This is a genomic window from Bacillus pinisoli (assembly GCF_023036475.1).
Classification (GTDB): Bacteria; Bacillota; Bacilli; order Bacillales; family SA4; genus Bacillus_BS; species Bacillus_BS pinisoli.
In genome coordinates this window covers 1-57,671 of sequence record NZ_JAJQKI010000016.1, presented here as the reverse complement: position 1 = coordinate 57,671, position 57,671 = coordinate 1, and the positions used below count along the sequence as shown (strand labels likewise).

At 37.1% G+C, this 57,671-nt stretch carries 54 protein-coding genes; 6 read left to right on the top strand and 48 right to left on the bottom strand.

What is annotated here, in order from left to right:
- Positions 1–27 precede the first annotated feature (27 nt).
- From LT143_RS17635 to LT143_RS17545, 19 genes are all read right to left on the bottom strand, one after another.
- On the bottom strand, positions 28–483 hold the full coding sequence (locus LT143_RS17635; protein WP_246945259.1) for a GNAT family N-acetyltransferase: 456 nt from the start codon (positions 481–483) through the stop codon (positions 28–30).
- 120 nt (positions 484–603) lie between these two features.
- On the bottom strand, positions 604–1,980 hold the full coding sequence (locus tag LT143_RS17630; protein ID WP_246945257.1) for an MFS transporter: 1,377 nt from the start codon (positions 1,978–1,980) through the stop codon (positions 604–606).
- Between the two features lie 162 nt (positions 1,981–2,142).
- Positions 2,143–3,075 (bottom strand): alpha/beta hydrolase, encoded by a 933-nt coding sequence (locus tag LT143_RS17625; protein WP_246945255.1) that lies wholly within the window; start codon positions 3,073–3,075, stop codon positions 2,143–2,145.
- Positions 3,076–3,093: 18 nt separating this feature from the next.
- Positions 3,094–3,498 carry a MaoC/PaaZ C-terminal domain-containing protein gene (locus LT143_RS17620; RefSeq protein WP_246945252.1) on the bottom strand — a complete coding sequence of 135 codons (405 nt, stop codon included), beginning with the start codon at positions 3,496–3,498 and terminating at the stop codon, positions 3,094–3,096.
- Positions 3,495–3,944: a MaoC family dehydratase N-terminal domain-containing protein gene (locus tag LT143_RS17615; RefSeq protein ID WP_246945249.1), complete on the bottom strand. Its 450-nt coding sequence runs from the start codon at positions 3,942–3,944 to the stop codon at positions 3,495–3,497. The genes LT143_RS17620 and LT143_RS17615 overlap by 4 nt, the downstream gene beginning before the upstream one ends.
- A gap of 19 nt (positions 3,945–3,963) precedes the next feature.
- Entirely contained in the window at positions 3,964–4,728 is a 765-nt protein-coding gene (gene fabG, locus LT143_RS17610; RefSeq protein WP_246945246.1) for a 3-oxoacyl-ACP reductase FabG, read from the bottom strand.
- Positions 4,729–4,760: 32 nt separating this feature from the next.
- Complete coding sequence (locus tag LT143_RS17605; protein ID WP_246945243.1) at positions 4,761–5,936, bottom strand: acyl-CoA dehydrogenase family protein; 1,176 nt, start codon at positions 5,934–5,936, stop codon at positions 4,761–4,763.
- A 40-nt stretch (positions 5,937–5,976) separates the two neighbouring features.
- A complete protein-coding gene (locus LT143_RS17600; protein ID WP_246945240.1) occupies positions 5,977–7,161 on the bottom strand; it encodes a thiolase family protein in 1,185 nt (394 codons plus the stop codon).
- 20 nt (positions 7,162–7,181) lie between these two features.
- The gene (locus tag LT143_RS17595; RefSeq protein WP_246945235.1) at positions 7,182–8,333 is read right to left on the bottom strand and encodes an acyl-CoA dehydrogenase family protein; all 1,152 of its coding nucleotides are present in this window, start codon (positions 8,331–8,333) and stop codon (positions 7,182–7,184) included.
- A 22-nt stretch (positions 8,334–8,355) separates the two neighbouring features.
- Complete coding sequence (locus LT143_RS17590; RefSeq protein WP_246945233.1) at positions 8,356–9,519, bottom strand: thiolase family protein; 1,164 nt, start codon at positions 9,517–9,519, stop codon at positions 8,356–8,358.
- Positions 9,520–9,727: 208 nt separating this feature from the next.
- The gene (locus LT143_RS17585) at positions 9,728–10,129 is read right to left on the bottom strand and encodes a PaaI family thioesterase (protein ID WP_246945230.1); all 402 of its coding nucleotides are present in this window, start codon (positions 10,127–10,129) and stop codon (positions 9,728–9,730) included.
- Positions 10,130–10,227: 98 nt separating this feature from the next.
- On the bottom strand, positions 10,228–11,469 hold the full coding sequence (locus LT143_RS17580; RefSeq protein ID WP_246945227.1) for an ABC transporter substrate-binding protein: 1,242 nt from the start codon (positions 11,467–11,469) through the stop codon (positions 10,228–10,230).
- Between the two features lie 101 nt (positions 11,470–11,570).
- Positions 11,571–12,278: an ABC transporter ATP-binding protein gene (locus tag LT143_RS17575; protein WP_246945223.1), complete on the bottom strand. Its 708-nt coding sequence runs from the start codon at positions 12,276–12,278 to the stop codon at positions 11,571–11,573.
- Positions 12,271–13,035 (bottom strand): ABC transporter ATP-binding protein, encoded by a 765-nt coding sequence (locus LT143_RS17570; protein WP_246945221.1) that lies wholly within the window; start codon positions 13,033–13,035, stop codon positions 12,271–12,273. Before LT143_RS17570 ends, LT143_RS17575 begins: the two co-directional genes overlap by 8 nt.
- Positions 13,035–14,036 carry a branched-chain amino acid ABC transporter permease gene (locus tag LT143_RS17565; protein WP_246945216.1) on the bottom strand — a complete coding sequence of 334 codons (1,002 nt, stop codon included), beginning with the start codon at positions 14,034–14,036 and terminating at the stop codon, positions 13,035–13,037. The genes LT143_RS17570 and LT143_RS17565 overlap by 1 nt, the downstream gene beginning before the upstream one ends.
- Positions 14,036–14,899: a branched-chain amino acid ABC transporter permease gene (locus tag LT143_RS17560; RefSeq protein ID WP_246945215.1), complete on the bottom strand. Its 864-nt coding sequence runs from the start codon at positions 14,897–14,899 to the stop codon at positions 14,036–14,038. The genes LT143_RS17565 and LT143_RS17560 overlap by 1 nt, the downstream gene beginning before the upstream one ends.
- A 13-nt stretch (positions 14,900–14,912) precedes the next feature.
- Entirely contained in the window at positions 14,913–16,499 is a 1,587-nt protein-coding gene (locus LT143_RS17555; RefSeq protein ID WP_246945211.1) for a long-chain-fatty-acid--CoA ligase, read from the bottom strand.
- A gap of 299 nt (positions 16,500–16,798) precedes the next feature.
- Positions 16,799–18,469, bottom strand: a complete 1,671-nt coding sequence (locus tag LT143_RS17550) for a sigma-54 interaction domain-containing protein (protein ID WP_246945208.1) — start codon at positions 18,467–18,469, stop codon at positions 16,799–16,801.
- 4 nt (positions 18,470–18,473) lie between these two features.
- Entirely contained in the window at positions 18,474–19,385 is a 912-nt protein-coding gene (locus LT143_RS17545) for a ketopantoate reductase family protein (RefSeq protein ID WP_246945205.1), read from the bottom strand.
- Positions 19,386–19,727: 342 nt separating this feature from the next.
- Here LT143_RS17545 and LT143_RS17540 point away from each other — a divergent pair, with 342 nt between their 5' ends.
- The 3 genes from LT143_RS17540 to LT143_RS17530 all read left to right on the top strand — a co-directional run bounded on the left by LT143_RS17540 (position 19,728) and on the right by LT143_RS17530 (position 21,727).
- The gene (locus tag LT143_RS17540) at positions 19,728–20,504 is read left to right on the top strand and encodes a hypothetical protein (protein WP_246945202.1); all 777 of its coding nucleotides are present in this window, start codon (positions 19,728–19,730) and stop codon (positions 20,502–20,504) included.
- 36 nt (positions 20,505–20,540) lie between these two features.
- The gene (locus LT143_RS17535; RefSeq protein WP_246945199.1) at positions 20,541–20,942 is read left to right on the top strand and encodes a hypothetical protein; all 402 of its coding nucleotides are present in this window, start codon (positions 20,541–20,543) and stop codon (positions 20,940–20,942) included.
- A 164-nt stretch (positions 20,943–21,106) separates the two neighbouring features.
- Positions 21,107–21,727, top strand: a complete 621-nt coding sequence (locus tag LT143_RS17530; protein ID WP_246945197.1) for an NAD(P)-dependent oxidoreductase — start codon at positions 21,107–21,109, stop codon at positions 21,725–21,727.
- A 296-nt stretch (positions 21,728–22,023) separates the two neighbouring features.
- On the opposite strand, the gene LT143_RS17525 is transcribed toward LT143_RS17530, so the two are convergent.
- The 6 genes from LT143_RS17525 to LT143_RS17500 form a co-directional block, all read right to left on the bottom strand.
- A complete protein-coding gene (locus LT143_RS17525; protein WP_246945195.1) occupies positions 22,024–23,082 on the bottom strand; it encodes a M42 family metallopeptidase in 1,059 nt (352 codons plus the stop codon).
- Between the two features lie 217 nt (positions 23,083–23,299).
- Positions 23,300–24,220 carry a homoserine kinase gene (thrB, locus tag LT143_RS17520; RefSeq protein WP_246945193.1) on the bottom strand — a complete coding sequence of 307 codons (921 nt, stop codon included), beginning with the start codon at positions 24,218–24,220 and terminating at the stop codon, positions 23,300–23,302.
- The gene (gene thrC / locus LT143_RS17515; protein ID WP_246945191.1) at positions 24,207–25,280 is read right to left on the bottom strand and encodes a threonine synthase; all 1,074 of its coding nucleotides are present in this window, start codon (positions 25,278–25,280) and stop codon (positions 24,207–24,209) included. Before thrC ends, thrB begins: the two co-directional genes overlap by 14 nt.
- Entirely contained in the window at positions 25,281–26,579 is a 1,299-nt protein-coding gene (locus LT143_RS17510) for a homoserine dehydrogenase (RefSeq protein WP_246945189.1), read from the bottom strand.
- 58 nt (positions 26,580–26,637) lie between these two features.
- The gene (locus LT143_RS17505) at positions 26,638–27,078 is read right to left on the bottom strand and encodes an ACT domain-containing protein (protein ID WP_246945186.1); all 441 of its coding nucleotides are present in this window, start codon (positions 27,076–27,078) and stop codon (positions 26,638–26,640) included.
- A 221-nt stretch (positions 27,079–27,299) separates the two neighbouring features.
- Positions 27,300–28,055 (bottom strand): redoxin domain-containing protein, encoded by a 756-nt coding sequence (locus LT143_RS17500; protein WP_246945182.1) that lies wholly within the window; start codon positions 28,053–28,055, stop codon positions 27,300–27,302.
- Between the two features lie 52 nt (positions 28,056–28,107).
- Here LT143_RS17500 and LT143_RS17495 point away from each other — a divergent pair, with 52 nt between their 5' ends.
- Positions 28,108–28,254, top strand: coding sequence for a hypothetical protein (locus tag LT143_RS17495; protein WP_246945180.1), 147 nt, complete (start codon positions 28,108–28,110; stop codon positions 28,252–28,254).
- A gap of 62 nt (positions 28,255–28,316) precedes the next feature.
- On the opposite strand, the gene LT143_RS17490 is transcribed toward LT143_RS17495, so the two are convergent.
- The 5 genes from LT143_RS17490 to LT143_RS17470 form a co-directional block, all read right to left on the bottom strand.
- The gene (locus tag LT143_RS17490; RefSeq protein ID WP_246945179.1) at positions 28,317–29,102 is read right to left on the bottom strand and encodes an SDR family oxidoreductase; all 786 of its coding nucleotides are present in this window, start codon (positions 29,100–29,102) and stop codon (positions 28,317–28,319) included.
- A gap of 24 nt (positions 29,103–29,126) precedes the next feature.
- Complete coding sequence (locus tag LT143_RS17485; RefSeq protein WP_246945178.1) at positions 29,127–30,113, bottom strand: 2-hydroxyacid dehydrogenase; 987 nt, start codon at positions 30,111–30,113, stop codon at positions 29,127–29,129.
- Positions 30,114–30,142: 29 nt separating this feature from the next.
- Positions 30,143–31,027 carry a fumarylacetoacetate hydrolase family protein gene (locus LT143_RS17480; RefSeq protein WP_246945177.1) on the bottom strand — a complete coding sequence of 295 codons (885 nt, stop codon included), beginning with the start codon at positions 31,025–31,027 and terminating at the stop codon, positions 30,143–30,145.
- Between the two features lie 102 nt (positions 31,028–31,129).
- Positions 31,130–32,194 carry an Ldh family oxidoreductase gene (locus LT143_RS17475; protein WP_246945173.1) on the bottom strand — a complete coding sequence of 355 codons (1,065 nt, stop codon included), beginning with the start codon at positions 32,192–32,194 and terminating at the stop codon, positions 31,130–31,132.
- Positions 32,195–32,317: 123 nt separating this feature from the next.
- Complete coding sequence (locus tag LT143_RS17470) at positions 32,318–33,043, bottom strand: FadR/GntR family transcriptional regulator (protein WP_246945170.1); 726 nt, start codon at positions 33,041–33,043, stop codon at positions 32,318–32,320.
- Positions 33,044–33,277: 234 nt separating this feature from the next.
- Between LT143_RS17470 and LT143_RS17465 the strand changes: the two genes are divergently transcribed.
- Positions 33,278–33,901 (top strand): FadR/GntR family transcriptional regulator, encoded by a 624-nt coding sequence (locus LT143_RS17465; protein WP_246945168.1) that lies wholly within the window; start codon positions 33,278–33,280, stop codon positions 33,899–33,901.
- A 13-nt stretch (positions 33,902–33,914) separates the two neighbouring features.
- Here the strand turns inward: LT143_RS17465 and LT143_RS17460 are convergent, their stop codons facing one another.
- The 10 genes from LT143_RS17460 to LT143_RS17415 all read right to left on the bottom strand — a co-directional run bounded on the left by LT143_RS17460 (position 33,915) and on the right by LT143_RS17415 (position 43,916).
- Positions 33,915–34,583, bottom strand: a complete 669-nt coding sequence (locus LT143_RS17460; protein WP_246945165.1) for a GntR family transcriptional regulator — start codon at positions 34,581–34,583, stop codon at positions 33,915–33,917.
- 256 nt (positions 34,584–34,839) lie between these two features.
- Positions 34,840–36,048 (bottom strand): CaiB/BaiF CoA transferase family protein, encoded by a 1,209-nt coding sequence (locus LT143_RS17455; RefSeq protein WP_246945163.1) that lies wholly within the window; start codon positions 36,046–36,048, stop codon positions 34,840–34,842.
- The gene (locus LT143_RS17450; protein WP_246945161.1) at positions 36,026–37,576 is read right to left on the bottom strand and encodes a tripartite tricarboxylate transporter permease; all 1,551 of its coding nucleotides are present in this window, start codon (positions 37,574–37,576) and stop codon (positions 36,026–36,028) included. The genes LT143_RS17455 and LT143_RS17450 overlap by 23 nt, the downstream gene beginning before the upstream one ends.
- A 21-nt stretch (positions 37,577–37,597) precedes the next feature.
- Positions 37,598–38,059, bottom strand: a complete 462-nt coding sequence (locus LT143_RS17445) for a tripartite tricarboxylate transporter TctB family protein (protein WP_246945159.1) — start codon at positions 38,057–38,059, stop codon at positions 37,598–37,600.
- Between the two features lie 95 nt (positions 38,060–38,154).
- Positions 38,155–39,159 (bottom strand): Bug family tripartite tricarboxylate transporter substrate binding protein, encoded by a 1,005-nt coding sequence (locus tag LT143_RS17440; protein ID WP_246945156.1) that lies wholly within the window; start codon positions 39,157–39,159, stop codon positions 38,155–38,157.
- A 67-nt stretch (positions 39,160–39,226) separates the two neighbouring features.
- Complete coding sequence (locus LT143_RS17435; RefSeq protein ID WP_246945153.1) at positions 39,227–39,646, bottom strand: PaaI family thioesterase; 420 nt, start codon at positions 39,644–39,646, stop codon at positions 39,227–39,229.
- 9 nt (positions 39,647–39,655) lie between these two features.
- The gene (locus tag LT143_RS17430) at positions 39,656–40,441 is read right to left on the bottom strand and encodes an enoyl-CoA hydratase-related protein (protein ID WP_246945151.1); all 786 of its coding nucleotides are present in this window, start codon (positions 40,439–40,441) and stop codon (positions 39,656–39,658) included.
- On the bottom strand, positions 40,431–41,660 hold the full coding sequence (locus LT143_RS17425; RefSeq protein ID WP_246945149.1) for a CaiB/BaiF CoA transferase family protein: 1,230 nt from the start codon (positions 41,658–41,660) through the stop codon (positions 40,431–40,433). The genes LT143_RS17430 and LT143_RS17425 overlap by 11 nt, the downstream gene beginning before the upstream one ends.
- Before the next feature lie 258 nt (positions 41,661–41,918).
- Positions 41,919–43,337 carry an SLC13 family permease gene (locus LT143_RS17420; RefSeq protein WP_246945147.1) on the bottom strand — a complete coding sequence of 473 codons (1,419 nt, stop codon included), beginning with the start codon at positions 43,335–43,337 and terminating at the stop codon, positions 41,919–41,921.
- 48 nt (positions 43,338–43,385) lie between these two features.
- Complete coding sequence (locus LT143_RS17415) at positions 43,386–43,916, bottom strand: gamma carbonic anhydrase family protein (RefSeq protein WP_246945145.1); 531 nt, start codon at positions 43,914–43,916, stop codon at positions 43,386–43,388.
- 234 nt (positions 43,917–44,150) lie between these two features.
- On the opposite strand from LT143_RS17415, the gene LT143_RS17410 reads away from it, so the two are divergent.
- Positions 44,151–45,158 (top strand): LLM class flavin-dependent oxidoreductase, encoded by a 1,008-nt coding sequence (locus LT143_RS17410; RefSeq protein WP_246945143.1) that lies wholly within the window; start codon positions 44,151–44,153, stop codon positions 45,156–45,158.
- A gap of 187 nt (positions 45,159–45,345) precedes the next feature.
- Here the strand turns inward: LT143_RS17410 and LT143_RS17405 are convergent, their stop codons facing one another.
- The 8 genes from LT143_RS17405 to LT143_RS17370 all read right to left on the bottom strand — a co-directional run bounded on the left by LT143_RS17405 (position 45,346) and on the right by LT143_RS17370 (position 57,464).
- Positions 45,346–46,263 carry a YncE family protein gene (locus tag LT143_RS17405; protein WP_246945141.1) on the bottom strand — a complete coding sequence of 306 codons (918 nt, stop codon included), beginning with the start codon at positions 46,261–46,263 and terminating at the stop codon, positions 45,346–45,348.
- 100 nt (positions 46,264–46,363) lie between these two features.
- Positions 46,364–48,013, bottom strand: coding sequence for a LuxR C-terminal-related transcriptional regulator (locus LT143_RS17400; protein WP_246945140.1), 1,650 nt, complete (start codon positions 48,011–48,013; stop codon positions 46,364–46,366).
- A 236-nt stretch (positions 48,014–48,249) separates the two neighbouring features.
- Positions 48,250–48,585 (bottom strand): STAS domain-containing protein, encoded by a 336-nt coding sequence (locus tag LT143_RS17395; protein ID WP_246945139.1) that lies wholly within the window; start codon positions 48,583–48,585, stop codon positions 48,250–48,252.
- Positions 48,586–48,719: 134 nt separating this feature from the next.
- Positions 48,720–49,775, bottom strand: coding sequence for a protein-glutamate methylesterase/protein-glutamine glutaminase (locus tag LT143_RS17390; RefSeq protein WP_246945138.1), 1,056 nt, complete (start codon positions 49,773–49,775; stop codon positions 48,720–48,722).
- A 3-nt stretch (positions 49,776–49,778) separates the two neighbouring features.
- On the bottom strand, positions 49,779–50,579 hold the full coding sequence (locus LT143_RS17385) for a CheR family methyltransferase (RefSeq protein ID WP_246945136.1): 801 nt from the start codon (positions 50,577–50,579) through the stop codon (positions 49,779–49,781).
- Between the two features lie 107 nt (positions 50,580–50,686).
- Entirely contained in the window at positions 50,687–52,699 is a 2,013-nt protein-coding gene (locus tag LT143_RS20810) for a methyl-accepting chemotaxis protein (protein ID WP_418909852.1), read from the bottom strand.
- A gap of 1,760 nt (positions 52,700–54,459) precedes the next feature.
- On the bottom strand, positions 54,460–57,003 hold the full coding sequence (locus LT143_RS17375; protein ID WP_246945131.1) for a chemotaxis protein CheW: 2,544 nt from the start codon (positions 57,001–57,003) through the stop codon (positions 54,460–54,462).
- 17 nt (positions 57,004–57,020) lie between these two features.
- A complete protein-coding gene (locus tag LT143_RS17370; RefSeq protein WP_246945128.1) occupies positions 57,021–57,464 on the bottom strand; it encodes a chemotaxis protein CheW in 444 nt (147 codons plus the stop codon).
- Between the last annotated feature and the right edge of the window lie 207 nt (positions 57,465–57,671).

Here is a 57,671-nt window from a genome sequence, read left to right as displayed (position 1 = left end):
GATCTAATCAATATTAAAACACCTAATCTATAGTACCTTCGTCATAAATACACTATTTGGGTCCTCAACGTAATCTCCAAAGGGACCACAGTATACAAACCCAAATCTTTCATAAAGTTTTTTAGCCGGTACGAAAGCTTCCATGGAACCAGTCTCCAGGCTTAATCTTTTATATCCGCGTCCTTTCGCCTGTTCTTCAATGTGTTGGAGGATTGCCTTAGCAACTCCTTTCCTCAGATGGTTAGGGGCAGTTTTCATAGATTTCAATTCTCCATGATGAGAATCAAGTTCTTTAAGTGCTCCACACCCTACTAATTCCTCACCTTCCCACGCACTCCAAAATGTTATTCCTGGCTTCTTTAGCCCACTTATATTTAAAGCATGTATACTTTCAGGTGGTGAATGCAATGTCATGCTATGAAGATGGTCCATAATTAATTGGGCTATTTCCGGACCAGTCAAATCATCTACTTTTATAATCATTTGCTTTGACTCCCCTCATCAAGATGGTAAAAGTTCTATTAATTATTCTGTAAAGTTATCTAAATTCCTCTTCTAGGTGAGTTTCACAAAAGTAAAGCAATCTAAAATCTCCTTAATAGACTAACTCTCTAGATTAGCGTGCTTCAGTTTTCTATTTCTCAAAAAGTAGAGGATAAAAATTGACAATGAAGTGACCAAAAGAAATGTTAGTAAACTAAAAATAGTAAAGTACTTATATGAGAAGTTACTTTGTATAGTCAATAAAATTCCGGTTAAAGTCACACCAAATGCGCCTCCAAAAAATTGGATTAGCTGTGTCATTCCCATCCCTGCACCAATCTCATCTCTTGACAAAATTCTTGTGACTTCATTTGAAACACTTGATGTTACGCTAGAGAATCCAATGCTTGTAAACATATAAATAAACAAAATGGAATAAGGCGAAATTGTTGAAAATAAAGAAAATAAAATGGTTGATAGCAATAATAATCCCTGACCCAAAAAGGTAACTAATATATTTCCAAAACGATCAATAAATCTACCTATAAATTGAGCTGCGATAGCTGAGAGAATGGCTCCCGGAAAAATAATCATCCCTACTTCTGCAGGATTCTTACTGAATACATCTGTTAAGATCAGTGGCATGAGAAAGAGGGTTGAAAAATGTGTGATAAATGCAACAAATCCAATAAATAAAAGCTTGTTAAATTGTTTGTTTACTAATATTGCTGGCTGTAAAAATGGAATATCTACTCGTTTTATATGCCACCACATACATGCCAAAATGATAATACTCAATAGTAGAATTGGTATTGACAATGTAGAGAGAAAGAGTAATAGCCCCGTTACACCTAGGCCCGTAAGCATTCCTCCTATGGTATCGAACTTTACAGGCTTTACTTCTTCCTTAGGTAATAGCTTCAAGAAAATGGGAATCATTAAAATCACAAATCCAGTAATAGCAAATAGAAAATTCCAGCCTAGATATTGAGTTATAGCGCCACCTAATACTGGGCCTAAACCAAAACCTAGTGAAGCGGCAGACGCAATATAGGACATAGCTTTTCCTCTTCTTGACACCGGTATATATCTTCCGGCTAATACCATTGCGAGTCCAGGAACAGCACCAGCACCAGCGGCTTGTAACACTCGAGCTAGCATTAGTACAATGAAGTGATGAGAAAAAAAGCCGATTAGAGAGGCGACCCCTAATATAGATAATCCAACGAATAAAAGTTTCGAAATTGGAATGAAGTCAGACAAACGACTATAAGTAAGAGTGGAGATGGCAAAAACAATGGAGTAGCCTGATACGATCCATGATGCTGTAGAAGAGTTAAGAGAGAGGTCACTTAAAACTGAAGGCAAGGCAACATTAAACATCGTCGTATTCATGACGACTAACCACACTATAAAGCTCCATAAAAGAATAATTTTATTCTCATGTAACACTTGCGCTAATTCATCGCCTTGAGAACGTATTGATATAGTTGACATAATCTCCCACCTACACATTTTATATTTGGCTGTTTTATATATTTATCATATAGAGTTTTCGAACAGGATGAAAGAAAAAAGCTTCGAAAATCGAAGCTTAGACTAAGTATCACTATAGATTGGTTATAAGTGAGCTTAACTTCAGATGATAGAAAAAGAGATTTAGATAAGAGCCCGCCTTAAATATTGAGCAGCCTCTCTTATTGCCTTCTCTCCATTTTCTATCAGAGCGGTCATACACATGAAACCATGAATCATTCCAGGATAACAAATATAAGTGGTGTTGACACCTAAGTCGGATAGCTTATTTGCGTAATTTCGTCCTCCATCACATAATGGATCATATTCCGCTGTAACAATGTAAGCAGGCGGAAGTAAAGCCGCTTCTTCGTCAGGAATGAGTATAGGAGAAGCTAAAGGACTTCTCGTTTCAGAAGGTTCGTTAAAGTATTGTAAACTAAACCATTGCATTGTCGATTTTGTAAGATAATGGCCTTCACAATATTTTATATAGGATTCTGTAGGCTCAAATCCCGTCGACGGATAGAATAATAATTGTTGTTGTAAAGTAAATTCCTTTCGTTGATTAGCTAAATAGCAAACAATCGTTGCAAGGTTTCCCCCAGCACTATCTCCACCAACTGCAATACGGTTCTTATCTATACCTAGTTCTTCTGATTGCTCGTACACCCATTTGCTTGCTAAATAAGCATCTTCTACACCAGTCGGGAATTTATGTTCCGGGGCAAGACTATAATCTACAGATATGACCTTACATTGAGATTCATTAGCAAACATACGACAAAGGGCGTCATGTGAGTCAACATTTCCAATTACCCATCCTCCGCCGTGAAAGTATATGAAAACTGGAAGGATAGGTTCTTCATTTGGTGTATAGATCCTGACAGTAATTTCTTGCTTGTAACCTTGAATTTTTTTATCTTCAACCTTTAACACATCTTCAAATTTATTCAACGATCTACTGGATTTTACATACATCGCTCTTGCTGTGTCGAGTTCTTGTTCTTCCACCGGTGGAAGATTCCTTGATTTAATTAATTCCAAAACCTGAACAACTTGGGGATGTAGGCTCATTTTTCCATACTCCTCATATTATGCGTAGGTTAAAAACTGAACTGTTCCTTTAATTACAACGGTCTCGTCCTGTTTAACGGCTTCTACATCAAAGTTCAACTTGTTATCCATATTTTCCTTAAGTGTAGCTTTTAAGGTAAGAACATCGTTTAGAAACACCATACTTCTAAATCTTATTTGATAGTCTTGTATAAATCCTTCTTCATAATAAGGTGTAAAAAGCTTAGCTAAATTCCCCATTGTCCACATACCGTGAGCGATGATGCCCGGGAGACCTGCTTTCTCTGCTTCTTCATCTATTGTATGAATGGGGTTATAATCACCAGAGGCTCCAGCGTATTTAATTAAGTCAAGTCTAGTAACAGGTGCTAATTGAACGTTCTCTAAAGATTCACCAGCCTGCAATTCTACTAAGCTCTTCATACACTCATCGCCTTTCTAACTGCTTCGTTAATAATGACAAGCTGATCGGCCGTAAAGACAAGCTCGCCTTCTACTGTTTCTCCATAAACCTTAATGACTAAAAAGCCCATCTCTCCAAAATTACCTTTTTTCTCATAGTAATTACTAACCTCTTGGTAACATGATAGTTCTTCTCCAACTAGTAAAGGTCTATTATAATGATAGATTTGTTCTCCATGTATTAGTCCCTTTTTAGGCAACTTCAGATCTTCAATTACACCATAATCAAAAACTCTTGGAAAGGTTGGAGGGGCAATATTATTTTTATATCTTGATTTTTTCCCTGTCTCTTCATCTATGAAAATTGGATGTAGATCGCCGATTGATTCAGCAAACTTTCTAACGGCGCCTCTTTCTACTGTGTTTCTCACTCTATTTGAACGTTTTCCTATAGAATCATGATACATACACACACCTCACAACTTGTTAATTTTTAGGTCCACCTGCTACATAAATAACTTGACCATTTACAAACGAAGACTTCTCATCCGCGAAAAACGCAACAGCATTTGCGATATCACTAGGCTTTCCACTACGTGCGACAGGAATTTTATCCACACTAGCTTTGATTAAATCTTCGAAAGAAATACCAATCCGAGCAGCTGTTTCACGAGTCATATCGGTTTCAATAAAACCTGGCGCAACTGAATTAGCTGTAATTCCAAACTTTCCAAGCTCAATTGCAAGCGTTTTCGTTAAACCTTGTAAACCCGCCTTTGCCGTTGCGTAATTTGACTGACCACGGTTACCAAGAGCGGACGTAGAAGAAATATTAATAATCCTACCGTATTTTTGTTCGACCATATACTTTTGAGCGGCCCGAACCGCATTAAAAGATCCCTTTAAATGTACATCCATAACCGTATCCCAGTCATTTTCTGTCATTTTAAATAAAAGATTATCTCTGATTACCCCAGCGTTATTAACAAGAATATCTAGAGATCCAAACTTAGTAACAACTTCTTCCATCGCCTGATTAACTTCAGTACTATTGACAACGTTTGCAACCTTTGTGTAGAAATCGTATCCTTTCTCCGTTAAAGCCTGGCTTACTTCGTTAAGTGCTTCCTCGTTGACATCAATAATGGCAACCTTTGCTCCCTCTTCAGCAAGCTGTTCTACAATCGCTCTACCAATTCCTCTACTTCCTCCTGTAACAAAAGCGACTCTACCTTCAAATCTTCCTGTCATATTCATTCCTCCTTATCTACCAATTCGATAAATTATATATATTGTCCTACCTTAACATGACCTTTTAATAGATTTCTGGCAATAATTAAACGTTGAATTTCATCAGTACCGTCATAGATTCTCCATAATCTGGCTTCTCTGTACCAGCGTTCAATCGGCAGTTCTCTTGTATATCCCATCCCTCCATGAATTTGGAGAACTCGATCAACGACGTTATTTCCCATATTAGCACCGTAAAGTTTCGCAATAGAAGCAAGATGACGATTATCTTCACCATGATCGAGTGTAAATGCTGCGTTTAGAACAAGCCATCTCGCTGCTTCAATTTCTACAGCTGAATCTGCTATTTGCCATTGGATTGCTTGACGTTCTGCAATTGGTTTACCAAATGTAGTTCTTTCCTTTGCATAATCAATAGCCATTTGGAGTAATCTTTCAGCAGTTCCAACTGCTCTTGCACCTACAATCCATCTCGCAAATCCAATCCATTCTAATCCAAGGTTGTACCCACCATTTACTTCCCCTAGGATATTCTCTTCTGGAACTCGAACGTTATCAAAGACAAGTCCAGCTGGTCCCCATTCTCCCATTGTGTGGATATATTCAGACTTCCATCCCATGTCTCTGTCGACAATAAAACAAGTTACTCCATCACGGCCTGTTGCTTCATGCTTCGCTTTATCTGTTATGGCGATAACCATTACAAAATCTGCGTCATTTCCACCCGTAATGAAAGTCTTTTCCCCATTAAGAATCCACTCATTTCCGTCTTTTACGGCTGTCATCTTAATGTTTCTAGTATCTGACCCAGCACCTGGCTCTGTCATCGCAAAGCATGATTTTTTCTCTCCATTAATGGTAGGGATTAAATATTTTTGTTTCTGTTCTTCATTGGCATAATAAAGGATATTATCAGCAGAACCGCCAAATGTGAACGGGACGAATGTTTTGGATACTTCCATTAGTACAATGGCCATCATCATTTGACCTAGATTTGCACCACCATATTCTTCAGGTGTATTAATTCCCCAAAACCCAGCTTCTTTCGCCTTTATCTGAAGTTCTTTTAGTTTTCCAGGAGGCAAACTTGGCTTACCTTCTCTTTCATTTCGTAACACATCGTTTTCTAGTGGGATTAATTCCTTTTCAACAAATCTACGGATTGTTTTTTGAACCATTTTTTGTTCTTCTGTTAAACGTAAATGCATGTTCTCCACTCCATTTCTAGTCTATTGATATAAGTTTCTATTACATTAACTCTAGTAAAACAGCCATTCCTTGGCCTCCACCCACACAAAGCGTGGCTATTCCAAACTGTTCTTCACGCCGTTTCATTTCATAAAGTAGAGTCGTCATGATTCTGCAACCAGTTGCTCCAAGCGGATGACCTAAAGCAATGCCACCACCATTTACATTTACCTTTTCAGGATCCAAATTTGCTTCTCTTATAACCGCCAACGCTTGAGAAGCAAAAGCCTCGTTTAGCTCAATCAAGCCTATATCCTCTAAGCTTTTATTCGTTCGACTAAGAAGCTTTTGAATGGCTGGAACTGGACCAATTCCCATAATCTCTGGAGAAACACCTGCCGTTGACCAATCAACAATTTTGGCTAAAGGAGTTAGACCGAGTTCCTTCGCTTTGCCTGCTGTCATTATGACCATTGCTGAAGCACCATCATTTCGACCGCAAGCATTTCCTGCTGTTACAGTTCCATTTTCTCTAAACGCAGGTTTTAATTTTTCTAATGCAGCCATCGTTGTTTCTGGTCGTGGGTGCTCATCTATTTCAAAAAGAAACTCTTTCTTTTTTTCTTTCACGTGGATGGAAACAATTTCATCTTTAAAAGCCCCATTTTCTAAGGCTATTGCCGCTTTTCTTTGGCTATGAAAAGCAAAGTCATCTTGATCCGCCCTTGAAATACTGTATCTCTCCGCAACATTTTCAGCTGTCATACCCATACCTAATTTCGAACCATATGTCTCCATAGGTTGTTGTCCGTTTTCAAGATTAGAGTCAACAAGGATGGGATTACCTTCACCAAATCTTGAATTTCTCAAATAGATGGAGGATTTACTCAAAGACTCAGTACCTCCTGCTACGACAATCTCGGCTTGCCCACATGCAATTTGCTGTATCCCAGACGTAACAGCTTGCATACCAGATGCACAAAGGCGATTGACGGTGAAGGCCGGGGTTGTATCAGGAATTCCCGCACGAAGTGAAGCGACCCGCGCCACATTAGAAGACTCCGTTGATTGCCTAACTTCTCCTAAAATCACCTCATCAACTTGGGTTGCTGAGATTCCTGCACGCTTAATGGCCTCCTTAATCACAACAGCTCCCAGTTCTCCTGAGTTCATATTTCTTAATGTGCCACCGAACCTGCCAATTGGGGAACGAACAGCACTGACAATGACCATTTCATCTTTCATTTTCTCCCTCCTTCAACACCCTATTTGCTGTATTCTTTTCTTAACTGAGAAGAGATAATATTTTTCTGAATTTCAGATGTTCCCTCATAAATTCTTGTAATTCTTGCATCACGATAATATCGTTCAACCGGAAAATCTTTAATATATCCGAGACCTCCATGAATTTGAACAGCTTTATCAGCAACTCTGTTATAGACCTCTGAACCAAATAACTTTAACATCGCTGCCTCTTTAATCACTTTCTCCCCACGGTCAACCATCCAGGCAACACGATAAGTAAAAGATCTTAGTACTTCAATCTCTAAAGCTATATCAGCCAGCATGTGTGCGACCGCTTGATGCTCGATGATTGGAACATTAAATTGCTCCCTTTCTTGAACATGTACCATACACATATCTAGAAGCTTTTGAGATGAGCCGAGATTTCTTGCAGCAAGTCCGGCTCTTCCGTTTGCTAAAATTTTCAAAGCATTTACGTAGCCCTGACCTACTTCTCCAAGAACATTTTCCTCTGGAACCTCACAATCCTCAAACACAAGCTCTGCTGAATGAGATCCGCGTAAACCCATCTTTCTTTCTACTGCACCTATTTTAAAACCAGGCATCCCTCGTTCAATAATGAATGAGGTAATTCCTTTAGCCCCTTTACTGGCATCTGTTACCGCCATAACAGTAAATACATCTGCAACCGTCGCGTTTGTAATATAATGCTTTGTACCATTTATAATATATTTATTACCTTTTTTAACGGCTGTTGTTTTTAAATTTGTCGCATGGGAACCTGCCTGAGGTTCAGTAAGGGCGAATGCACCTATTAAATCTCCTCTAGCCATCGCTGGAAGATACTTTCTCTTCTGTTCTTCATTTCCCATCTCGACAATTCCAACGGAACCAATGCCAGTGTGTGCACCAATTAACGTTGTATACCCATTATGGGTTTTACCGATTTCTTCATATAAAGCACATTTACCAACCATCCCTATGCCAAGACCGCCATATTCTTCTGGTATGCTTAAGCTGAAAAGTCCCATTTCTTTTGACTTCTCGATAATCTCATTAGGAATATGGTCTTCATCTTCAATTTGCATAGCAAAAGGATCTACCTCATTTTTTATAAAATCTCTAATATTATGTTTGAGTGAAACAATATCCTCGTCTAATTGGAAATCCATTTTCTCACTCCTAAATAAAGAATTACTTTCTTTCTAACGCTAATGCAATTCCTTGCCCACCACCAATACATGCAGTGACGATTCCTTTTGAAACGTTTCGACGTTTCATTTCATAAGCTAATTTCGTTACAAGCATGCCTCCAGTCGCAGCAATTGGATGTCCGTGAGCTATTGCGCCACCATTGACATTAACCTTTTCCATATCAAACTTTAGTTCGCGGTCACAAGCTAACACTTGAGCAGCAAATGCTTCATTAATTTCAATTAAGTCATAGTCGTTAAGGTCGCTTTGTGTTTGAGCTAATAATTTTAGTACAGCAGGCACTGGTCCTATCCCCATAATGTTTGGGTCAACCCCAGCAATTGCCCAGTCCGTAATATATGCTAAAGGCTCAAGTCCTCTCTTAAGTGCCTCTTCTTCTGACATTACTACAATTGCTGACGCTCCATCATTTACACCTGAAGAGTTTCCTGCACTTACACTTCCTCCTTGCTTAAAAGCTGGTGGGAGCTTAGCAAGATCTTCAGCTGTTACATTCGGACGAGGGTGTTCATCCGTTGTAAATAAGACTTCCCCTTTTCTTGTTCTTATAGGAATCGGTACAATCTGCTCTTCAAACAGGTTTTGCTCCATTGCGGCAGCCATTCTTTGCTGACTTTGTAGAGAAAATGCATCCTGTTCTTCACGAGATATTTCGTACTTTTCAACTAGATTTTCTGCTGTAATCCCCATTGGTGGATCCCCGATGAAGTCTGGAGAAAGCTGTCTTGAGACAAATTTAGGTGGCATTCGATCAAAGGCACGTTCTTGGGGGGCAAGTAAATAAGGTGTTCGCGACATGCTTTCTGTACCACCAGCAACGACAATACTTGCTTTTCCTGCAAGAATGGCTTCAGCTGCCAGCGCTACACTATTAATACCTGAACCACATTGTCGATCAATCGTTAAACCAGGAACTGTTGTAGGAAGCTCAGCTTGCAATAAGGTTAGCCTCGCAATATTTCCTCCTCCAGACAAACAGTTACCTAGTATGACATCATCCACATCTTTTCCATCCACGTTTACACGTTGTAATGCCTCTTTTAATGCAATAGCCCCATAAATGGAAGGATCTAATCCAGCTAGTGCTCCACCCTTTTTAGCGATGGGTGTTCTTACCGCTGAAACGATTACCGCTTTTGTCATCTAACTCATCCTTTCGGTACTGTATATTCAAATTGGAAACCTTTACATTTTTCCTTATTTATAAATAAAGCAAGAAGCGTGCCAATTGGGAATTTCTTTATTACCAAGATACAAAATAACGAATAATTCATCTATGAATCATTGAATTCACAATCTTTTAACTAGATTAATACAAAAATAGATTAATAATTCAATTCTGTATTAAAGGCTACTTTTTTGAGTGAAGAATCTTAAACGTTCCTGTCCCTTTCGCAATTAATATTCCGTTCTCATCAGTAATAATCCCTTCACCCGTTACTAGCTTGTATCCTTGGTGAAGAATAGATCCTCTTGCCGTTAACTTGCCATTTGTGGCCGGCTGGAGGTACTGAATATTCAAATTGACGGTTGTTGAAGGTAATGAAACAAGGGATGAGATGGTTGCACCAATAATATTGTCAATTAGAGTAGCTATAACTCCCCCGTGTACTGTATCAATACCGTTAATATGCTTATCTTCAACAGTAAGGTTTAAAACTACATCTCCTTTCTCAAATTTTACCGTTTCTATTCCGACTAAATTTGAAAAGTCACTTTGCCCAATCTTTCGTCTCTCGTGATTAATGGTCATTGCGTAGCCTCTCCTCTCGTATTCAAAAAATGTCCAAAAACATAGATGGTCGGATATTAATTCGACCATCTATGTGTAAGATTATTAGATTATAAAAATTATTGTCCTAGTGATTTATCAATAATCTTGCCATCCTCAACTACTGCAATACGAAGAGGCGTTACTAACCCACCATTTTCTTCAATTTCTTCAATCTCATAGATTTTCTTATCTGCTGGAATGTTAGCTAAGGATTCTTCTAATTTTGCACGAATGGCAATCGGATCATCAACGGAACCTGCGGCTTTCATTGCTTCTACAAACATATACGCTGCTAAATAGTGATAACCAGCTTCTGACCCAGGATTTTTACCATGTGCTTTACTGTAATCTTCAATGAATTTCTCGTTTCCTTCATATTTTGAATAGACAAGTGGAAGAACTCCTACTGAACCCTCAATTAATTCCGTTCCACCTAGTACAGCTTCAATCTCATCAAGCTTTGCTTGGTCCATGATGAGGAATCCACCCTTAAATCCAAGTTCTCTCGCTTGTTTAATAACTAATGCTGTTGGCTCTGATGGTCCACCTACGAATAATACATCTGGCTTTTCCTTTAGCGCATTTGTTACAATTGTAAAGAAGTCCGTATCCTTACTGAAGTCAATAGATCCTTTATAAACAACTTCTCCACCAAGGTCTTTCCAACCAGGCTCGAGTACTGAAGCCCAATCTTTTCCATATTGAGTAGCAGTTGGGAGAAAGGCAATCTTTTTACCAAAGCGCTCCATTTGGTACTTTGAAAACGGCTCAATATAAGAACTGTATTTTGGAGGGATACGAACTGTTAAAGCATTCCCTTGCTCAGTAACTTTAGGCTCACTAGTATAAGCTCCGATAATAAATTTTTCTTGAATATTAAACACTTGTGAAGCAAAAATCCCACCACTATGTGGAACAAAAATAATTGGTGTTTTATTCTCTTGAACAAGACGTTTTGCGTTTGCGCCTGTCTCATTCGGTAAGTACTTATCATCTAATGTAACTAAATTTAAATTATATTTTTTACCTGAAACCTCAAAACCACCATTTGCGTTAATTTCTTCAACAGCCATTTCTAATCCACTAAGAGTATTCTTTCCATAAAATGCAGCCGGTCCACTTAATGGGCCACTATAACCAATGTTCACTACCCCAGCCTCTTCATCTACTTCAGTATCAGTACCGTTCTCTTTTCCAGTTTCATTACTAGCAGGCTTCTCTTCAGCAGGTTGAGAAGAAGGAGTTGAACTACAAGCTGAGACTAAAACGAGTGTTAATATTAATAGAAAGAACAAAGACAATTTTTTAAACGTAAACATCATTTTTCCCCCTTTAATAACTTAATAGTTTTAAGAGCATGATTAATTAGTGCACAAGACTAAGACGATGTGAGATCTCACCTCCTTTCATGAGTAAAGAATTAAGCGCCAATATAAGCTTTTCTAATATCATCGTTCTCAAACAAATCCTTACTTCTTCCCTCTAGTACAATACTTCCTGTTTCAATGACATATCCACGGTCGGCTATTCTTAGAGCAGCATTTGCGTTCTGTTCTGCCAATAATACAGTTGTTCCACTCTTATTAATTTGCTTAATAACTTCAAATACTTGTTCAACAATTAATGGAGCTAACCCGATGGACGGCTCATCTAATAGCAGTACTTTCGGATGTGCCATTAATGCTCTTCCAATAGCAAGCATTTGCTGTTGTCCTCCACTTAATGAACCAGCTGGATCATTTCTTTTATCTTTCAATATTGGAAAGAGTTCATACACTTCCTGAATGGTTTGCTTCTGTTTATCCTTATTCTTTCTATGAACATATCCTCCAAGAATTAGATTTTGATAGACTGTCATCTGCGGGAATAACTTTCTTCCTTCTGCGCACTGAACAATTCCAGCCTCGACTATTCGGTCTGCAGATAGTCCACCCACGTTTTGATCGACAAAGTGAATTGTTCCGCTGGACGGCTTACTTAACCCGCTTATTGTCCGGAAAATAGTACTTTTCCCAGCCCCGTTTGCTCCTAGAAGTACAACTAATTCACCTTGTTCAACTGCAAGGTTAATGTTCGAAAGAGCTTGGTATGCGCCATAATGTACAGAAACATTTTCTAACTTAAGCAACGTCCCCACCTCCCAAATAGGCTTCAATTACCACTTTGTTATTTTTTATTTCATCCGGAGTACCTTCAGCAATTTTTTTGCCATAGTTTAGAACCATAATCTTATCTGCTAGATTCATAATCATTTGCATCTTGTGCTCAATCAAGCAAACTGTGATTCCTTTGTTGACCATTTTTTTAATAAGTGCCGCCAACCCTTCTGTTTCCTCCGGATTCACTCCAGCTGCCGGTTCATCAAGAAACACAATGGAAGGACTAGTAGCCAACGCCAGTGCGAATGCCGTTCGTTTTTTTGCCTCTTGGGAGATTCCCGCTACTGGTTGGTCAGCTAAATCAGTTAACCCAACAAAATCTAGTACTTCATATGCCTTCTCTCTACTTTCCTTTTCTTCCCTTTTCAATCTAGGAGTATTAAAAATGGCATCAAATAAATTAGACTTTGTCCTTAATCGATGGCCAACAATCACGTTGTCAAGAACAGTTGATTGTTCAAACAGATTTGTTGTTTGAAAGGTTCTTGCAACACCTAGCTTTGCAATTTGATAGGATTTCAACTTGGTAATATCATTTCCGTCATATATAACTGAACCTGAAGAAGGTTGATGAAACCCACTAATTAAGTTAAAGAAAGTAGACTTACCTGCTCCATTCGGTCCGATTATTGCAGTAATTTTTCCTTTTTCAATTTCAAAATCCACTTCATCAACGGCAGTTAAACCACCAAAGTTTTTAGTTAATCCCTTTACTTGAACTAGCATTATTGTTCCTCCTTTACTACTACAGAATTTTGGGGGATTTGTAGTTTAGATTTTTTACGCTTTCGATTGGCCATCCAAGTCTGTACCCCACCAGAAATTCCACGAGGATAAAAAATAACTAATAACACTAGTATTGGTCCGAAAATAAGCATTCGATAGTCTTGTAGAAATTGTAAATATTGTGATATCCAAATAATCAATAAGGTTCCCACTAATGGTCCTGAAAGAGTTCCTATTCCGCCCACTAATAAGTACATCAGCATATCAAAGGTAATGCTAATGTATGAAATATCAGGTCCAATAAAGCGAATAAACGAAGCGTATAATGCCCCTGCTAATCCCGCAAAGAAAGTTGATAACACAAATGAAATTAATTTTTGCTTCATTGTTTCAATTCCAATTGTTTGAGCCAGCTCTTCACTATTTCGTATCGCTATATAAGTTCGACCAACTAAAGAATCAATAATGCGTTTAAACAGAAAGATTGAAAGCAACAGGAAGAACAACATTAGGTAATAGACAGATTTAGGAGAATCGAATGTAATCGGTCCAATTGCTGCAGGTGCTGGGATCCCAATTAAACCTCTTACTCCTTCTGTAACCGCTTCCCATTTGTAAATAATTAAGTAGATGATATAGCCTACACATAGCGTGTAGATTGCAAAGAAATGCTCCTTTGTACGTAAGGCAATTAAGCCGATTAAAAACCCTAAAATGGTAGTCAAGATAATCGCGAGAATAAACGATAACCAGAAATTCAGACCTACTTTAACCGTTAATACTCCGAGACCATATGCACCTATTGCAAAGAAACCAGCGTGTGCTAAAGAGAGCTGTCCTGTAAATCCCCCAATCATATTTAGACCATATACAGCAATTGTCCAAATAAACACTGATGAAAAGATGTGTAAATAATACTGATTTTCAGTAACAAGAGGAATGATGATGGCAACTACTAACAACCCAATTGACAAGCTTCTCTTGTTTAATAATGTCGTCATCATTGAACCCCCTTTACAAACAATCCTTTTGGCCTAATCGTTAAGATAATCACTAAAAGTAAAAACGCAATTAAGTCTTTATAATCATTTGAAATAAAAGTAGCACTTAAGCTTTCTGAGAAACCGATAATATAACCTCCAATAATGGCTCCTGGAATACTACCCATTCCCCCAATAATGATGATGACGAAAGCTTTTAGAATAACTAGATGCCCCATTCCAGGGAATACTAGATTAATAGGTGAAGAAATGGATGAAGCGACAGCAGCTAACGCACCAGAGATAAAGAAGGTCATCATGGCTACCTTATTAGCATTAATACCAACCAAGAAAGCACCTTCACGATTTTGTGACATAGCAATAATGGCCGCCCCGGTCATCGTCTTCTTCAAAAATAAGTACAAGAGCACCATCACAATGACAGCCGTAAACACAATCAATAACCTTTGTATCGTTACAGTTAAGCCCAACACTTCAACAACTTTATCATATGGAGAGATCATTCTACGATATTCAGCACCCCATACTAATTGGACAAGGGCTTCCAAAAATAACAGGATCCCAATTGCCGCAATCTTATCGTGAATCGGTGGAGAATGTCGTAATGGATTAAAGACTAAACGTTCCATTAGTACACCTAGTAAACCCACAACGACCACTGAAACAAAAATGGCTAACCAATAATGAATACCAAAACTTTCCATGAAAATAAGAGTAATATATCCCCCAACCATATATAGAGCACCATGTGCAAAGTTTGGAATATGAAGAATTCCATAAACAAGGGTAAGTCCTAATGCGACCAAACTGTAAACGCTTCCAATAGTGAGCCCATTAAATATCTGTTGCAATAAAATATCCATCTCCAGCCTCCTTTTACCTCGTAGTGTATAGTTCTTTTAATTTTCTCTTTAGAATCTTTCCTACTGCCGTTTTTGGTAACTCATCAACAAACAATACTTCACTTGGCACCTTATAGGCTGCTAATCTTTCGCGACAAAATTGCATCAAATCTGTGTCCGATAATGTTTCGTTTTCTTTTAAAACAATGATGGCTTTTACCGTCTCTCCTCTATATTCATCAGGTACTCCAATCACTGCTGCTTCAAGTACACTCGGGTGACTATAGATCACATCCTCTACTTCAATCGGGTATACATTATACCCACTAGCCAGAATCATTTCCTTCTTTCTGCCAACAATATAGAAAAATCCATCGGCGTCCATCATAGCTAAATCCCCTGTATAGAGCCAGCCATTTCGAATGGTTTGGGCAGTCTCCTCAGGCATATTGAGGTAGCCTTTCATAATTTGTGGACCTTTAATGATTAACTCTCCCACCTCACCAATGGGTAGGTCTTCTTCTCCGGTAGCGATATCCACAATTTTTGCATCTGTATTTGGAATCGGAATCCCGATACTTCCTCGCTTTTGCAATCCTGAAATTGGGTTTCGGTGAGTAACTGGAGAGGCTTCTGATAAACCATATCCCTCTGCTACTGATGTTCCGCTAATCTCGTTAAAGCGGTTGATTACCTCTACTGGAAGTGGTGCAGAACCACTTGAGCAAGTAGTTAAACAGCTAAGGTCAAATTGATAGGTTTTATAGTAGTTTAATAGGGCAATATACATAGTTGGCACACCTGGAAAAGCAGTTGGCTTTGTGTCCTCAATAATTTTCACCACTTGTTCTACTTCGAATTTAGGCACTAAGATTAAATTGCCTCCATTATAGAAAGTTAGATTCATGGCGCTTGTCATTCCATACACGTGGAATAATGGAGAGATTGTAAGTACCCGTTCCTCACCAACTCTAGTTTTCACTTGAGCTGTAGCCGCACTTTGAAGGGTGTTAGCAACAAGATTGTAATGGGTAAGCATAGCCCCTTTCGATCGCCCAGTTGTTCCACCTGTATATTGAAGAACTGCAACGTCCTCCCTAGGATTGATCTCCACTCTAGGTAACTGAAAATCCGGGTCCTTGAGTAATTGGTCAAATGTACTTTCTTTATCGAAGGAAACAGAAATAGAGTGAATAACTGGTGTTTGGTCCAGAATACTCTCAGCTACCGGCAGCAACTGATCTAAGACAATTAACGCCTTTGCGTTTGAGTCATTTAATACATAGAGTAGTTCTGTAGATTTATACATAGGATTAATTTGGACTATGGTTGCACCACACATTAAGGCAGCATAATAAGTAATTGGATATTGTGGACAGTTAGGAAGCATTATGGCCACACGATCACCCTTTTTAATACCACGTTTCGCAAAAGAACTCGCTACCCTTTGAGCACAGTGGTAAAGCTCCTCGTATGTTAAGGTCTTATGATAAAACGTAATCGCAGTGAGATCTTTAAATTTTTGAACTGATTGCTGAAATAAATCTATCAACGATAATTCGGGTATTTCAATCTCCTTTGGGTTTCCTTCAACAACGTGTTTTAACCAAGGTCTTTCCATTCATGCTCCCCCTTTTAATTAGGTTACAGTCTGTAGGTAAACAAGTCATTGCTTACTCGTAAAATCCACAAACCTCTTTAGTAAAATATAAAGCAAAATTCATGCCAAGATAAAAATAAGTGAAGAATTCATGTTTAAGTTTCACAAATTCTTCACTTGATTCAAAAGTGAATTAAAAATTCTATATTTTCTAATAATTAAAGAGTTGTCTATTGATTCATTTTTGAATTATAAATACATTTTTGAATTTTTTTGGAGGCGTATTCTTTTTGTGGCTAGGTTATGACTTCAAAAAAATTTTAAGATAAGCCATATTTCTGAAGTTTCCTCACCACTGAAGCCTGACTTATCTTTAAATGATCAGCTATTTCGTAGGTGGTTCGAAATTTTAGCATTGCTCGTTGCAGCGCACTTTTTTCAGCAAGCTCAACGGTTTCTTTTAGGGAAATCTCTTCTCCCTCTAGCTGTAGATAGTCCTGATCTTTTTTATATTCTGTAGGGAGGTCTTCTATAGTAAGGAATTCATGTGGGACGGTGAGCACCAATCGTTCTAATAAATTAGATAACTCTCGTACATTTCCAGGCCAGGTATAATGGTAGAAGAAATTATGAAGATCTTTTTGTAGCAGTTTATTTACACTGTATTTCTTATTATAGGACTCTACAAAATAATGAACTAATGGAAGAATATCATCCTGTCGTTCTCTAAGAGGTGGCACAGATACTGGAACAACATTCAAACGATAAAATAAGTCCTCACGAAATTGACCCTTTTTCACCATTTCCTTCAAGTCGCGATTAGTTGCAGCAATAAGCCGTACATCAATTTTTTTAGTCTTCGTGCCGCCCACCCTCATTATCTCTTTCTCTTGAATCGCTCGCAGTAATTTCACTTGTAGGTCCAATGGAAGCTCTCCTACTTCATCTAGAAATAGCATCCCTTTATGGGCTAATTCAAACATTCCAGCTTTACCTGAACGATTTGCTCCAGAAAAAGCACCCGCATCATATCCAAATAGTTCAGATTCTAGTAGCTCCTTCGGAATAGCACCACAATTAATTTTAATAAGTTGTCCCTCTTGTGATCTATTACTTATGCGATAAATATGTCTTGCCAGCACATCCTTACCAACACCTGTCTCACCTAAAATAAGAATGGTTGTATCAAAATTTGCTAGCCTTTCCACCATATTATATATCTCTATCAATTTGTCGCTCTTTAGAATCACATCCTGATCCATCGTTTTATTTGTTTTTAATCTCGTTAACTCTTCTTTATATTTCTCATTTAATTGTTGAACTTTAATAAGTTCTCTATTAACCTCATTTAACTCAGATAAGTCTCGGATATTCGTAACAATTTTTACGATCTCGCCTTCTTCATTAAAAATAGGAGAACCTGTCATTAACGTTTCTTTTTGATTAAAGTTCTTTTGAACAACCGATACCGTTTGCTTTTGTTCAATAACTTTAAGCGTTACTGATTCTTCCAATATCCCTCTTTTCATTAGATGAGTAATATTCTTTCCAATATAATAATGTTTGGGGATTCCAGTAATTCTTTCAATGGCTGAGTTTGTCTTTAACGTATTCCCAAATTTATCGGTTATATAGATGCCATCATAAGAACTCTCGATAATGGCATCTAACTCTCGATTAGATTCATTTAATTCTTTTACCTGTTTTTCTACATCCATTAAATATTGACCATCATGAATCATATAAATCTTCATTAGACCATTATGGTTGAGGTACTCAGTACAAATAAGCATAAACGGAGTTCCATTCCATACTGCTAGAATGAGTTCGGAACTCTTTTCATCCCATTGTTCAAATATTGATTTAATATTAGAGTCAATTGATAATGATGGCCCTAAATCTACATTATTTACTTGAAAGGAAACTATGATGTTATTGGCAGTCGTCACAATATGATTATGTAAGGTTAGATCAAGCCTTTCTTCTATCATAATATCACCCTCTTGCGTCTATGAATGTTAGCAAGGAATAAATGGTTCTTATTACAGGAACTTCAACACGCAGCTCTTCACCTTTTCTGACAAAAAAACCACAAAGGGACTCTATTTCCATAGGTTTTCCTTTTATACGGTCCTGAAGCATAGATGTTTTGTGCTCTCTTACTGAATTTGCGTCGGCAAATACTTTATCTTTCATATGATCCTTAAGTGGAATACCTAACGACTGAGCAATCAAAATGGCTTCGTCAAGAACTTGATCCGCAACTTTCCTAAGATCTTCATGATCAAGAATTTCACCAACTGTTGCTTCTGATACAGTTGATAGTGGATTAAAGGCTACGTTCCAGAGAAGTTTTTCCCATTTTTTTCTCATAATATTGTCAGTTAGCATGCAGTTAATTCCTGCATTTTGGAATACAGAAGCAATTCGTTCAACTGTTTCTGCTTGTGATTCATGTAAACCACCTATTATTAGTCCATGTTTCCCATGCTGAACAACATGTCCAGGTTCTTTTAATTGTGAAGATAGATAAGAAGAGCCCGCTAATACTCTCTCGACACCCAAACCTTCAATAAGAATTTCTTCATTGTCTACTCCGTTTTGTAAAGTTAAAATATATGAGTTTCGCTCATTCATATAGGGCTTAATTTTTGTTAGTGTATTTTTAGTTTCAGTTGATTTAACAGCCAGTATAATTAAATCTGCCTCAGAGATGACTTCATATTGATCGGTAAAAGTTCCATTTATGATGTATTCACCTTGGTGAGTTGTTAATTTTAAACCGCTTTCTTTCATAGTAAGAAGATGTTGCCCTCTCGCAAGAAAGGTAACGTTTTCACCACTATTATGTAAAAGTCCTCCAAAAAACCCTCCAACTGCCCCTGTACCGACAACAACGATATTCATAAAATCCTCCCTTTTGAAGCTTAGTTTTGAGAATAGTGTTAATTTTCTATGAATATATATATTCAACATTAAACAATTATTTCCTTCTAGATGGCTCCATTTGCATCGGTTAAGAATAGAATGTGGCTTTAATTGGATGGGAAGGCCTCAACTATAAAGCTTGAAAAGGAACAAGGACTGAGAAAAAACCGTACATAAAATAAATCATTGTCGGTAGAAAGAAAGTAAGGTTCATGGTAAAATAACTTTAGGAAAATAAAGGCAATGTAACCTTTGGGTTCAACCTCGCTGAAAAGTAGGTTGGACCCTTTTTGCATTCTTAAACCAAAAGGAGGACTTTTAATGTTGAGAACAGAAATGCTGTTGCATCGGCTCGATGAGATTGGCAAATCGCTCGAAAGAAAAGGGGGTGCACTATTATTATTAGGCGTTGGTTCCGTTGGAATCGAGACTGCTCGGCTGGACGCTTATTCTGATTTGGATTTCTTTGTCATTGTTAGGCATGATCAGAAAAGTAGATATATCGACCATTTGGATTGGCTAGAAGATGTTCACCCTTTAGCTTATTCTTTTAAGAATTCGGAGATTGGCTATAAAATTCTGTTTGAGGACGGCATTTTTGGTGAATATGCGGTATTTGAGGAATCGGAGCTAATTAATGGTTCTTATACGGAAGGGAGAGTCATTTGGAAGGATCCCTCCTACAACAATACGGGAATTTCAAAACCTTCCAACCCGATACCCAGCCCCCAAAAAGACTCCTTATACCATCCTTTGAACGAAGCTTTAACTAATCTCTATGTGGGACTCGGCCGCTTTGCCAGGGGAGAGCGCCTATCAGCGACGAGGTTTGTACAAGGTTATGCTGTGGACAGGATTTTATCCGTACTTCATTTGATAGAGCAAGAGGTGGATTACTTTCCTGATCCTTTCGGAAACGAGAGGCGCCTGGAAAAAAGATATCCTCGTTTCGCGGAAATGATTGCAGACATGGTACAGGGATATGATCATGTACCTGAATCTGCACTACGTATTTTAAGCTTCATAGAAGAAGTGTATCCCGTGAATCAAAAACTAAGCGAAGAGATACGACGTTTAGCCAAAATATGCTGCCGTTAACTAATTAAGTAAATACTACCTATTGAGGTGAAAGCTATGATATTAAAATTATTTTTTGCTCTGAATATCTTAACCGCATTTCAATCAAATTTCAGTCAAGATATTCCTTCGCAAACACCTAATCCAAGGATTTTAAGTATTAGTACAGACTACTCTAGTAATGGGAATTGGATACAGATACCTAAAGCCACAAAAGAAATAACCTTTAAAATTAAAGCGGAACACACGGAAACTGTCTTATTTTGGTTAATTCCTACTGGTACTCAAAAATGGACAGAAAGAAAACTAATAGGCTATGACATTAAGGAAAACGAGAGAGATGATAACTTTTCTTTTACTTGGAACATTGATAAGCCTTACCTTCAAGACCATATACATATTCAAGCAATAGGTGAAGGAAACGTAACGAATGACATAATAAATTTATCAATGAACTAAGGGCTGGTGCTTATTGAATTAAAATTCTCCTTTAGCGCTCTATAAGATAGTTCTACAAGAAGTCTCAGTACTCCTCCATTAGATAGACTTACCTAGCAGGTGGCAAGACAATAAAATAACTTTAATAGTAAAATACTAGTATTAAAAAAAGGAGACTTATTTTTATGAATATTTTAATCTTAGGTGCAACTGGAAGAGTTGGAAGTCAAATGGTTACTTATTCCCTGAATGACAGACATCATGTTACTGTACTAGTTCGCACTCCAGAAAAAATTGAATTAAATAATGAAAATTTAACTATTATCCAAGGAAATGTTTTAAATAAAGAAGATATAGAACGTGCAATGCAAAGGATCGATGTAGTTGTAAGTGCACTCAATACTGATGGCACTACCACACTATCTGAAAGTATGCCACTTATTATTGAAGCAATGGAAAACGAAGGCATAAATCGAATAATAACTATAGGAACTGCGGGTATTCTGCAAAGTAGAACAATGCCAAATTCTCTACGTTATCAAACAGGTGAATCAAAGCAGAAGTCAACACGTGCAGCAAAAGAACATCACAGAGTATACGATATGCTCAAACAATCGGCCCTCGATTGGACGATTGTCTGTCCCACGTATTTACCGGATGGAGAAAGGATAGGACAGTATCGAATAGAACGAAATTTTTTGCCGGAGGGTGGAGCTAGAATATCCGTATCGGATACAGCAGAATTTGCATTTAAACAGATAAAATCAAACATTTTCATAAAATCCCGTGTAGGCATCGCCTACTGATAGTATTATAACAATCCCTCCTCTTTTAATTGGCTCTTTTCGTATAGTTAGTGGCTATTTTCTAAGCAATAAATACAGCATTTATCGTTAAAAGTAATTATAACGGTTGGATTTTTTATCTAAAGCATAATATACAATATTCCAAGTAGATTGTTTAGCTATGACGCACCAATAAGAAAAAAACAGACCAAATCCTATGGTATTTGGTCTGCTCTAATTAGTTGGCTATTTCACATATTTCTTTACAGAGACGGAACTGTTTAAGCTTTTCTCAATTAATCAATTTATCATTATGATTAAATAAAGGTGAATTTGTCATCTTCTGATAAAGACTCAATAAAATATTTAAGTACATCTTTCGTTGCAATTAAATCTTTTAATGAAATGACCTCAACCGCTGAATGAGTGTATCTTGATGGGATGGAGAGCACACCAGTTGGTATACCACTGTTTGCTAAGTGAATGGCTCCTCCGTCTGTCCCAATTCCTGGAAAGACTTCATATTGAAAATCAACTGAATTCTTTTGTGCTACGTGTACTAATCTTTCCTTCACAGCGGGATGAGCGACTAGACTAAAGTCCATTACCTTTACACCTGTCCCCTTCCCAATCTGAATAATGTCATCTTGGACGGGTTCTGGAGTATCGCTGGCTGCTGTTGTATCAATAGCAACGGCAAGATCAGCATTCACCGATTCAATTGCAATTTTCGCACCTCTTAATCCAATTTCTTCTTGAACGGCAAAAATGGCAATAACTTCTCCCGCGAAATCTCCAAGCTCTTCAATGGTCTGAAGAATAACTGCACAACCAGCTCGATCATCGAATCCTTTTCCAACCACTTTGCCTGTGCGCTCATCACCTAAAAAATCAAAGCTTGGTGACCACGTAATGGGATCTCCTAAAGTTACTCCAAGTGCTTCAGCATCCTGCTTGGATTCAGCCCCAATATCTATGTATGATTCTCTCAATCTTTTAACTCTACTATCTTGCTCAAATTTTTTATAATGAGCAGAAATAGTTCCAACAACTCCTGTTAAGTAGCCAGATTTGGTACGGACCTGCACCTTTTGTGCTGGGAGGACTCGCTCATCATGTCCACCTAATTGTTCAAATTTAAGTAAACCATTCTCTTCAATCTTTCGAACAATGAATCCAACCTCGTCCATATGAGCCGTAATTACAACCTTGGGACCTTTTTTCTTACCTATTTTTCTAGCAATAATGTTTCCATGGTTATCTACTCTTACTTCATCTACTTTACTTTTTACCTTATCAAAGATGTATTTTACAACTGGCTGTTCAAAACCAGAAGGACCGTGTAAAGCCGTTAACTCTTTAACTAACTCTTTCATAATATCTCCTCCTCTACTCAACTTCACTTTATCACTGCATCACACTAAAATATTAATGTATTTAGGATATCGTCTTTTAAGATAAACGTCAATGATAGAGGTTCCCTATACGTTATTTCTAATGTTTCGTTATTGTTAGCAATCAATGTATAGATACCCATTGTTTTCAACGTTGATAACATGAAAGGACATGTCTTAGCTCAGACATGCCCTTCTGTTAATTAACTGTCACAAATGATTGAATTTGTATTCCTTGATTATCTGGTATTAGCGTTTGAACCGTTGATGAAATACCATGCTCTAAAAGTACATCGTGCATATACTGCTGAAGTTTTTCATCCTCTCGGTCTGTCAAAGCAATAATTGTTGGTCCCGCACCACTTAAAGCAATACCTAGCGCACCGTATTGGTGAGCATGATCTAATAGTACATTCATTCCGGGAACTAAACTTGTCCGGAATGGTTGATGAATTCGGTCCCTCATTGCTTCATTTAATAAAGATGTATTCCCACTAACAAGGGCACTGGCAAGTAAAGCTGAATGGCCGATTGCATACACTGCATCTTCCTTAGAATATGAGTTAGGTAGAACATCCCTTGCCAATTTAGTAGATAGTTCAAAGTGAGGAACAGCTACTACTGTCTTCATCTCGGGTGGAGGAGACACTCTGATATATGAAACCTTTTCTTCATTATACGTAGCAATTACAATTCCACCTAGTAAAGATGCTCCCACATTGTCTGGATGTCCCTCAAGCTCAGAAGAGAAAAGATAAAGTTCATCCTTAGTAAATGGTTCACCAGCTAGCACGTTTGCTGCCGCCATGGCCCCAACAATGGCAGCTGCACTACTACCTAACCCTCTTGTTAAGGGGATCTCACTCTCTATTTCAATTTCAAGCTCTGGACAATCATATTTTGCTTTTTTGAAAATTAGTTGTGCGATTTTATAAATCAGATTTTCTTTTGTCGTAGGAATACCTTCTAGATTTTCGCCCCTTAAAAGAATGGAGGTATTTGACGTTTTCTTCATTTTAATGGTGGTGTATAGTTGAAGTGCCATTCCTATGCAATCAAATCCAGAACCTAGATTAGCCGTGCTACAAGGTACTCTTACGATAACATCAAACTTTTCCATAGACTTCACCAGAGTATTGCTCAATTACTTCAAATACAGACTTATAATTACTATCAACTTTAACCGGCTCTTCTGCTACTTTTTTAATAGCAGAATTAGGATCTTTTAGACCATTACCGGTTAGCACACAGACCACTTTTTTACCATGCGCCAGCTGATTTTGCTTCTTAAGCTTCAAAATTCCAGCAAACGAAGCTGCTGAAGCTGGTTCAGCAAATATACCTTCCGTTGAAGCAAGTAAATGGTAAGCATCAAGTATTTCTTCATCCGTTACCTCGTCAATTAGACCACCGGATGATTGAATGGCATCTGTAGCCAGATTCCAGCTTGCAGGATTACCAATTCGAATGGCAGTTGCAATGGTTTCTGGATTACTCACAATTTCACCTCTAACCAAAGGAGCAGCCCCTGAAGCCTGAAAACCATACATGCTTGGTAGATGATTTATTTTACCATGCTGCTGATATTCAACAAAGCCCTTCCAATAGGCAGAAATATTACCTGCATTCCCAACTGGAATAGCTAAAATCTCCGGTGCTTCACCTAGCTCATCACAGATTTCAAATGCTGCTGTTTTTTGACCTTCTAAACGATATGGGTTCAGAGAATTAACTAAAGTAATAGGTTCTTTAGATGTTATTTCCTTCACAATCGATAAGGCCTCATCAAAATTTCCTTTAATGGCAATAATTTTCGCACCATAGATCATGGCTTGTGCAAGCTTTCCAAGTGCGATATTCCCATCTGGAATAAGGACGAAGCAATTTAGGTTTGCTCTTGCTGCATAAGCTGCCGCAGCGGCAGAAGTATTTCCTGTTGAGGCACACATAATCGTATGACTCCCTTCTTCTACAGCTTTTGCGACTGCCATTACCATACCACGATCCTTAAATGAACCTGTTGGATTTAAACCTTCATATTTAAAATACAGTTCTAGACCCAGCTGTTCCGATAATCTCGGTGCAAATAGTAAGGGTGTATTCCCTTCATGAAGTGTAAGGGAAGGTGTTTTTTCATTGACGGGCAAGAACTCCCGGTATCTCTTAATAATGCCAGCCATTTACTCACCACCTTCTACGCGATAAAAACTTTTAATTTCATTTACATAGTCCGACATTTCTAGTTGTGTAAGGATGTTTTGAATGCTCTTTTTGGAAGATGAGTGAGTGACAATAATTAGTTCAGCTTTATGATCTTTATTATAAGGCTGCTGCATAACCTGCTCTAAACTGACGTCATAATCAGCCATTGTTTTTGTCACTTGAGATAATACACCACTTTTATCATCTACAATAAACCTAATAAAATATTTAGCAAAAATCTCTTCATCTTTTTTTAACTTCTTTTCCTTATATGGGGCTACCATACCTCTACCGTTTACACCGAGCTTCATATTTTTTACGACTGTTACTAAATCTGAAACGACGGCTGTTGCAGTTGGTAGTTCACCTGCCCCTGGTCCATAAAACATCGTTTCACCAACAGCTTCCCCGTACACATAAACAGCGTTAAATACTCCATTTACAGACGCTAAGGGGTGTGAATTTTTAACAAATGTAGGCTCTACGCTGACTTCAATTAATTCATCATCTTGTTTTGCAATTCCAATTAACTTCATTACATAGCCTAGCTTTTTGCCATACTCAATATCTTCACTCGTCACTTCAGAAATTCCTTTGCAGGAAACGTCTTCTAGGTTCATTCCTGCATGAAAACCTAACGTACTTAAGATTGACATTTTTCTCGCAGCATCTATACCACCGACATCTGAAGTTGGGTCTGCTTCTGCATAACCTAATTGCTGTGCTTCTTTTAACACGGCATCATAAGAAGCACCTTCCTGGCTCATCTTCGTCAAAATATAATTCGTCGTTCCATTTACAATTCCCATCATTTTTGTAATACGATCCGATGAAAATCCTTCAACTAATGCACGTAAAATAGGGATTCCACCAGCTACACTTGCTTCATAGAATACATCACAGTTTTTCTCAGCAGCTTTTTTTAAGATTTCAGCCCCATGAAGAGCCATTAAGTCCTTATTAGCAGTCACGACATGTTTACCTTGTTCTAATGCTTCTAGAATAAAGCCTAATGTCGGTTCAATTCCCCCCATCACTTCAACAATCACATCAATTTCTGGGTCGTGTAAAAGACTGTAAGGATCTGTTGTTATAAGATCAGATTGAACATTTACACTTCTTTCCTTACCTGGATTTTGTACAAGAACTTTAGCAATTTCAGTTTGGACTCCCGTTTGTTGTTTTAAATCATCTTGATGTCCCTCTAGTAATCGTATGACACCTGTTCCTACTGTTCCCAAGCCCATTAAACCAACCTTTACTTTATGTCCGTTCATCCGTGCTTCACCCCTCATGGTTTTATAATTACTTTGATATTGACCAAATCTTACATACTTATCCTTGACCTACAATTACAACTTTTTTAACTCCATCAATTTGCTGGATTTCTTCTACAAACTCTGATGTTGGAATGAGTAATGCTGCTGTATCAACTGATAGAACTACGTTTGCAATACCTTGCAAGGGTATACTTTGATTAATCGTTAAAATATTGCCACCCTTTTCCGCCACAAATCGAAGTAATTGTGATAGAACTCCTGATTTGTGTTCAAGCGTAAATGAAATGGTGATAATTTGCTGATATGTAGCAGCATTAAAAGGGAATATTTTATCCTTATACTTGTAATAAGCACTTCTACTTAAATCAACCCTTTCTACCGCCTGATTAACCGTCTCAACTTCTCCTGATTCGAACAACTTCTTTGCCTCAACGGTCTTCAAAATCGACTCTGGCAAAATATCACTAGAGATAAGATAAAATTTTTCTTTACTCATTACGTCCTCCATATATAGACATTTGTTTATCTGATATGGACATTATAAAACACATAATTGGTGAATACAACCAGCAATTTTCTATAAAACGCTTACATTTAATTTTTTTTTATATTACTTAGTAGACTCTTTTAAACAGTAGTTTTATGGGGGTAATCGATTATAAACAAAAAAGGAGTATTTACGACTTGTTTAGCCATAAATACTCCTGTTCTTTCTTACTATTGATTTGTCCCTGGAATGATGCAACCTTCAGGACCACAGTCTAATCCCTGTCGCTTGCTCTCTTCTTCTTTTTCCTTTGTCAATTGCTCTTGTTGCCATTCGATATCAATTGTCGGTGAGAATTTTTCAGGATGTCTTATATACCAACGTTGCTTACGAATTAAGAAATTATCGGGATCAAGTAACAGTGCCTCGTCTAGTTCCTTTAACGCTTCTTCTTTTTTGCCATTTTTTGAATATTCCATTCCTAGCTTGAATTTCGTTTGAGCTAGTTGTGCCTCAAGTGCTATGTGTTTGGGTTCATAGTAAGTGTCATCTAACTCCACCTTATCTACGACACCTGTAACTAATTTTTCAAGTGCTTCTACATGGTTTGCTTGACTTACTTGAAATCCTTGTTTAATAAGTCGAATAATTCCCTCTTTATCTACAAAAATACCATTAGGAACAATTTTGAATCCAAATAAGTTCGCTAATTTATTCTCGGTATCCACTACAGTTGTAAAAGGTAAGTCCTGTGCATAAGGTTTTGCTACTTCAGCACCTTGAATATCCACAGATACAGATAAGATATCAAAATCTTCATGCTTGTGCTTTTCATAAAACTCTTGCCATCCTGGCAAGTGATCACGACATCTTCACCACGAAGCCCACATAAAAATTAAGGTATTTTTACCTCGGTAATCAGAAATAGAAACTTCCTTACCATGTAGATCAGTAAGTGTAAAGTCTTGAATCTTTTGTAAGAGCATCATGATACCTCCTTTTTTTATAAAGTGTAAAGGGTTTTTGGCTATTACACAAATGAAAAGGCTTGCAAATGATGCTAAGTATGCCTCTGGTGAAACGCTATATGGCGATATTATAGATATATTGTTCAAACTGGCAGAGGTATTGGCTAAATTCTACATTTTATGGCGAAATTTAAAAGATATCGCTCAGTTTTTATAACTTATTGAGTAAATAGAAAAAAAGACTATGTAACTCAGAAAGAGATACATAGCCGTTAATTCTTAAATAGCCTTTACCATTCCACCATCTACTAGAATGGAACTACCTGTTACATAGCTATTCGCATCAGATGCTAAAAACACAACCACTTTTGCAAATTCCTCTGGTTGACCATAGCGACCAAGTGGGATAGTCGTTTTTGATTGTTCAACCACTTCTTCTTTAGACAAGTTCAGCTTATCTGCTTTTAATTGATCTAAGAAGGCAACACGATCTGTCGCAATTCGGCCTGGTGCCACAATATTTACTAAGATATTATAAGGAGCTAACTCTTCAGCTAAGCTCTTACTTAAGCCTACTATTCCAGTTCTAAACGTATTCGATAAAATTAAATCTGGAATTGGAGTCTTGATAGAAGAGGAAGCAATATTAATAATACGGCCGCCTTCTTTCTTAAGGTCAGGTAACACTTCACGAATAACACGTACATAGCTTAATAGGTTTAATTCAAACGCCTTTTGCCAGTCTTCATCAGCAAATTTCTCGAAACCGCCTCCTGGAGGTCCTCCAGCATTATTAATTAAGATGTCAATTTTTCCAAACAGTTCATTTGTTTGCTTTACTAGTGCCTTAACATCATCAACATTTGTAATATCAGCACGATAATAAGCCACTTTACCTTTACCAATTTGCTCGAGCTCTTCTTGAACAGCTTGAAGTTTTACCTCATCACGACTTGTAATCATAACATGGGCTCCTTCTTCAACGAGCTGAGCAGCAACCGCTTTACCTAAACCTTGGCTTGATGCAATAACAAGTGCAACTTTACCTGCTAAATTTAAATCCATTACTCATTCTCCTTTTCTACTTATCTATTTACTAATATGAATGGTATTATTTACAACATACTGTGGATTGTCTCCATTGTCCACTCTCACGATGTTATCGAAGGCAATCTTTAACACTCTGTTTAATGTATCACGTGTCCCCGCACCAATATGAGGAGATGCAATTACATTTTCAAGGGTTAAAAGTGGATTTGTTGGATCTGTAGGTTCAGTTTCCCACACATCGATTCCAGCCCCGGCAATGACACCTTCTGTCAAAGCTTGATATAAAGCATCCTCCTTGACTATGCCACCACGGGACACATTGATTAACACCGCATTTCCCTTCATCATGGAGAGCTCTTTTTGTCCAATTAACCCTTTTGTATCTGGAAGTAAGGGAAGATGTAAGCTTATAACATCAGACTGTTGAAGAACCTCTTCTAAACTTAAGTAAGTTGCTTCAAGTGCATCCTCATATTCCTTTGAAGCTCTAAATTTATCATAATAGACAATATTGGTTCCAAATGCTTTGGATCTTTTGGCAGCTTCACGGCCAATCATACCGAAACCAATAAAACCATGGGTTTTTCCTTCTAGTTCGTAAGAGGTTGGACGCACCTCCCACATCAGCCATTTACCAGCTTTCGTTTCTCTATTCACATAGGGAAGCTTTCGATATAGAGATAAAATTAATAGAATCGTTAACTCCGCTACACCTGTTGCATTCCCACCAGGAGTGTTGGAAACTGGAATTCCGTTAACATTTGTTGATTCGATATCAATGTTATCCACGCCAATCCCTGTTTTTTGGATCAACTTTGCATTCTTCGCTTTAGCAATAATGGAATCATCAATCTTTTGAGTTGCCACAAGTAAATAATCAGCAACTGGGAGTAACTTTTCTCTTTCATCCGCTGTCATTTCATCCCAAAATAACAGGTCGAAACCTTCTGGCTTATGTTCAAACAGAATGTTTTTAAAGTCACCAAACACCTGATCGAAATAAATAATTTTTTTATTGGTGGTCATTACATACACCTTCTTTCAAGAGAAACGTTTTATTTTACATTAGCAACCTTTAAGTCTCTTACTTTGTTTACTAATTTTTCAAATCCATCAATATGACATTCTACTGTATCTTCATCATTAATATGAACAGCACCAGGTGTACCCGTTGAAATGATATCACCAGGTAATAGGGTCATAACCTTAGAATGGAATGATACTAGGTTCCAAGGACGGAATGTCATATTAGCTACCACGTTTTTACGATGAAGCTTTCCATTAATTACGGTCGATACATTAAGAGCCAATACATCTTCTACTTCATCAGGAGTGACAAGTTGTGGTCCAAAGCTAAAGAATGTATCAAAGCTTTTTGAACGTGTTAAGTATCTTGGATTCTTTTCTAAGATATCTTCAGCTGTCATATCAATAATGGTCGTGTATCCAGCCACTACAGATTCAGCATCCTCTTCAGAAACATCTTTACATACCTTACCAATTATTACTCCAAGCTCTGCTTCAGCCGTTGTGCGATGAGATTGGTGCGGAATCTCTATCGTGTCGTTAGGACCAATAATCGTCGTATCTGGTTTCATAAAGCTTGCAGGTTCTGTACTTGGTGCTTTTTCACTTAAATCTGCAGCATGTTCGACATAATTTAATCCAATTCCCCAAATCTTTCTCGGATGTCTATATAGAGGTCCATACACTAATTCATTTTTAGGAACATAATTTTGATAGTTTTCTACCAGGCTTTTACCTTCTGCTTTATACCACTCATTAAAACTAATTAATTGATTATGGGAAATAACATCAAATAAATTTGTATGCCAATTTTGATCGAAAGCTTGATTAATGTCTTCAATTAACACAGCACCATTTTTTGTAATAACAGCACCTTTTTCCTCATTGTTAACAACTAAAGTGGATAATCTCATTGTCTTCTCTCCTTTAAATTCATCATATTTATTCATAGTGTTTAACACTAAAATACAAAGTGAAAGTAATATATTTTAATAGGTTCAAAGTTTAGGTATGAACTAGACATGAACCTCTATTAAATTGGGTTGTACGTTATAGCGCTTTCCTACGAGCAGTAGTTCATTTAGAATTTCTTGAGTCAATGGAATACCATTTGCTTTACGTTCCTCATAATGGTTTAGTTCTATTTCCCCTGGTAGATAAATTTGTTCTATATTTTCTGCTAAAGGGACATTTCGAATTTCTTTAATCATTTGATCAACATCTGCTTTAAACTCCTCTAACGGTCTAAACAGATCTGCTCTCATCACAAAGAAAAACTGTCCTACATTTTGCTTCTCATTTTCCTTATAGAGATCACCAATATGAGGTCCGAAGGCGGCTCCAGTCATAAGCGCTGAGAAAGATTCCACTAATAATGCTAAACCGTATCCCTTTGCTTCACCAACTGGTAAAAACACACCTTTTAAAGCTTCATTTGGATCTGTAGTTGGCCTTCCTTCACTTGATAATGCCCAACCCAATGGAATCGTTTGATTATTTTTCTGTGCTACAACGATTTTTCCTTTTGCTACTTTACTTGTAGCCATATCACAAATGATGTTTAGTTCCTCACCCGCTGGTATTCCATAGGCTAGTGGATTCGTTCCAAAGAAACGACCCTTTCCACCCCAAGGTGCCATATTGGCAGGAGCATTGGTTGTTGCGAATGCGACACAATCCTCTTCTACAGCCTGACTAATGTAATCAGCTAGCATTCCACAATGATTGGAGTTATGAATACCTACGATCCCAATTCCGCTTTGCTTTGCTTTTGAGATTGCTAGTTTAATTCCTTCTGTTGCTAATGGTATTCCTGTACTATTCCCGCCATCAACTAAAGCACTTACGGGGCTTTCGTTTTTTATATTGAAATTAAAATTCTTATTAACTGTACCCAAATCTAATCTCTTAGTGTAAATGTCAACTCGACTTACCCCATGAGAGTCTACACCTCTTAAATTTGCCAATACTAAGTGCCTAGCTATTAATTTTGATTGAAATGGATCTAATCCTGCTGCAATAAAAATAGAAAATACATAATCCTCAAGGGACTGGTCATTAACTCTTGTTATATTTTGCACCTTATCTTCACCTCTTCTTCATTTTTAGTTAATTATGTATGCAACCTTTAGTTTTATATGTTTTTAGTATGGTCAGACCTATTAATAAAATATAGTGAACTTTTCATTGCTCACTCTATCTTATTAACTATCTTGCAATCCATTCCATATTTTTCGTTCATTCTCTAGTAGATGATGTCTCATTGCCTCTGATGCTAATTTAGGATCCTTTAGACAAATTGCTTTTAAAATATCTTCATGCTCTTTATAAGCTTGAGCAAAACGTCCGGGTACCTTTGCGGATTGTAGCTTACTAATTCTCATACCTTCTTCAAACTTAGAAGCAATTTTATTGAATACTTCTTTATAGATTGAATTATGTGAGGCAAGAATGATTGCATAGTGGAAATTGTAGTCTTCTTCTAGCCCTAGTCCACCCGCTTTATTAGCTGCAATTAATTCTTCGTGTGCCTGACTAATTCTTTCAATATCCTCAGGAGTGGCTCGAATAGCCGCTAAGCTAACTGCTTCTACTTCTATTCCACGTCTAAATTCTAAGACCTCTAAAATCTCTGAATTCTGAAATAGATTTTTAACTAGACTTTTTGAGACAGTATTAATTCCCTCGATCTCCTTTAAGAAAATTCCTGCTCCTGACCTCTTTTCAATTAAACCATTGGCTTGCAGAACACTCATGGCTTCTCGCACAGCAGTCTTACTAACTTGGAAGATTGAAGACAATTCATTTTCTGAGGGTAACTTTCCACCTGGCTGAATATTTTCATTTTTAATATACTGCTCAATTGCTAAAATAATTTCTTCAAAAAGCCTCTTTTTCTTAATCGGTTTTAACGACAAATAAATCACCATTTCGTTATGATTTTAACAAGGACCAATAGACTCTTCATTTAATATAAGTACGATTAATAGTAATATATTGCTAGAAAACGCTTACTAAATATTATATATTTATGATGGTCTGACCATTATTTACTTATTATGATAATTATAATTGTTACATTAGTCAATAGCAATCTTTCATTTCTTCTTAAGCTTATTTCGTTTATTATATGTATAGACTTTGATCAAAAGGAATGAAAATACATGAAGAAAAACTATGGAATACAAAGTGTTCCCAGAATGTCTGAAGAAGTAACAAGACAACTAATTCAATATATAGCTGCAGAAAAGCTTAAACCCGGTTCTAAGTTACCTACAGAGAGACAATTAAGCGAACGATTAGAAGTAAGTCGCTCTTCTGTAAGAGAAGGAATTAGGGCGTTAGAAATCTTACAATACTTAGAGTCAAGACAAGGAGAAGGTACTTTTGTTTCTAAGCCTCCACCTTACTTAATACCGCTGTCCATTATTAGGAAGGAAGAGAATCTGGTTGAGTTACACAAGTACTATCAAGTATCCCTTCTTCATGCTAGACAAATACTTTCGCTAGGGATTTCTAATCAGATCAGTATTGACCAATTACAAGTAGATCAAGCTGATTTTTGGTCTTCTTTTTCATCATTAGTTGATTTTGTAGGGAAACAATTATTGAATAACTATTATCTAGAAATCTGGCAACTAACAAATCAACTCCTAGAGAGCTTTGACTTTTATTTACATGTTACGAATCGATTTGAAATTGATAAGATTCTTGAGGCATACAATTCCTTAAATTATACAGCTTTGACAGATTACATCCAACAAATAGAAGAAGCAAAAATCGTATGATTTTTGCTTCTCTTTAATCATCCTCGTCTTGAACAGCTAACATAGAAGTTTCCAATGCTTGTTGAATATGCTCCTCTGCTGCTTCTTGAGCAAGTTTGCTATCTTTTGCAAGAATCGCATAAGCAATTTTCCTATGCTCTTCCATTGTAATATTCTTTCGATCTTTAAAGGTTGACCAATTAGTGGACCGGACAACTGTAATAGGACTAGCAAGGTTTTCCAACATTTTGGCCAATACATCATTTTTAGCCATTTGACATATTAAACGGTGAAATTCTACATTTTTCTTGGCGATATCCTTATAATTATCAAGGCCCTTTTCTCTTTCAAAAAGCTCCTCTAATCCTTCAAAAAACTCCCGAAATAACGCTAGTTCCGTTTCTGTAGCGTTTTCAGCAGCCAATTTAGCTGCCAGACCTTCCAACATTTTTCTTACTTGATAATAATCCTGTACATCCTTCTTCGTTAGCTTTGTCACCATTATTCCCTTATGAGGAGTGATCGTTACTAGGCCTTCTGCTCCAAGTCGCTGAAGCGCATCCCGAATAGGAGTACGACTTACATTTAACTCATTAGCAAGAGCAACTTCTGTTAACTTATCTCCAGGCTTATAGACACCGGCTAATATGTTATTTTTAAGTTCTTCATATGCATACTCTGTCATTGTTTTAGGTTTATTCATCTCGTACCATTCCTTCTTCTCTACTCCGCCACCTATATATCATATAGAATTTCGTTTCAATTTCCAAACATTAAAGAAGAAACTCTTCTAGTTTTTTGTTCAGGGCTGTTTTTGTAAAGATTGTTGCATTCGTGAAAATCTCAGGAACCCGGATTTTTACTCGGTAATACAATGTCCAGTGCTTTAAATAAAAAGAGCTGTACTATTCTAAACGAGAAATACGGCATTTTATCGGCTTAATTTCAGGGAAAGTAGTCTAAATTACTTGTTTACTTCCTTTTATTATTCCATCCCTTGATAATTCATCAATTTCTTGGTCACTATATCCAAGCTTTTTCAATATGAGGTCTGTATGCTCACCTAGTTTTGGCGGGAGATCTCTCGCTTTTCCTGGTGTTCTTGAGAATTTAACAGGAATACCTAGCATCTTCACTGCATTCCCTTCAGGTGAAGACATTTCAATAACCATTTCACGGTCCAGTACATGTGGATCACTTAATACATCTGAGAATTTATTTACAGGGCCACATGGAATTCTCGCATTTTCAATAATGGTGATCCACTCTTGCACCGTTTTTGTTTTAAAGATTTGGTTTAGCATTGGGATTAGGATTTCTCGATTATTAACCCGATCTGGATTGGTTGCAAACCGTTCATCATTTAACTCTTCTTTATCTAGTGCACCTATGAATGCTTGCCATAGCTTATCGTTTCCAACGGCAATAATAAAGTGACCGTCTGAAGCTTCAAAAACTTGATAAGGCACAATATTAGGATGAGCTCCTCCTAGTGGCTCTGGATTATCATTTGTCGCAAAATAATTAGCTGCTAAATAGGTTTGCCATGAAACCATTGTATCCAAAAGGGAAGTATCAACCCATTGTCCTTCACCTGAGCGCTCTCTTTCCCATAGTGCCGTAAGAATCCCGAATGCTGCCCACATACCTGAACCAATATCAGCTAAAGAATATCCGGCTTTTACAGGGGCTCCTCCCTTTTCTCCCGTTACGGACATCAGGCCTCCCATACCTTGAGCAAGAACATCATATCCTGGCTTTTGTGCATATAGTCCAGTCTGACCAAATCCTGATATAGAGCAAAGAATGATTCGTGGGTTATGTTCCTTTAATGTCTCATAACCTACTCCTAGCTTGGCGATCGTACCCGGGCGAAAGTTTTCTACAACTACGTCAGCATCCTTTACTAAATCTAAGAGAATTTTCCGACCTTTTTCCTCTTTAAGATTTAAAACGATACTTTGTTTATTTCGATTAATACTTGTGTAATAGGCACTTTGTTCATTTATAAAGGGTGGGCCCCATTTTCTTGTATCATCACCTGCAGGGCTTTCAATCTTAATTACTTCTGCCCCCATATCAGCCAGTGTCATTGTACAAAATGGACCACTCAAGATTCTAGTTAAATCAATAATTTTAATTCCCTCAAGAGGTAACATTTTTATCATCTCCACCTTTATTCAGAGTAGAGCCTCCTGCTCTTTTCTTTCGAAAGCTTAAGATCATTGGGACAATGATTACCAATAAAATGACAATTAATAATGAAAGAGAAACTGGTCTTACAACAAATACACTAAAACTTCCACCTGATGAGATTAGTGCTTGTCGTAGAGAGTTCTCTGCTAATGGTCCAAGAACTAACGCGAGTACTAATGCTGCTGGAGAGTACCCATATTGCTTCATAAAGAATCCTACGATTCCTGCGAATAATAAGATCCAAGTTTCCACAATACTTCCATGTAAGCTATAAGTTCCGATAACACATAGTATTAAAATGACAGGTACGAGCATTTTATAAGGTACTCTCATTATCTTTACAAAGAGTGGAATCGCCACAATATTTACTAATAATAAAACGACATTTCCAAGATACATACTAGTAATTAATCCCCACGTAAAGTCTGGATTATTTTCCATTAATAAAGGTCCTGGTTGAAGCCCCCACATTAAGAAGGCACCTAGTAAAACAGCAGTTGAACCAGATCCCGGGATACCTAGCGTTAAAAGCGGAATCATTGCACCTGCAGAAGCTGCATTGTTTGCGGCTTCAGGTCCTACTAATCCAGGCATAGCCCCTTTACCAAATTTCTCTGGAGTTTTTGACATTTTTTTCTCAACCGAGTAGGACATTAAGGAAGCGATGGTTGCTCCCGCTCCTGGTAAAACCCCGATAACAAATCCTAGTACGGATGATCTAATAAATGTAAATTTACATTCAATATAATCCTTTAGGTTTGGCCAAAAATGCCCACCACGATAACTAAATTTAATCGGTTCTGATGCTTTACCTTTATGCAGACCTGTATAAACACAGTGGAATAACTCACCTAAACCAAATAGTCCGATTGCAACGGGGATAAAGTCAATACCGTTAATTAGCTCTGCTGATCCAAATGTATAACGCTGCATTCCAGAAACAACGTCAACACCTACCGTTGCAATTGCTAAACCTAATAATGCTGAGACGATACCATTTCGTTTATTATCACCCGTCATTATCGTTAATGTAAGTAGACCCATAACCATTAACATGAAATACTCTGCAGGACCGAATGATATAGCCACTTCAGAGAAGAACGGTGCTAGAGAGCATATTAAGATAACACCAATGGTTCCACCCACAAACGAGGCTACCGCCTGCATAACAAGTGCAGGACCTGCTCTTCCTGCCTTCGCTAATGGATAACCGTCAAGTGTACTCGCAACGGTTGCTGATTCACCTGGAGTATTGATTAAGATGGATGTGATAGTACCACCATACATTGATCCATAGTAAATCCCGGCTAGCATGATAATTGCAGTAGTTGGTTCTAGCGTAAAGGTCATAGGTAGAAGGATGGCAATCCCGGCTGAAGGTCCGAACCCTGGGAAAATACCAACAACCATCCCAACAAATGCACCTATAATAAGGAAAAGAATATTTACGGGTGTAATCGCTACTTCAAATCCTTGCATCAAATTTGTAAACAGATCCATAGAGCACCTCCTAACGTACCATTAAAATAGATTTAAAAAGCCTTTTGGGATACCGGCATTTAGCCACAATTCAAACAGTAAAAAAATCGAGGTCGAAACAACAACACTTGTAATAATATTTTGAAGGTGTTTACCTTTGTTGAAGAAGTGGAGATTAGCGAACACAAATAGTAGCATTACAATCAGACCACCTAATACATTTAACAACAATACGGACAATGCAATTAAGACTATTAAGATCGCAACATCCTTACTTTCGCCTTTTTCTGTCTCCTCACTAGCAACATTTTCAGCCTTCTGTTGCTTATATGCCTTCACCTGTTGATATAAGGTAAGACCAGTAAATATAACTAATAAGATCCCAACTATTGTTGGAAGGAAACCTGGGCCAGGTCGTGAGTTATTATAGAAGTTAAAGCCTAAGGCGATCTGTGTGTAGGCGAGTGAGAGAACAAACAAAAAGGTTGAGAACACTATTTTCATTTTTATCACCCTTTTTAGAAAGTGAGCATGTGCACTTTATGCACATGCTCATTCGTTTTTATTTTTAGCTGTTTTCATTGTGCTTTTGAAGAGCCTTATTTTTTAATTGCACCGATTTCGATTAAGATCTCTTCAAATGTTGAACTTGTATTCTTTAGATACTCTCCGAACTCATCACCATATAACTGGTATTCTGTTAAACTATTTTCACTAATGTATGCCTTCCATTCATCTGTTTCAACAACTTTCTTTAACGTATCAATCCACCATTGTTGAGCTTCAGCTGGAACATCTCCAGCAAGAATAACTCCACGAGGCATTGGTAAAGAAACATCGTAACCAAGTTCAATTAACGTTGGTGTATCAGGAAGTTGTTCAATTCGCTTTTGTCCAGTAAATGCTAGGGGTTTCATCTTACCTGCTTCAATTTGACCTAATGCTTCAGCAGGATTAGCCATGATTGCATGTACGCTCTTTGATAATAATGCACTTGTTAATTCACCATCACCTTGGAATGGTACATATTCAAACTCAAAGCCAGCCGCTTCCCCTAATAACTTTGGAATCATTGCGTCAACGTTAACAGCTCCAATTCCTCCAATAGAAAGCTTTTTACTACCACTATTTTTAGCTGCTGTAATGAAATCTTCTAAAGTATTAAATTCAGAGTCTCCATTTACAAGCATTACCATATCATCTGTTGCAAGTAAGGCAACTGGAGTAAATGATTCATAGTTAAATGGAACATCAGATACTAAAGGAGTATTTATAAAGCTACCGCTCGTTGAACTAATGTGATAAGGATTTCCAGCATTATTGTGTAAGAAGCCCCAACCTACAGCACCACTTCCACCTTCACGGTTTTCAGGTACAATATCTCCTGGATATAAATCATGCTTATTTAAGATATCAATGATCGTTCTTGACATGATGTCATTTCCTCCACCCGGTCCAAAAGCAATTGTCCATTGGAGTGTGTCATTTGGATAATTTTCAGTTGCGGCTTCTTCTCCTCCGTTTGATCCTGATGTGCTGCTATTACATGCTGTAAGCGCTAACATTAATACTAATGCAATTACCAATGAAAATAGTTTTTTCACTTATAAAACCCCTTTTCTTTTAATTTTAAAAATTCAGAAATTTTATTGTGCAGGGATAGAATGATATTCATTCTATCCTCGACCAAGTTGCATTACCAATAGCTAGTAGCTTACCTTGTTCATTTGTCAATCTTGATTCAACGTATACGATTTTTCTACCTTTTTTCAAAAATTGTGCCTCACAACTTACGATTCCAGATGTTGCTGGTCGCAAATATTGTGTTTTCATCTCCAGTGTTACTGCTTTACCTAGAAACTTTTTTGTCAGGTGTCCCATTGATACATCTAGAACAAAGGAAATGACCCCTCCATGTAAAGATCCTTGTGGATTAAACATGTACTCTTCGACCGGGAACTTTACAACACACTTCTCTTCTCCATAGCTAATGTCTAATTGGAAAAACTTTGCTAAAAAGAATGTTTCAAAGTCCGGTTTTTGCGTTGTGGCTGCTTCTTCAAATGTACTTCGAAGATGTTCAATATTCATCGTCAGGTCCTATGAGTACTTAAATTCAGGTTTTCGTTTTTCCATAAATGCTGCAACACCTTCTTGGTAATCCTCCGTTTCAAAGGATACAAGACGTAACCTTGCTGTTTCTTCTGTATCTTCCGAAGTACCTGATGCGATTTCGTTAATAATGTATTTCATACTTCTTACTGTAAATTGCGCTCTCGTGCAGAGAGTTTCAGCGAACTCATATGTCTTCTCTTCAATATCTTCTGGAGAGTAAATCTCGTTTACTAAACCGAATGAAGCTGCTTTATTTACATCTAAATGATTACCTGAAAACAGGATATATTTAGCGTTAGATACTCCAACTAAGTCTACCAATACCTTTGTTGCATCTAAACCATATACTAAACCTAATTTTGCAGGTGTGATTCCAAATCTAGCATTTGTGTCAGCAAAACGGAAATCACATGCAGATGCTAGTTCACATCCACCACCGATACAGTAACCTTGCACCATTGCGATTGTTGGTTTCTTACAAGTAGCAACCGCTCTCTCCGCTTCGTGTGTGGCATCATTGTAGATTTTAGCCCCAGCAGCAGTTGATCTTAGTGTTTTAAACTCGCTAATATCAGCACCCGCAGCAAATGATGTTTCGTCTACACCTCTTAAAATAATTACCTTAATTGTGGCATCCTCTTCTGCATCCTTTACTAATCCAGGAATTGCTTTCCACATTTCATGCGTTAAGGCATTTCGCTTTTCGGGACGATTAAAATAGATTGTAGCAATTGCACCTTTTTTCTCGAGATATACGTGGTTATTTTCCATTTTCTACACCAGCCTCTTCTTCTTGATATTTGTTATAAATAACTCCCTCTTCAAATAAAGCGTTAATTTCTTCTTCAGAGTAACCTACTCCCTTTAATGTTTCGGTCGTATGTTGACCTAGCCAAGCAGCAGGCTGTCTAATTTGAAGAGGTGTTTCAGAAAACTTAATTGGTATCCCTAAAGTTTTAATCTTTCCTAATTTTGGATGATCCATCTCAACAACCATGTCACGTGATAACACATGCGGATCGTTTAATGTTTGATCATACGTGTACACTGGACCAGCTGGAACACCTGCATCATCAAGTAGCTCAATCCAATGGGCTGTCGGTTTTGTTGTTGTAATTTCTTCAATCATTTCTTCCAGAAGATCCACATTTTCAACTCTGGCATCAAGCGTTTTGAAACGAGAATCTTCTATCCAATCAGGTGTATTTAAGACTTGGTTACACACTCTTTCCCAAAGTCTTTGGTTACCTGCACCAATTGTTACGTAGCCATCTTCTGTTTTATATGCTTGATATGGAGTTGACCGACGATGTCTTGTTCCCGTTGGCTGTGGTACCTCTCCACTTCCGAAATAAGCTGCAGATTCCCAAACCGTCCATGCAAGACCGGAATCAACTAATGATGTATCTAAGTATTGTCCCTTGCCAGTTTTTAGTTTGTGAACATAAGCTCCTAAAATCCCATAAAGCGCGGTAGCACCAGCTGCTATGTCATTGATTGCAATCCCAACTTTTGCAGGCTTGCCGCCAGGATGACCTGTCATTCTCATAAATCCGGTTACACCTTGAGCAATGATATCGAAACCACCTTTTGAAGCATAAGGACCCGTTTGCCCAAAACCAGAGATTGAACAATAAATAATTCCAGGATTTCTTAGTTTAATAGTTTCATAATCAATACCGAGTCTAGCAGTTACACCAGGACGGAAATTTTCAATAATTACATCAGCCTCTTCCGCTAGCCTTGTAAATATTTGTTGTCCTTTTTGACTTTTCAAGTCTAATGCTAAGCTCTTCTTGTTACGATTTGGCATTGCGAAGCAATAACCCTCATCATTGATAAAAGGCCCTAACCTTCTTGAATCATCTCCAAGAGGAAATTTTTCAATCTTAGTAACATCGGCTCCCATATCAGAAAGAACCATCGTACAGTAGGGACCAGCAAGAAACTGTGTTAAATCCAATACTTTCATTCCATCAAGTGGTAACATAATTTTCCCCCTCCTACTTTTTACTTATCTAAGCGAAAAACCTGTATGGTTTCACCCTCACCATTGCACACTGTATACAAAATTCTGTAGTAAAAAAATTAAGCGTTAGATTCGTACACTGTATACAATCTCGATAACTGTTAATCACCCTTGTATATTGTATACAATTTAATCATAGCTGGAAGCGTTTTCTATATCAACCTATTTTTTTAATTTTTTCGAAAATTTCACTCGACATTCTTCTTTCTTTTTTGCAACCTATGGTGTTAAACCCAGTAACGGCCAATAATATAAGCTAATGACGATGACAATAAGCAAATTAATGACAGATAATACAGATCCTGTCTTAAGAAGGTCAAGTTCTGAAAAATACCCATAACTAAAACAAATTAAGTTAGACGGAGATTGAATGGGTAAAAAATAACTAAAAGAGCAAGCTATGATGACGATTTGCGATGTCCAAATAGGATTTAGATTCCACATTTCTGATAGACTAATAGCAATAGGCAAAAATACAGCTGTAATAGCAAGCATATTGGCAAAGCCCGCTCGGATGATTATAATAATCCCTAAAATAATACACGTAGCCTGGAAGGGAGTGACAGAAGGAAAAACATGTAGGACTTGTTCAGCAATCCAATCACTTGTTTTGTTAGCAATAATAACCTGTGCTAACGCATAGCCTGAGCCGAATAAAATGACTACATCCCAGGCAATATGTTTTGAACCTTCTTTCCAACTTTGGATACCGATTCCAGGTAAACACGTAATAATACCTGCAAGTAGTGCAATCATTGATACAGAGTAACCATGTACAGATTCCGTGCACCATCCAATAATCGTAAGAAGACCGATCGCACATACTTTCCATTCTTGTACCTTCATTTTTCCTAACTCTATCAGCTCTTGTTGGATAAATTGAATACTCTCGATTTTTTCGTAGTTGGGTAGAGGAAAAAAGAGTCTTAGCATAAGCCAAAGACAAAATAATGTGAGAATCATAGGTGGAAAATTTAATAAAAACCAATTAAAATAGGTCCATTTATAACCTAAAGAGGATTCAAGGAAAGAAACAGCATAAATAGAGGAACTAGAACCTGTAATTAATCCCCAAGAGATAAAACTTGATGTGAATGCTACTCCTAGCATCAAACTTTTAGCAAAATTAGGGTCTTGTTTAATTTGAATCATTCCTATACTTACCGGCATAATCATTGAACTTCTTCCGGCAGCAGTTGGAATCGTAAATCCTAGTACTATAACTGTAAAGAAAATATAGAGAATGGATAACGGCCCTCTCCCCTTAGCCCTACTAAGTAACCAAAGAGCCAACCTTTTACCAAATCCACTTTTTTCTACACTTGCTGCAAGTAAAAATGTCGCAACAAGTAACCAAATAAAAGGCTGTGAAAAGCCTATTAAACTATCTGTAAATGAGCCAAGATTTAAAAAAGGTATATAGACTAATAAAAGGAGCGAGACAATTGGTTGAGGTATGACTTTTAATCCCCAGCCAGATAAAGCAAAGATTAAAAGAATGAGAGTTTTGGCATGTTGTATAGGTATGTAAAAGATAAGAAGCCACGCTAAAGCATTAATTCCAAGAAACAAGCAAACCGTCGTTTTATTCAAAGTAAGTGCTTCCCTATCAGGTGTAGATAGCTCCTTATTTTGCATATCATCTACTTCTTTCTTTAATTTATTAGTTATAATCTTTTCTTAAGGTTAGTTTGGAGAAATTCTTGTTAATCCTTCTTTATATTCCTTTCCTTTACTAACATAAGAAAGGTATGTTCGTACATTCATGTTTTCAATCTCTTGATCTGATAACTCTCTTACAACTTTCATAGGATTACCAACAACTAAAGTTCTCGGTGGTACCTTCTTTCCGGGAGGAACGACCGTTCCAGCACCAACTAACGCATATTCACCGATTTCAGCCCCATCCAGAATAATCGAACCCATCCCGAGCAATGCGCCCTTTCTAACTGTACAAGCATGAACAATAACGTTATGTCCAACCGTCACATCTTCCTCAATAATAATTGGCATCGACTTGTTCACATGCAATACACTACCATCTTGTATATTGGCACGATCACCAATTTGAATGACATCATTGTCTCCTCTTATGACGGTGTTAAACCATATAGAGGCATCTTTCCCAATCTTAACATCTCCAATAATTTCAACACTGTTAGCAATATAAGCTGATTCATCAATTACAGGTTTCTTGCCTTTGAATTCGTAAATCAATTTCAACACCCTTTTCAGTTAATATTATGGTCTGACCACTCACTTAACTTTAATAATAGTATGAATTTTCTGTTTAGTCAATGCTGATAAATCTTCTCTTTTCAAGTTCAAATTGTTTAATCTACCCATTATTACTGATAATATGGATGAGTGAAACTTTACTTTGAATAAATACTAAAAGCAACAAAGTTATAGATTAGACCATATTTCATACAGAAAGAAGTTGAACAAAACATGAAAATACTAAATGACACCCCTATTTCAGTATTAGATTTATCTCCAATCGTTGAGGGTAGTTCTCCTGCGGTATCGTTACAACATACATTAGATTTGGCTAGACATACTGAACAATGGGGCTACAAAAGGTTTTGGTTAGCAGAACATCATAATATGCCTGGAATTGCAAGCTCTGCTACTTCTATTGTTATTGGCCACGTAGCACAAGGGACCTCTACTATTCGTGTCGGTTCGGGTGGTATCATGCTTCCTAATCATGCTCCTTTAGTAATTGCCGAACAGTTTGGTACATTAGAATCTTTATATCCAGGGAGAATAGACTTAGGACTTGGTCGTGCCCCAGGAACAGACCAATTAACACTCCAAGCTTTAAGAAGAGATCCAAGAAGTAATGGTCAGGATTTTCCTGAGCAGTTAGCTGAACTGCGCGCTTACTTTAACCCGTCTTTATCTAATCATGCACATGTAAAAGCTGTACCAGGTGAAGGATTAAACGTTCCTATTTGGTTACTTGGTTCAAGTGGTTACAGTGCCCAATTAGCTGGCCAATTAGGACTGCCGTTTGCGTTTGCGAGCCATTTTGCTCCTCAAAATACGGTTGGTGCGTTGAACCTTTATCGAAGTTATTTTAAACCATCAGAAGTACTAGACAAGCCTTACGCAATGGTTGGTGTTAACGTGGTGGCTGCTGACACCACTGAAGTCGCTCAAAAGTTGGCAACTTCCATGCAACTATCATTTTTAGGATTAATTCGAAATAAACCAGGTAAGCTGCCTGCTCCTGTTGAAGATATTGAGGCATTTTGTAGTGAACATGAGAAGCTTGCTCTTCGAGAGAGATTAGATTCATCCATAGTAGGAGATCCAAATACAGTTGAGCAAAAGCTTCAAGCCTTCTTAGACAAAACAGAGGCTGATGAAATTATCATAAATAGTATGATTTATGACCACTCTGCACGCTTACGTTCTTATAAAATAGTAGCTGAACTGACTAATAATAAATAGCTATAATTTTTCTAACTTTATGACAAAAATACCCCCTAAGTTTGGCGAACTTCACCGAGCTTAGGGGGTTATCTATGTCAAAATTTGTGTGTTATCGGGAGGCTGTTTTCGATTTGGCTGTTACTTTCGTATTACCTATAAAATCCAATTTACCTCCTAGTACATTGCATTGTAAGTCATATTAGACTTACCTAACTAAATACGCAATTCCATCTGGATGGATGCCAGCCTTTATTCTACCGATTTCTTCTAGATTATTCATATCAATGATAGATACATCATTTGTTTTATTATTTGCTACATAAGCAAGAGTTCCTTCTGGATTAAAGACAACTCCACCTGGCCATACACCTACTCGAATACGCTTCACTTCCCATGGTCTAACCATCTCTTTTAATTTATGTTCCGTCTCAATAATAGATAAGTCACCCGATTCTCGATTCGGAATTAAAGCATATTTGCCATCTGGTGAAAACACTAAACGCACAGGAATTGCCCCAACCCTTCTTTTATGTTTAACCGTTAACGTCTCAAGATCAATGACAAATAAGGTATGATCCTCTTGATTAGCTACATAAAGATCACGATTATTAGGATGTACGGCTACCCCTTCTGGTCCTTTTCCAACTGGAATATGATTGATGACTTCTTCTTTTTGTACATCAACAATTGTAATATTGTCACTACCTATATTAGGAACATACACTTTTTCACCATCTGGTGAAAATGAGATCATATGTGAGTATTTTTGATAAGTAGGAAAAACGTTTGTAATTTCATATGTATTTGTATCAACGACAAACACTTTTTCACTATATGTGGAGGCTACGTATAATTTTTTACCATCCTTCGTTAGTCCCAGTCCATGAGGAAAGTTGAAGTCAGGATGCTCAATAACTTTGGTGATTTCAAATAAATCATTGTCTATGATATTGATTTTATTTCCAAGCGAGCATGCCACATATGTTTTCTTACCATCTAATGTCACGACTAGCTCATGTGGATTATAATCCGTTTCAATCGTTTTTATTGTTTCTCTAGACTCTACATCAATGATTGAAACCGTATCCTCATCTTTATTTAAGACAATTAAATATTCTGCCATATGAAATCCCCTTTAACTTGTTTACTACCATCATAAACCTCTTATCAAATAAAGCAACCATTTTGCATGGTTGCTTACTTGATAACCTTACTAGTATTCCTTATTCTTCCCCGTATTTAATACGGTATATCTTTGTCATTGCTTGGACTCTATCTGTTACATTTAACTTTTTATATATATTGGTGATATGGTTTTTTACTGTATGAACACTAATATTTAGGTAGCTTGCGACTTCTTGATTATTCAACCCTTCTAATAGTAAACGGAGAATTTCTTTCTCTCTAGAGGTTAATGGGAGTTGTTCAATTACACTTCCGATATTGACCATATTTTCTATATCTTCTAATTCTAGATCTACTATATCACGCACATCATCAATATTTAATTTTTCATGAGGATTAGTTGACGAGTTGTTTGTTTTATACACACTATCCTCTTTATTGTTTTTTAACAAATCAATTACCGTGTCAAGAGCATAAATAGAATAAGATTCTTCAGTCACAAGCCTATTAGAGAATGGAACAGTTAAAATTCCATTAATTTCATTATCTACATAAATTGAGTAGTGAATAATGACATATTCACCATGATCCACTTTACCTAACTTTCCTGATTTTATGGCCTCATTATGGCTTGTCAAAAAAGCATTATTCACTTCTCCACAACTGATAAACTCACCATCCGAAAAGGTAAAACAGCAATAATTTTGATTGTTAAGAACCGTGCTGAAATCCAGTAAACTATATATCATACTTCTGGAAGAGACACTTTCTCGAAAGATATTTAGTAAATCGAGAATGGATTCAAATTTCAGTTTATTATCTTGCGCCTCTTTCATCAAACGATATTTATTTTCTTGCTCTTGAATAAAAAAGCCACTAAATTCAATGAAATCAATAAGCCTTTGATGTATTGGTTGGTTCCCAAATGTACCGCCAAAATAAATGCCAACTACATCTTCATTACTTTTAATAGGTATGCTGAAAAAATGAGATGGGTAGATGTTGTCCTGATGGAAAATAGAAAATCGGTTTGAGTTACTTATATTTGACAATACCATATTCTGACCTGCCACTACAGCTTGACCTAAAATTCCTTCACCAATATGAAATTTTTTACCCATTAAGGCTTCTGAACCTTCTCCTGATACAGATTCAATAACAAAAATATCTTCATTGTTCTTATACGAAAATCCTATTAGATCAATTTTTCCATCTCTAACTAATTCATTAAATATGAAGGTAGAAATTTGCTCACGCGTACTCTCTTTTAAACTTAGATTACGAATTACATCAAAGAGGATACCAAAACTTAACTGACTATCCTCGATTACCTCTTTCTTCTCAAAACTATCTATTATAGTTGTCAAGGTTTGCATTTTTTCAAATAATCGTAGCTTTTCATCTTTGTTTATCCTAGAGATGAACTGCAAATCTTCATTAGCATGATGCGCTTCTTCTATTATTGGCCCACCGAGTATGTAGAACTGTTGATTGTTTAGTTTAAACAAGGGAGATAACATGAACTGAAGACTTGCATACTCTTCATTAGTTGGAGTGAGAATAGTTGGTCTCTTAATTAATCTACCTACAGTTAGTAGATCTTCTAAAATATTTGACGCCTTTATTAGCACTAGGTTATTTTCTTCTAAATTGACTGTTAATTGAATAGAGCCGTCTTCCTTGATTAATAAGAGAGGTATATGCATATGGACAGAATAGGCGTCTATTAAATCGTTCACAATATTCATTTCAACGCATCCCCCCTAATGTGCAATTAATTTACTTATATTGTGCCGAAAAAACTATTTAAATAACCGATATTATAGAGTTGAACTTAAAACAACAAAACCACAAGAAGGTAAACTTGTGGCAGGAAACAAACTGACTTAATAATACTTTTTTCGTACTCAACAATATATACGACATTTATCGTTAAAAGAGAGCCTACCCTCAGATCAATAGTTTATTAAGTAACAAAGAGCTTTTATAAATTACTAAAGTACTCTTCCGCTTCTTTTAGTGTGGGGAATAGTCTCATAAAAGTGTCAAACTTAACAATTTTAAAAATCTCATCAATTGGAGGCTTTATCCCTGATAGGACAAGTTCTTTATGTTCTTTTTTTGCCTTCATTGCTGTATCTGCAATAATTCCCAGCGCAGAGCTATTTAGATAACTTACTTCATCTAAATCTAATACTAGAAATTGTCTACAGTCTGATAAAAACTTAGACATTTCGAGCTTAAACTGCTCATTATTTTTAATGGTAATTTCCTCTTCAATTTTTAATATATCCACTAAATCTTTATTAATAAGTAACATTACTTCACCTCTAATTTCTTCCTACTTATTTTACTATAACATTTTTTAAACCGGGCTCTTAGATTGATTTTATTGAATCAAGTAAATTTTAACTTTTTTAAAAGCAACAGACTTTTATAAAAGAGTCCTACAATTTAGAGGTATTTAATCATTTGGTCATACATAGCTGGTAGTGGTGACTGTTGATCAACTAACCCTGCTTCAAAAACGACCTTTGGCATTCCATATACAACACAAGTTTCTTCTGATTCTGCTAAAACGCTTCCACCTACTTTTTTGACTAAGGAACAGCCTCTTAATCCGTCATCTCCCATTCCAGTAAGAATAACAGTCAAGAGGTGTTGTTTTGCTATTTCAGCAACAGATAAAAGCGTCACATCTACAGATGGTTTATATAAAGTCTCTATGTTAGAGCTGATTTTCAGTTTTATCACATAACGATTTTGATGATTTTTCTTTAATGTCGTCTGTAGTCCTGCTGGGGCAATATAAATATGACCAGGTAGAACTTCTTCATTATGCTCCGCTTCTTTAACAGTTAGTTGACATAGACTATTAAATCGATCTGCAAGAGGTTTTGTAAACCCTGGAGGCATATGTTGTATAACTACAATGGGTATAGGAAAATCCTCTGGAAATCTAGTTAATATAGTTTGTAGTGCGGAAGGTCCACCAGTCGAACTACCTATCACAATTAATTCTTTGCTTTTCGTATCTCGATCTTTAGAGGTTTCCCTCATGTGAGTTAAATTCGTTATGTTTGATTCCTTAACTGATTCTTTCATAATGGGTAATGGTAGCTTTGCATTCGCAGCTACAATTAGTCTTGTGTAAAAATCTTGTAGAGTTTCATGATTATTATTTTTTATTAATGTTTCTTTTATGACGAAATCTACAGCGCCTAATTCAAAAGCCTCTAAAGTAGACTCTGCTCCATTACTTAACATGACAACAGGCACAGGTGATTCTTTCATTAATCTATTCAATGTTTCTAATCCATCCAACTCCGGCATTTCAATATCAAGAGTGACAATCGCCGGCTTTAATCTTCTCACCTTTTCAATTGCATCTAAACCATTTCTAGCCTTTCCAACAACGTAAAGGTCCTCACTTGCTTCAATGAAAGTGCTAATGGTTTTCCTCATAAAGGCTGAATCATCCACGACCAACACGCTATATTTTTCAGTCATTTGTTACCCCTTTCTATAATAAAAGGTACCATCGGTGCTTATCGTTTCAAATCCAATACCCATATTTGAGATATTTTCTGCATGCCCGAGGAATAGTAGGCCATCCTTTTTCAAAGAGTGATAGAAATACGTAGCTACTTTTTTAATTGTTTCCGCATCAAAATAGATTAAAACATTTCTACAGAAAATAACATCGTATCCACTTTCAGATCGCATTGAACGATCATCTAGAAGATTTAAATATTTAAAGGACACCATTTCTTTTGCTTCACCCTTAATCTGATAATCATTTGGATTGTCATAGAAGTAAGAGGTTAACCACCGTTCTGGTATTCTCCTAAACGAAAGTGATCTTTTATTGTAAGTACCACCTTTAGCAGTGTTTAATACCTTTTTATTAATATCAGTTCCGATAATTTGAACTTCATCTGAGGAATAAATCCCACTATCTAACACACTCATTGCTAGCGAATACGGCTCTTCACCTGTCGAACATGCTGCACTCCAAATTTTAATTGGTTTTACATGTTTTTTATTTAAAGATGGTAAAACTGTATGTTGAAACACAGATAATTGCTTATCTTCACGGTAGAAATAGGTTTCATTTATGGTGAGAAGCACCATTAATACATCCCACTCTTCCGCTGACTCTTCAAGTATCTTTATATAACTCCATAGGGTGACGTTTAACTCTTGTAACCTTTTTGATACTTTTGCTTCTAATGAAGGTAAATTAGATAAATAGTTAAGGCCGCAATAGTTATAAACTAGCTGTCCCAATTGAGTTAGTGCGATATTTTCCATTTTCCATTAACCCCTTATTACACATACTTAAATTTAGGCTTTATACGCATACAACCTTACTTAAAGGGAACCGTTGATGAGAGGTTCATCAACGGTTTCTTTCTATTTTATTTTATAGCTTGTACTAATTGCTGAAGTTCAAACTTTTTGTCTTTAAGATTGTTCGCAAACTTTGAAACACTTTCTATATCTTTACCACCTTGAGTAAACATAAAGCTCGTTTCCTTTATAGTTCTCTCAATATTTTTCACTTCGTCTGCCTGTACTTTTGTTGCTTCTGTCACTTCGCCAGATTGATTTTTAACGGTATCAATTAGCTTCACAACTTCTTCACTAACTAATGTTAACTCACGTGTTGCTTTTGTGACTTCTGTCATTTGTTCAGTAATACTTGTCACACTCTTCACAATGTCTTCTACCCCAGCTGTTTGCTCCTTCGTGGACTGAGTCACAATCTCTGCTTGGTTTGTTACATCTGACATAATGGATACAATTCCACTTGATTGTTTTGCTTGTTCCGTTACCGCTTCTGTTATTTGAAGTAATTGCTCTTTCGCATTCAACACGTCACGTGCAATTTCTTCAGCTCCACCAGCTTGTTCAACAGTTGCAGAAGCTACTAGTTCTGCTTGTTCAGTTACGTTTAATACAGATGTAACAATTCCCTCTGCTTGTGCTGCTTGCTCGTTAGTTGCCACTGTAATTTGTTTTACTTGTTCACGGGCATCAATGACACCTTTTTTAATATCTTCTACACTAGTCACTTGCTCTGCTACCGCTACAGTTACTTGATTTGCTTGATTCGTTACACTTTCGACAGCTTTTACAATTTCTTGGGCTTGTTTTGCTTGTTCACTTGTAGCAGTTGTAATTTGTTTTACTTGTTCACGAGCATTTGCAACCCCTCGGATCACTTCTTTTGCACTTTCTTTTTGCTCCTCAGTTGCTTGTGTCACTTGTTCTGCCTGATTTGTGACATTTGCCATTGCCGTCACAATATATTCTGCCTGCTTTGTTTGTTCTTGTGTTCCAGATGTTATTTGTTTCACTTGTTCGCGGGCATTTACTACACTCTTTATAATATCTTCAACACCTGCAGCTTGTTCTTTCATAGATTCTGTGACTTGCTTAGTTTGGTTCACCATACTGACAACTTCAGTAATAATACCTTGTGCTTGTTTTGATTGTTCTACAGTCGCTACAGATATTTGTTTTACTTGTTCACGAGCATTTCTTACCCCAAGGATGATTTCTTCCACTGCTATTGTTTGTTCTTTCGTAGAGTTTGTTACAAGCTCAGCCTGATTTGTCACATCGGCTACAGAATCTACAATACTTTGAGCCTGCTTTGCCTGCTCATCAGTTGCGGTCGTAATTTGTTTTACTTGTTCACGAGCGTTAACAACGCCCTTAATAATTTCCTCAACTCCCGCTGCTTGCTCTTTCACTGCTTGTGTTACTTGATCTACCTGTTCTGTCATATTTTCAACTGATTTAACAATGTGAGCAGATTGTTTTGACTGTTCTAGGGTAGCCTCAGTAATTTGCTTCACTTGCTCACGCGCACTTACTACGCCCTTAATAATTTCCTCTACACCAGCTGCTTGCTCAACCGTTGCCTGCGTTACTTGGTCCGCTTGAAGAGTTACATTTTCAACAGATTTTACTATATCTTGTGCTTGAACAGCTTGTTGTGTTGTTGCTGTTGTAATCTGTGAAATCTCACTCGTAATGTTTTCAACACCAACTACAATCTTATTTATAGCATCTGATGCACGGTCTGAAAGCTTATAGCCTTGCTCCACCTTTTGCTCTCCAACTTCAATTGCTTTTATAGCATCGGTTGTTTCAGCCTGAATTCCCTTTATTAATGTAGCAATTTCCTTCGTCGCTGATGCAGTTCTTTCAGCTAGCTTTCGCACTTCATCTGCTACAACACTGAATCCTTTTCCATGTTCACCTGCTCTAGCGGCTTCAATTGCTGCATTAAGAGCGAGTAAGTTTGTTTGTTCAGCTATATCATCAATTACTTCAATAATACTACCAATTTCATCTGAACTTTTTCCCAAGCTTTGCATAACTGTTGAAGCCTGTTGTACAACTTCTCCAATCTCTTTCATTCCTTCAACAGACTCAAGAACAGCCCCTTTACCATTTTGAGCATCATGAGCAACCGTTGTTGTCAGCTTATTTACATTTTCGGCATTGGCAGCGACTTGTTGAATAGAGGCTGCCATCTCTTGAATAGATTGATTGGTCTCTCTTGCAGACTTAGTTAAGCTTCCTGCACTAGTTGATACACCTTTTACAGATTTACCCATTTGTTCAATAGAGGCTGACACCTGTTCCACTGAACTTGCTGTATTTTGTGCATTTCCTGCGACCTGTTGAACTGATGCCGCTAGTTGTTGGATAGAGGCCGCTGTTTCTTCTGACGATTTATTTAAGGTGTCTGCGTTTGCTGCAACACCTTTTACTTGGCTTCCCATTTCTTCAATCGCTGCAGATACTTCTTCAACTGAAAATGCTGTACTTCTTGAGTTACCAGCTACTTGCTGAATAGAAGCTGCCATCTCCTGAATCGCTCCACTTACTTCTACAGCAGATTGAGTTAAACTTTCTGCATTGCCTGCAACACCTTTAACTTGACTACCCATCTCTTCAATCGCTGCTGACACTTGTTCTACAGAAGCTGCTGTACTTTCTGCATTGCCTGCTACTTGTTGAATGGAGGCTGCCATTTCTTCTATAGAAGTACTTGTAGATTCTACAGATACAGCTAGCACCTCTGCATTTTGTGCTACACCCTTAACTTGACTTCCCATTTCTTCAATTGCCGCTGATACTTCCTCTACAGATTCAGAAGAACTTACTGCATTTTTTGCAACCTGTTCAATGGAGGCCGCCATTTCTTGAATCCCATCATTGGTTTCTTTAGCAGAAAGCGTAAGGCTTTCTGCATTTCTTGCGACTTGTTCAATAGAAGCTGCCATCTCTTCAATCGCAGCAGATACTTCTTCTACGGATGTAGAAGTATGACTTGCATTTCCTGCTACTTGTTGGATAGAAGCAGCCATTTCCTGAATGGCATTGTTTGTATCCGTTGCAGATAAAGTTAAACTTTCTGCATTTAACTTGACACCATTAATAGATGAAGCCATTTCTTCTATAGAAACAGAGATTTGTTCAACCGAAGCAGTAGTTCTTGTTGAATTCCCGGCTACTTGCTCAATAGATGCCGCTAATTCCTGAATGGCATCACTAGTACTTTTAGCAGAATTTGTTAAGCTTTCTGCATTTTGTGCTACTCCTACGATTGACTTACTCATCTGTTCCATTGCTACAGAGACATTCTCAACAGAATTTGTCGTACTTACAGAGTTCCCAGAAACTTGTTGAATAGATGCAGCGATTTCCTGAATGGCATGTGTTGCATCTTTAGCTGATGCGGTCAGCTGATCTGCATTTCCTGCAACCCCACTAATTTGACTTGCCATTTCCTCTAATGCAGCTGAAATCTCTTCTAATGAACTTGAGCTGGTGCTTACGTTCTGATCTAGTCCTTTAATCCCCTGAAGAATTCCTTCTAGTGAAGTAAAGGCTGTTGAAGTTGTCTTTCTAAGGTTTTCTGCATTTTGGACAACACCTGTAATAGAATGGGATAGGTTCGTCATCATAGAACCTGTTTGATCAAGTGATGTTGCTTGAGTTTGATTTCCTTTGGTTATTTGTGTAATCGCATCTGTTAGTTGGGTTAAATCTTGTTCTAAATATGAAGTTGTCTTCAGTAGTTGATCTTTTTCAATGCTTGTTCTTCTAAATATACCCATAGCCAGTGGCCTCCTAATATAAGTCATTACAACTAGTAATTAACTTGTTTTTACAACTGATTTAGATTGACTGTTTTTAAGATTTCGTTAAACTCTAGTATCATCACAACTCTTTGATCTATCTTACTTATACCTTTTATTAGATTTGATTGATTATACTGACTTTCAATGGATGGTTTTTCAATAGATGTATTGCTTGTTTTTAATACTTGCGTTACTTCATCCACTAGGAAGCCTACGTCTTGAGTACCATTCTCCACAACTATAATTCTTGATTTCTTTGTTCGCTTTGTCGGTTCTAAATTGAATCTCTCTCTTAAGTCAACGACAGGTAACATAGTCCCTCTTAAATTAATAATTCCTAGTAAATCCTTAGGCGCATCGACAACCTTCGTAATAATAGGAACTGAAACAATATCTTTTGCTCGTTGAATCTCTATTGCATATTCTTCTGTTGCCAGCTTAAAGGTTACAAATTGCCCTTCATCCTCTAACTCTTTCTTCACATGATTGTCTATGTTTTCAAGATCCTGCGTCCCTTGTTCTCTTACAACAGAAGATACATCAAGGATTAAGGCTACACTTCCATCACCCATAATAGTTGCACCAGCTATATAGGCAGGGGATCCAATGTATGGTCCTAATGATTTAATAACAATCTCTTGATTTCCTAACGTCTTATCTGCTATCAAACCAATTCGTTTATCTGCAATTCCTACGACAATCACAAATTCTCGTTTTTTGTCATCTCCATTTGTATCGCTATCTTCAATTCCTAGTTTTTTCTTCATTCTTACTAATGGAAGCACTCTTCCTCTGACCAGACCGACCTCTTTATCCTTAATCATTTGGATATCTTCTTTGTTTAGTCTAATAATTTCTAAAACATTTACTAAAGGAATCGCGAATGTCTTATGTCCAAACTTTACTAATAAGGAACGAATAATAGCTAATGTAAGTGGAAGTTTAATTGTAAACGTTGTCCCTACTCCAATTGTAGAATCGATATCAATAATACCGTTCAGTTTTTCTATATGAGCTCGAACGATATCCATTCCAACGCCTCGACCAGAAATATCTGTAATCTTCTCGGCTGTTGATACTCCAGACTTAAAGATGAGAAACATAGCATCTTTATCATTTAATTTACTTGCCTCTTCTTCTGTAATCGTGCCTTTACTCACGGCTGTTTTTCTAATTTTTTCCGGGTCTATTCCTTTTCCGTCATCTTTAATAGAAATAACAATATGATTTTCTTCATGAGCTGCTCTGAGCACCACTTTACCTCTAGTAGGTTTACCAAGTCTTACTCTTTCTTCAGGACTTTCTATTCCATGGTCAACCGAATTCCGTAGTAGGTGGATAAGCGGATCACTAATTTCCTCAATTAATGTTCGATCAAGTTCCGTTTCTTTCCCTTGAATAATGAAATCAATTTCTTTATTTGCTTTTTGAGCAGTATCTCTAACCATTCTTGGAAAACGATTAAACAGTTGTTCAATTGGTAGCATCCTTGTTTTCATCATGCCTTCTTGAAGTTCCGTAATGACTCTACTTAGATGATTAGTTACTTCATCGAGAATTTCGAGATCATCTTCTTGTCTAGACTCTCTTTCTGTTAATCGCCCTCTTACGTCTACTAATCTAGTTTGGTCGATCACAAGCTCTCCCACCAAATTCATGAGATGCTCAAGTTTATCAACGTCTACTCGAACCGTCGGGTTAATTTTGGCTTTCGCCCCTTTAGCCGAATCATGTTCTAATTCATCTTGAATAGGACTAGTCTGTATATGAACCTCATTACTCACTTCATTCGCAACTATTTCTTTGTTTATATTTTCTTCCGTAATAACATTAATATTGACATGTTTAATGTCAGAAATTTGGTTAATATTCTCTACAATCTCTTGTTTACTTAACATCGTTAATAGAACATAACTCATTTCACCGTTAAATCCATCTTCCCGTTCCATTTCCTCAATCGATGGGAAAGAGGCAACAATTTCTCCAGCTTCTTTTAAGTTATTATGAATTAGCAAGGCCCGCACGTTTTTCATTAACGCATCACTTACAAGTTTTATCGTAATTTCTAATGCATTATGTCCAAAGTCCATGCCACTTCGGAGAACCGTCTTATGATACTCATCCAACTGAACGTTTATTGGATCTGAATGTTTATTCTTTTTCTTGTCATTTTTAATGAATCCTCCTTCATTAAATTGACTCAACTTCCTAACAGAAGGCTCTATATCTATCTCTTCAAGGTTTCCATTAACAATGGCTTCTTTTAATTGTTTAATAAAGTCAATACTCTCGAAAATAACATTTATTAGTTCAGACGTTACTTCTAGTTTCTGGTTTCTAACAAGATCAAAGATATTTTCTAAGTGATGTGTAAACTCCTTCATCTGTTCAAAACCCATTGAGGCAGAAGATCCTTTTAATGTATGGGCAGCTCGGAAAATATTTTGAATCGTTTCTGTTTTCTTTGGGTCTTTTTCTAATATTAATATCTCTGAATCTAATAATTGTAGTTGCTCATCTACTTCATCTAAGAAGACTCCTAGATAAGCAGATAAATCAAAGTCCATCATGTTGCACCTCCTTTTTTCTAGACTTGATGTTCATATAACACCTTTTTAAGATTGAGAATTCCGATGACTTGTCCATCAAGTTTAGCGAAGCCTATAAATATATCTTCATCCACCCTCATACCTGGTGGTGGCTCTACGTTATCTGCGTTAAATTTGGTAACCATTCTTACTTCTTCTACTCTTAATCCGATGTTTTCATTTTCTCCTTGTACAATAACGATTCGATTCTTTTTGTGCTTAGAAGCTTGAATTAAATTAAATCTTTTATGGAGGCTAACAACTGGAATAATACTCCCACGTAAGTTAATAACTCCTTCTATCATTTCATTAATCCCTGGTATACTCGTTATAACAGGTACTCGAAGTATTTCAACAACCTCTTCAATTGATAAGGAATAGAGTTGTTGATTTACGGAAAACACGACAAATTGAGCTTTGCCTATTTGAGTAGCATCCGTCAATTTGATCGCCTCCTAACTGTTTGTTATTTCTTATTAATCTTAGTTTGCGTGTTTTTTAGATTTTGTGGTATTGGAGGGTCTTCCTATTTTTATATCCTAAATGAAAGGGTAGGAAGTCAATACTAGAGAAGAGACAGAGCGATTGATTGACTCTTAATAGGAAGATATTCTTATTTCTTTTTCACTAAATAGGAGTTCGTTACTAGA

Coding starts and splice junctions, on each gene's coding strand:
- LT143_RS17590 (WP_246945233.1), bottom strand. CDS start 9,519: ATGACAAAAGCGGTAATCGTTTCAGCGGTAAGAACACCCATCGCTAAA.
- LT143_RS17570 (WP_246945221.1), bottom strand. CDS start 13,035: ATGCTAGTTCAAGTAAAGGGATTAACTAAAAACTTTGGTGGTTTAACT.
- LT143_RS17495 (WP_246945180.1), top strand. CDS start 28,108: ATGAAAAGGCTTGCAAATGATGCTAAGTATGCCTCTGGTGAAACGCTA.
- LT143_RS17630 (WP_246945257.1), bottom strand. CDS start 1,980: ATGTCAACTATATCAATACGTTCTCAAGGCGATGAATTAGCGCAAGTG.
- LT143_RS17505 (WP_246945186.1), bottom strand. CDS start 27,078: ATGAGTAAAGAAAAATTTTATCTTATCTCTAGTGATATTTTGCCAGAG.
- LT143_RS17485 (WP_246945178.1), bottom strand. CDS start 30,113: ATGACCACCAATAAAAAAATTATTTATTTCGATCAGGTGTTTGGTGAC.
- LT143_RS17555 (WP_246945211.1), bottom strand. CDS start 16,499: ATGGAAAGACCTTGGTTAAAACACGTTGTTGAAGGAAACCCAAAGGAG.
- LT143_RS17615 (WP_246945249.1), bottom strand. CDS start 3,944: ATGTATCATGATTCTATAGGAAAACGTTCAAATAGAGTGAGAAACACA.
- LT143_RS17530 (WP_246945197.1), top strand. CDS start 21,107: ATGAATATTTTAATCTTAGGTGCAACTGGAAGAGTTGGAAGTCAAATG.
- LT143_RS17635 (WP_246945259.1), bottom strand. CDS start 483: ATGATTATAAAAGTAGATGATTTGACTGGTCCGGAAATAGCCCAATTA.
- LT143_RS17560 (WP_246945215.1), bottom strand. CDS start 14,899: ATGGATATTTTATTGCAACAGATATTTAATGGGCTCACTATTGGAAGC.
- LT143_RS17435 (WP_246945153.1), bottom strand. CDS start 39,646: ATGAATATTGAACATCTTCGAAGTACATTTGAAGAAGCAGCCACAACG.
- LT143_RS17510 (WP_246945189.1), bottom strand. CDS start 26,579: ATGAACGGACATAAAGTAAAGGTTGGTTTAATGGGCTTGGGAACAGTA.
- LT143_RS17460 (WP_246945165.1), bottom strand. CDS start 34,583: ATGAATAAACCTAAAACAATGACAGAGTATGCATATGAAGAACTTAAA.
- LT143_RS17430 (WP_246945151.1), bottom strand. CDS start 40,441: ATGGAAAATAACCACGTATATCTCGAGAAAAAAGGTGCAATTGCTACA.
- LT143_RS17545 (WP_246945205.1), bottom strand. CDS start 19,385: ATGAATATCGTTGTTGTCGGTACAGGGGCAGTTGGAGGGTTTTTTGGA.
- LT143_RS17425 (WP_246945149.1), bottom strand. CDS start 41,660: ATGTTACCACTTGATGGAATGAAAGTATTGGATTTAACACAGTTTCTT.
- LT143_RS17455 (WP_246945163.1), bottom strand. CDS start 36,048: ATGATAAAAATGTTACCTCTTGAGGGAATTAAAATTATTGATTTAACT.
- LT143_RS17420 (WP_246945147.1), bottom strand. CDS start 43,337: ATGCAAAATAAGGAGCTATCTACACCTGATAGGGAAGCACTTACTTTG.
- LT143_RS17395 (WP_246945139.1), bottom strand. CDS start 48,585: ATGTTACTTATTAATAAAGATTTAGTGGATATATTAAAAATTGAAGAG.
- LT143_RS17595 (WP_246945235.1), bottom strand. CDS start 8,333: ATGGATTTCCAATTAGACGAGGATATTGTTTCACTCAAACATAATATT.
- LT143_RS17385 (WP_246945136.1), bottom strand. CDS start 50,579: ATGGAAAATATCGCACTAACTCAATTGGGACAGCTAGTTTATAACTAT.
- LT143_RS17405 (WP_246945141.1), bottom strand. CDS start 46,263: ATGGCAGAATATTTAATTGTCTTAAATAAAGATGAGGATACGGTTTCA.
- LT143_RS17585 (WP_246945230.1), bottom strand. CDS start 10,129: ATGACCATTAATCACGAGAGACGAAAGATTGGGCAAAGTGACTTTTCA.
- LT143_RS17580 (WP_246945227.1), bottom strand. CDS start 11,469: ATGTTTACGTTTAAAAAATTGTCTTTGTTCTTTCTATTAATATTAACA.
- LT143_RS17565 (WP_246945216.1), bottom strand. CDS start 14,036: ATGACGACATTATTAAACAAGAGAAGCTTGTCAATTGGGTTGTTAGTA.
- LT143_RS17450 (WP_246945161.1), bottom strand. CDS start 37,576: ATGGATCTGTTTACAAATTTGATGCAAGGATTTGAAGTAGCGATTACA.
- LT143_RS17490 (WP_246945179.1), bottom strand. CDS start 29,102: ATGGATTTAAATTTAGCAGGTAAAGTTGCACTTGTTATTGCATCAAGC.
- LT143_RS17375 (WP_246945131.1), bottom strand. CDS start 57,003: ATGATGGACTTTGATTTATCTGCTTATCTAGGAGTCTTCTTAGATGAA.
- LT143_RS17620 (WP_246945252.1), bottom strand. CDS start 3,498: ATGAAGAGCTTAGTAGAATTGCAGGCTGGTGAATCTTTAGAGAACGTT.
- LT143_RS17390 (WP_246945138.1), bottom strand. CDS start 49,775: ATGACTGAAAAATATAGCGTGTTGGTCGTGGATGATTCAGCCTTTATG.
- LT143_RS17540 (WP_246945202.1), top strand. CDS start 19,728: ATGTTGAGAACAGAAATGCTGTTGCATCGGCTCGATGAGATTGGCAAA.
- LT143_RS17445 (WP_246945159.1), bottom strand. CDS start 38,059: ATGAAAATAGTGTTCTCAACCTTTTTGTTTGTTCTCTCACTCGCCTAC.
- LT143_RS17535 (WP_246945199.1), top strand. CDS start 20,541: ATGATATTAAAATTATTTTTTGCTCTGAATATCTTAACCGCATTTCAA.
- LT143_RS17525 (WP_246945195.1), bottom strand. CDS start 23,082: ATGAAAGAGTTAGTTAAAGAGTTAACGGCTTTACACGGTCCTTCTGGT.
- LT143_RS17465 (WP_246945168.1), top strand. CDS start 33,278: ATGAAGAAAAACTATGGAATACAAAGTGTTCCCAGAATGTCTGAAGAA.
- LT143_RS17605 (WP_246945243.1), bottom strand. CDS start 5,936: ATGCATTTACGTTTAACAGAAGAACAAAAAATGGTTCAAAAAACAATC.
- LT143_RS17550 (WP_246945208.1), bottom strand. CDS start 18,469: ATGATAGAAGAAAGGCTTGATCTAACCTTACATAATCATATTGTGACG.
- LT143_RS17410 (WP_246945143.1), top strand. CDS start 44,151: ATGAAAATACTAAATGACACCCCTATTTCAGTATTAGATTTATCTCCA.
- LT143_RS17480 (WP_246945177.1), bottom strand. CDS start 31,027: ATGAGATTATCCACTTTAGTTGTTAACAATGAGGAAAAAGGTGCTGTT.
- LT143_RS17470 (WP_246945170.1), bottom strand. CDS start 33,043: ATGGTGATTTATTTGTCGTTAAAACCGATTAAGAAAAAGAGGCTTTTT.
- LT143_RS17400 (WP_246945140.1), bottom strand. CDS start 48,013: ATGAATATTGTGAACGATTTAATAGACGCCTATTCTGTCCATATGCAT.
- thrB (WP_246945193.1), bottom strand. CDS start 24,220: ATGGAAAAGTTTGATGTTATCGTAAGAGTACCTTGTAGCACGGCTAAT.
- LT143_RS17625 (WP_246945255.1), bottom strand. CDS start 3,075: ATGAGCCTACATCCCCAAGTTGTTCAGGTTTTGGAATTAATTAAATCA.
- LT143_RS20810 (WP_418909852.1), bottom strand. CDS start 52,699: ATGAAAGAGATTGGAGAAGTTGTACAACAGGCTTCAACAGTTATGCAA.
- thrC (WP_246945191.1), bottom strand. CDS start 25,280: ATGGCTGGCATTATTAAGAGATACCGGGAGTTCTTGCCCGTCAATGAA.
- fabG (WP_246945246.1), bottom strand. CDS start 4,728: ATGACAGGAAGATTTGAAGGTAGAGTCGCTTTTGTTACAGGAGGAAGT.
- LT143_RS17600 (WP_246945240.1), bottom strand. CDS start 7,161: ATGAAAGATGAAATGGTCATTGTCAGTGCTGTTCGTTCCCCAATTGGC.